The organism is Bradyrhizobium sp. YR681 (assembly GCF_000282615.1).
Classification (GTDB): domain Bacteria; phylum Pseudomonadota; class Alphaproteobacteria; order Rhizobiales; family Xanthobacteraceae; genus Bradyrhizobium.
Window position 1 is genome coordinate 1 of sequence record NZ_AKIY01000192.1, and the last position, 57,671, is coordinate 57,671.

Annotated in this window: 50 protein-coding genes (1 of these 50 running past the window's edge); 23 read left to right on the forward strand and 27 right to left on the reverse strand. The window is 64.4% G+C overall.

Features of this window, described 5'->3' with window-relative positions:
• Positions 1-96: 96 nt before the first annotated feature.
• Entirely contained in the window at positions 97-936 is an 840-nt protein-coding gene (locus PMI42_RS16845) for an ABC transporter ATP-binding protein (RefSeq protein ID WP_008136181.1), read from the forward strand.
• On the opposite strand, the gene PMI42_RS16850 is transcribed toward PMI42_RS16845, so the two are convergent.
• Positions 933-2,081 (reverse strand): AGE family epimerase/isomerase, encoded by a 1,149-nt coding sequence (locus PMI42_RS16850; RefSeq protein ID WP_008136182.1) that lies wholly within the window; start codon positions 2,079-2,081, stop codon positions 933-935. The two genes, PMI42_RS16845 and PMI42_RS16850, sit on opposite strands and share 4 nt — an antisense overlap.
• Before the next feature lie 89 nt (positions 2,082-2,170).
• Here PMI42_RS16850 and PMI42_RS16855 point away from each other — a divergent pair, with 89 nt between their 5' ends.
• Positions 2,171-3,394, forward strand: a complete 1,224-nt coding sequence (locus PMI42_RS16855; RefSeq protein ID WP_008136183.1) for a phenylacetate--CoA ligase family protein — start codon at positions 2,171-2,173, stop codon at positions 3,392-3,394.
• On the opposite strand, the gene PMI42_RS16860 is transcribed toward PMI42_RS16855, so the two are convergent.
• Genes PMI42_RS16860 through PMI42_RS16890 form a run of 7 tightly spaced genes read right to left on the reverse strand, consistent with a single transcriptional unit; the run spans position 3,391 to position 11,354 of the window.
• On the reverse strand, positions 3,391-4,689 hold the full coding sequence (locus PMI42_RS16860; protein ID WP_008136184.1) for a V-type ATP synthase subunit I domain-containing protein: 1,299 nt from the start codon (positions 4,687-4,689) through the stop codon (positions 3,391-3,393). The two genes, PMI42_RS16855 and PMI42_RS16860, sit on opposite strands and share 4 nt — an antisense overlap.
• Positions 4,690-4,716: 27 nt before the next feature.
• Entirely contained in the window at positions 4,717-5,511 is a 795-nt protein-coding gene (locus PMI42_RS16865) for a class I SAM-dependent methyltransferase (RefSeq protein ID WP_008136185.1), read from the reverse strand.
• Entirely contained in the window at positions 5,511-6,272 is a 762-nt protein-coding gene (locus tag PMI42_RS16870) for a methyltransferase domain-containing protein (protein WP_008136187.1), read from the reverse strand. Before PMI42_RS16870 ends, PMI42_RS16865 begins: the two co-directional genes overlap by 1 nt.
• Positions 6,269-6,871, reverse strand: a complete 603-nt coding sequence (locus PMI42_RS16875; protein ID WP_008136189.1) for a class I SAM-dependent methyltransferase — start codon at positions 6,869-6,871, stop codon at positions 6,269-6,271. The genes PMI42_RS16870 and PMI42_RS16875 overlap by 4 nt, the downstream gene beginning before the upstream one ends.
• Positions 6,872-6,877: 6 nt before the next feature.
• On the reverse strand, positions 6,878-8,743 hold the full coding sequence (gene asnB, locus PMI42_RS16880) for an asparagine synthase (glutamine-hydrolyzing) (protein ID WP_008136190.1): 1,866 nt from the start codon (positions 8,741-8,743) through the stop codon (positions 6,878-6,880).
• 4 nt (positions 8,744-8,747) lie between these two features.
• A complete protein-coding gene (locus PMI42_RS16885) occupies positions 8,748-9,791 on the reverse strand; it encodes a glycosyltransferase family 2 protein (protein ID WP_502692656.1) in 1,044 nt (347 codons plus the stop codon).
• Between the two features lie 42 nt (positions 9,792-9,833).
• Positions 9,834-11,354, reverse strand: a complete 1,521-nt coding sequence (locus PMI42_RS16890; protein WP_008136194.1) for a hypothetical protein — start codon at positions 11,352-11,354, stop codon at positions 9,834-9,836.
• A 478-nt stretch (positions 11,355-11,832) separates the two neighbouring features.
• Between PMI42_RS16890 and PMI42_RS16895 the strand changes: the two genes are divergently transcribed.
• Complete coding sequence (locus PMI42_RS16895; protein ID WP_050994383.1) at positions 11,833-13,839, forward strand: acyltransferase family protein; 2,007 nt, start codon at positions 11,833-11,835, stop codon at positions 13,837-13,839.
• Positions 13,840-13,844: 5 nt separating this feature from the next.
• Here PMI42_RS16895 and PMI42_RS16900 read toward each other — a convergent pair whose 3' ends face one another.
• The 4 genes from PMI42_RS16900 to PMI42_RS16915 are packed head-to-tail and all read right to left on the reverse strand — an operon-like array spanning position 13,845 to position 19,423.
• A complete protein-coding gene (locus PMI42_RS16900; RefSeq protein ID WP_008136197.1) occupies positions 13,845-14,642 on the reverse strand; it encodes a hypothetical protein in 798 nt (265 codons plus the stop codon).
• Positions 14,639-15,460, reverse strand: a complete 822-nt coding sequence (locus PMI42_RS16905) for a hypothetical protein (RefSeq protein WP_157195768.1) — start codon at positions 15,458-15,460, stop codon at positions 14,639-14,641. The genes PMI42_RS16900 and PMI42_RS16905 overlap by 4 nt, the downstream gene beginning before the upstream one ends.
• 51 nt (positions 15,461-15,511) lie before the next feature.
• A complete protein-coding gene (locus PMI42_RS16910; RefSeq protein ID WP_008136200.1) occupies positions 15,512-17,149 on the reverse strand; it encodes a carbamoyltransferase family protein in 1,638 nt (545 codons plus the stop codon).
• Positions 17,150-17,188: 39 nt separating this feature from the next.
• Positions 17,189-19,423, reverse strand: coding sequence for an acyltransferase family protein (locus PMI42_RS16915; protein WP_157195769.1), 2,235 nt, complete (start codon positions 19,421-19,423; stop codon positions 17,189-17,191).
• A 207-nt stretch (positions 19,424-19,630) separates the two neighbouring features.
• On the opposite strand from PMI42_RS16915, the gene PMI42_RS16920 reads away from it, so the two are divergent.
• From PMI42_RS16920 to pseF, 5 genes are all read left to right on the forward strand, one after another.
• Positions 19,631-20,320, forward strand: coding sequence for an acylneuraminate cytidylyltransferase family protein (locus tag PMI42_RS16920; protein ID WP_008136204.1), 690 nt, complete (start codon positions 19,631-19,633; stop codon positions 20,318-20,320).
• Positions 20,317-22,569, forward strand: coding sequence for an N-acetylneuraminate synthase family protein (locus tag PMI42_RS16925; protein ID WP_008136205.1), 2,253 nt, complete (start codon positions 20,317-20,319; stop codon positions 22,567-22,569). Before PMI42_RS16920 ends, PMI42_RS16925 begins: the two co-directional genes overlap by 4 nt.
• A gap of 121 nt (positions 22,570-22,690) precedes the next feature.
• Positions 22,691-23,692: a UDP-N-acetylglucosamine 4,6-dehydratase (inverting) gene (gene pseB / locus PMI42_RS16930; RefSeq protein WP_008136207.1), complete on the forward strand. Its 1,002-nt coding sequence runs from the start codon at positions 22,691-22,693 to the stop codon at positions 23,690-23,692.
• Complete coding sequence (gene pseC, locus PMI42_RS16935; RefSeq protein ID WP_008136208.1) at positions 23,689-24,870, forward strand: UDP-4-amino-4,6-dideoxy-N-acetyl-beta-L-altrosamine transaminase; 1,182 nt, start codon at positions 23,689-23,691, stop codon at positions 24,868-24,870. Before pseB ends, pseC begins: the two co-directional genes overlap by 4 nt.
• Positions 24,867-25,556, forward strand: a complete 690-nt coding sequence (pseF, locus tag PMI42_RS16940; RefSeq protein ID WP_008136210.1) for a pseudaminic acid cytidylyltransferase — start codon at positions 24,867-24,869, stop codon at positions 25,554-25,556. The genes pseC and pseF overlap by 4 nt, the downstream gene beginning before the upstream one ends.
• On the opposite strand, the gene PMI42_RS16945 is transcribed toward pseF, so the two are convergent.
• The 4 genes from PMI42_RS16945 to PMI42_RS16960 all read right to left on the reverse strand — a co-directional run bounded on the left by PMI42_RS16945 (position 25,553) and on the right by PMI42_RS16960 (position 31,579).
• Complete coding sequence (locus tag PMI42_RS16945; protein WP_008136211.1) at positions 25,553-26,683, reverse strand: HAD-IIIA family hydrolase; 1,131 nt, start codon at positions 26,681-26,683, stop codon at positions 25,553-25,555. The genes pseF and PMI42_RS16945 overlap by 4 nt on opposite strands.
• Before the next feature lie 8 nt (positions 26,684-26,691).
• A complete protein-coding gene (locus PMI42_RS39230; protein WP_008136212.1) occupies positions 26,692-28,956 on the reverse strand; it encodes a DUF6418 domain-containing protein in 2,265 nt (754 codons plus the stop codon).
• An 82-nt stretch (positions 28,957-29,038) separates the two neighbouring features.
• Positions 29,039-29,914, reverse strand: a complete 876-nt coding sequence (locus PMI42_RS16955; protein WP_240535254.1) for a hypothetical protein — start codon at positions 29,912-29,914, stop codon at positions 29,039-29,041.
• 156 nt (positions 29,915-30,070) lie between these two features.
• The gene (locus tag PMI42_RS16960) at positions 30,071-31,579 is read right to left on the reverse strand and encodes a lipopolysaccharide biosynthesis protein (protein WP_008136214.1); all 1,509 of its coding nucleotides are present in this window, start codon (positions 31,577-31,579) and stop codon (positions 30,071-30,073) included.
• A 419-nt stretch (positions 31,580-31,998) separates the two neighbouring features.
• Here PMI42_RS16960 and PMI42_RS16965 point away from each other — a divergent pair, with 419 nt between their 5' ends.
• The 3 genes from PMI42_RS16965 to PMI42_RS16975 are packed head-to-tail and all read left to right on the forward strand — an operon-like array spanning position 31,999 to position 34,367.
• The gene (locus PMI42_RS16965; RefSeq protein ID WP_008136215.1) at positions 31,999-32,694 is read left to right on the forward strand and encodes an SDR family NAD(P)-dependent oxidoreductase; all 696 of its coding nucleotides are present in this window, start codon (positions 31,999-32,001) and stop codon (positions 32,692-32,694) included.
• Entirely contained in the window at positions 32,691-33,413 is a 723-nt protein-coding gene (locus PMI42_RS16970) for a metallophosphoesterase family protein (protein WP_008136216.1), read from the forward strand. The genes PMI42_RS16965 and PMI42_RS16970 overlap by 4 nt, the downstream gene beginning before the upstream one ends.
• A 9-nt stretch (positions 33,414-33,422) precedes the next feature.
• Positions 33,423-34,367 carry an ATP-grasp domain-containing protein gene (locus PMI42_RS16975; RefSeq protein ID WP_008136218.1) on the forward strand — a complete coding sequence of 315 codons (945 nt, stop codon included), beginning with the start codon at positions 33,423-33,425 and terminating at the stop codon, positions 34,365-34,367.
• A gap of 44 nt (positions 34,368-34,411) precedes the next feature.
• On the opposite strand, the gene PMI42_RS16980 is transcribed toward PMI42_RS16975, so the two are convergent.
• The 6 genes from PMI42_RS16980 to pseG form a co-directional block, all read right to left on the reverse strand.
• Positions 34,412-35,284, reverse strand: coding sequence for a class I SAM-dependent methyltransferase (locus PMI42_RS16980; protein WP_008136219.1), 873 nt, complete (start codon positions 35,282-35,284; stop codon positions 34,412-34,414).
• Positions 35,285-35,303: 19 nt separating this feature from the next.
• Positions 35,304-36,749: a surface carbohydrate biosynthesis protein gene (locus PMI42_RS16985; RefSeq protein ID WP_008136221.1), complete on the reverse strand. Its 1,446-nt coding sequence runs from the start codon at positions 36,747-36,749 to the stop codon at positions 35,304-35,306.
• Positions 36,742-37,854, reverse strand: a complete 1,113-nt coding sequence (gene pseI, locus PMI42_RS16990; RefSeq protein WP_008136223.1) for a pseudaminic acid synthase — start codon at positions 37,852-37,854, stop codon at positions 36,742-36,744. Before pseI ends, PMI42_RS16985 begins: the two co-directional genes overlap by 8 nt.
• 90 nt (positions 37,855-37,944) lie before the next feature.
• Entirely contained in the window at positions 37,945-38,613 is a 669-nt protein-coding gene (locus PMI42_RS16995) for a PIG-L deacetylase family protein (protein ID WP_008136225.1), read from the reverse strand.
• Positions 38,610-39,320 (reverse strand): formyl transferase, encoded by a 711-nt coding sequence (locus PMI42_RS17000; RefSeq protein ID WP_008136227.1) that lies wholly within the window; start codon positions 39,318-39,320, stop codon positions 38,610-38,612. Before PMI42_RS17000 ends, PMI42_RS16995 begins: the two co-directional genes overlap by 4 nt.
• Before the next feature lie 139 nt (positions 39,321-39,459).
• A complete protein-coding gene (pseG, locus tag PMI42_RS17005) occupies positions 39,460-40,566 on the reverse strand; it encodes a UDP-2,4-diacetamido-2,4,6-trideoxy-beta-L-altropyranose hydrolase (protein ID WP_035965963.1) in 1,107 nt (368 codons plus the stop codon).
• Between the two features lie 177 nt (positions 40,567-40,743).
• On the opposite strand from pseG, the gene PMI42_RS17010 reads away from it, so the two are divergent.
• The 4 genes from PMI42_RS17010 to PMI42_RS17025 all read left to right on the forward strand — a co-directional run bounded on the left by PMI42_RS17010 (position 40,744) and on the right by PMI42_RS17025 (position 45,471).
• Complete coding sequence (locus tag PMI42_RS17010; RefSeq protein WP_035965926.1) at positions 40,744-42,144, forward strand: capsular polysaccharide export protein, LipB/KpsS family; 1,401 nt, start codon at positions 40,744-40,746, stop codon at positions 42,142-42,144.
• 12 nt (positions 42,145-42,156) lie between these two features.
• Positions 42,157-42,906: a glycosyltransferase family 2 protein gene (locus tag PMI42_RS17015; RefSeq protein ID WP_008136232.1), complete on the forward strand. Its 750-nt coding sequence runs from the start codon at positions 42,157-42,159 to the stop codon at positions 42,904-42,906.
• 102 nt (positions 42,907-43,008) lie between these two features.
• Positions 43,009-44,487, forward strand: coding sequence for a DUF6056 family protein (locus PMI42_RS17020; RefSeq protein WP_008136234.1), 1,479 nt, complete (start codon positions 43,009-43,011; stop codon positions 44,485-44,487).
• 21 nt (positions 44,488-44,508) lie between these two features.
• The gene (locus PMI42_RS17025; RefSeq protein WP_008136236.1) at positions 44,509-45,471 is read left to right on the forward strand and encodes a glycosyltransferase family 2 protein; all 963 of its coding nucleotides are present in this window, start codon (positions 44,509-44,511) and stop codon (positions 45,469-45,471) included.
• Here the strand turns inward: PMI42_RS17025 and PMI42_RS17030 are convergent.
• From PMI42_RS17030 to PMI42_RS17040, 3 genes are read right to left on the reverse strand one after another with little or no spacing between them, the layout of a single operon-like run.
• Positions 45,468-46,391: a transketolase family protein gene (locus PMI42_RS17030; RefSeq protein WP_008136238.1), complete on the reverse strand. Its 924-nt coding sequence runs from the start codon at positions 46,389-46,391 to the stop codon at positions 45,468-45,470. The two genes, PMI42_RS17025 and PMI42_RS17030, sit on opposite strands and share 4 nt — an antisense overlap.
• Positions 46,388-47,206 carry a transketolase gene (locus PMI42_RS17035; RefSeq protein WP_035965928.1) on the reverse strand — a complete coding sequence of 273 codons (819 nt, stop codon included), beginning with the start codon at positions 47,204-47,206 and terminating at the stop codon, positions 46,388-46,390. The genes PMI42_RS17030 and PMI42_RS17035 overlap by 4 nt, the downstream gene beginning before the upstream one ends.
• Positions 47,184-48,101 carry an NAD-dependent epimerase/dehydratase family protein gene (locus PMI42_RS17040; RefSeq protein ID WP_008136242.1) on the reverse strand — a complete coding sequence of 306 codons (918 nt, stop codon included), beginning with the start codon at positions 48,099-48,101 and terminating at the stop codon, positions 47,184-47,186. The genes PMI42_RS17035 and PMI42_RS17040 overlap by 23 nt, the downstream gene beginning before the upstream one ends.
• Positions 48,102-48,259: 158 nt before the next feature.
• On the opposite strand from PMI42_RS17040, the gene PMI42_RS17045 reads away from it, so the two are divergent.
• The gene (locus tag PMI42_RS17045) at positions 48,260-49,213 is read left to right on the forward strand and encodes a sulfotransferase family protein (RefSeq protein ID WP_008136243.1); all 954 of its coding nucleotides are present in this window, start codon (positions 48,260-48,262) and stop codon (positions 49,211-49,213) included.
• Positions 49,203-50,090, forward strand: coding sequence for a phosphotransferase (locus PMI42_RS17050; protein WP_008136244.1), 888 nt, complete (start codon positions 49,203-49,205; stop codon positions 50,088-50,090). Before PMI42_RS17045 ends, PMI42_RS17050 begins: the two co-directional genes overlap by 11 nt.
• Here the strand turns inward: PMI42_RS17050 and rfbG are convergent, their stop codons facing one another.
• Together rfbG and rfbF are read right to left on the reverse strand one after the other, a co-directional pair.
• A complete protein-coding gene (gene rfbG, locus PMI42_RS17055; protein WP_008136245.1) occupies positions 50,091-51,158 on the reverse strand; it encodes a CDP-glucose 4,6-dehydratase in 1,068 nt (355 codons plus the stop codon).
• Positions 51,155-51,925, reverse strand: coding sequence for a glucose-1-phosphate cytidylyltransferase (rfbF, locus tag PMI42_RS17060; RefSeq protein ID WP_008136247.1), 771 nt, complete (start codon positions 51,923-51,925; stop codon positions 51,155-51,157). The genes rfbG and rfbF overlap by 4 nt, the downstream gene beginning before the upstream one ends.
• A 210-nt stretch (positions 51,926-52,135) precedes the next feature.
• Between rfbF and PMI42_RS17065 the strand changes: the two genes are divergently transcribed.
• The 6 genes from PMI42_RS17065 to PMI42_RS17090 all read left to right on the forward strand — a co-directional run.
• On the forward strand, positions 52,136-53,098 hold the full coding sequence (locus PMI42_RS17065; protein ID WP_008136249.1) for a UDP-glucuronic acid decarboxylase family protein: 963 nt from the start codon (positions 52,136-52,138) through the stop codon (positions 53,096-53,098).
• A 42-nt stretch (positions 53,099-53,140) separates the two neighbouring features.
• A complete protein-coding gene (locus tag PMI42_RS17070) occupies positions 53,141-54,460 on the forward strand; it encodes a hypothetical protein (protein ID WP_008136250.1) in 1,320 nt (439 codons plus the stop codon).
• Positions 54,461-54,464: 4 nt separating this feature from the next.
• The gene (locus PMI42_RS17075; protein WP_008136252.1) at positions 54,465-55,643 is read left to right on the forward strand and encodes a CgeB family protein; all 1,179 of its coding nucleotides are present in this window, start codon (positions 54,465-54,467) and stop codon (positions 55,641-55,643) included.
• A 126-nt stretch (positions 55,644-55,769) separates the two neighbouring features.
• Positions 55,770-56,216 carry a cupin domain-containing protein gene (locus tag PMI42_RS17080; RefSeq protein ID WP_008136254.1) on the forward strand — a complete coding sequence of 149 codons (447 nt, stop codon included), beginning with the start codon at positions 55,770-55,772 and terminating at the stop codon, positions 56,214-56,216.
• A complete protein-coding gene (locus PMI42_RS17085; protein ID WP_008136256.1) occupies positions 56,213-57,334 on the forward strand; it encodes a DegT/DnrJ/EryC1/StrS family aminotransferase in 1,122 nt (373 codons plus the stop codon). The genes PMI42_RS17080 and PMI42_RS17085 overlap by 4 nt, the downstream gene beginning before the upstream one ends.
• Positions 57,331-57,671, forward strand: the start of a protein-coding gene (locus PMI42_RS17090) for a class I SAM-dependent DNA methyltransferase (protein ID WP_008136258.1). The gene runs 427 nt beyond the window's last position; 341 of the gene's 768 nt are visible here — the first part of the coding sequence; it begins with the start codon at positions 57,331-57,333; the stop codon falls past the right edge of the window. The genes PMI42_RS17085 and PMI42_RS17090 overlap by 4 nt, the downstream gene beginning before the upstream one ends.

The window sequence follows — 57,671 nt, forward strand, 5'->3', positions numbered from 1 at the left end:
ATCCAGTACGCCGCGGCCTCTCGAAGAATCTCAGGCGTCTCTGGAATACTGGGTCGCCCGGTCAAGCCGGGCGACGACAGCGGAGAGTTACGAAGCATGACCCAGACCGCAGAAGTTGCTCGAACAGCTCCCACCGTTGTCGCGCCGCCGCCCCTGCTCACCGTGCGCAACATCGAGGTCGTCTATGACGACGTCATCCTCGTGCTGCGCGGCCTGAGCCTCGACGTGCCCAAGGGCGCGATCGTGGCGCTGCTGGGGGCCAACGGCGCCGGCAAGTCGACGACGCTGAAGGCAATCTCGGGGCTGCTCAAGACCGAGGACGGCGAGGTCACGCGCGGCGAAATCCTGTTCGAAGGCGAGCGGATTAACGGCATCGACCCCGACAAGATCGTCCGCCGCGGCATCTTCCAGGTGATGGAGGGCCGCCGCATCGTCGCAGACATGACGTCGCTGGAGAACCTCAAGCTCGGCGCCTTCACCCGCAGGGACCGCGAGGTCGATGCCGATCTCGACATGGTCTTCAACTATTTTCCGCGCCTGAAGGAGCGCACCGGCCTGGCCGGCTACCTCTCCGGCGGCGAGCAGCAGATGCTCGCGATCGGCCGCGCGCTGATGGCGCGCCCGAAGATGATCCTGATGGACGAACCGTCGATGGGCCTGTCGCCATTGCTGGTGAAAGAGGTGTTTTCCATCATCCAGAAGATCAACCGCGACCTCGGCGTCACCATCCTCTTGGTGGAGCAGAACGCGCGCGCCGCACTGTCGGTGGCAAGCCACGGCTACATCATGGAGCAGGGCAAGGTCGTGCTCGACGGCACCGCGGACGAGCTGCGCGACAACGAGGACGTTAAGGAGTTCTACCTCGGCGGCGCCGGCGACCAGCGCAAGAGCTTCAAGAACCTCAAGAGCTTCAAGCGGCGCAAGCGCTGGCTCTAACCCAACACCTGCTCCGCTTCGGTGACTGCGCAGAGAACATGATAGAACGACGACGCAGGAATGGTGTCGACCAGCGATTTGCCGTCGCGATCGAACTGGTCGTACCAGCCGCCCTTCACGGGATGGCTGAGATAATGCCGTTCGAGCCGCACCAGCGCTGCGCGCGCCTCATCTGCCGCGCCGACCTCGCCGGATTCGGCTTGCGCGATCCACGCCTTCGCGATCTCCGTCTGCGGCCACAGCCGGCGCGTGCCGCGACGGATGTTTCCGATGTCATCGCCTTCGTCGATCAGGCAGCCCGTCGCCTCGTCGCGATAGCGCAGCGCGGTCGCGAGCAGTTCGGCGCGCCGCTGTCCCGTCGGACATCCCGTGATGCGCTCAAATCCCTTCAGCAGCCAGACCCATTCCGCCTGGTGGCCGGGCTCGACGCTGACCGGCTCGATCCTCGACCAGTCCTCCTCGAAATATTCGCCGAGCGCGCGCTTCTGCTTGTCGTAGAGATTGGCGAGAAACAGCGCGAAGAACTCGCCGGCGCGGTTCTGGAACGACAGATCGTGGGTCGCATCGAAACACGCGATCATCGCCTCGAACAGATGCATGTGCGGATTCTGCCGGCGCGGCAGCGACACCGGCAGGCCTTCATGCACACCGCCATGCGGCGAGCGCAGATGGCCGTCGAGGAAGCCGAGCAGCGCGTCGATCTCGGCGCGGACCTGCGCGTCCTTGTCGAGCGCGTACACGGTCGCCAGCGCAAACAGGATGAAGGCGTGGTCATAGGCATCGCGCCTCGCGTCCAGCACCGCGCCGTCAGGCGTCAGCCGGTGCACATAGCCGGGCTTGCCGTCCGGCGACTTCGCCTTTGCCAGGAAGTGCTCCAGCCCCTTCAGCGCGATGCCGCGCCCTTCCGGATACCAGCCCATCTGCGCCGCCTTGGCGTAGCACCAGATCTGGCGGGCCTGCACGAACACGCGCCGCGGCGCGGCCGTATCTGCCGTGCCGTCGGGATGCAGCCGGTCGATGAAGCCGCCCGCGTCATGGTCCCAGCCGACGGTCGACCACAGCGGCAGCGCCTGCTCGATCATGCGGCGCTTCAGGCGCGCGACCACGTCGCCCGCCCCCTCAGCCTCCTTGACCCCTTCGTCCATCACTCCGCGCTCTCCAGGCCGCCGCAATTGCCGTCTGATACCCATGCAAGCGGCGGCGTGCAACGGATGCCAACCCGGAAAGATCAGCCATGACCGCCCATTACGACGCCCTCGAGACGCGCGAGGCAGACGCGCGCGAGGCCGATCTGTTCTCCCGCCTGCCCGACGTGCTACGGAGCGCGATGAACGCGCCGGCCTATGCCGAGCGGCTGACGGGGCTCGATCCTGCCTCGGTGACCTCCCGGGCCGCGCTGGCGGGCCTGCCGGTGCTGCGCAAATCAGAACTGCCCGCCCTGCACAAGGCCTCAGCGCCCTTCGGCGGCTTCGTGGCAGCGGCCCCAGGCTCATTCGCCCGCCTGTTCACCTCCCCGGGGCCAATCTTCGAGCCGGAGGGCCGGCAGGGCGATCCGTGGCGTGGCGCGCGGGCGCTGTTCGCGGCCGGGTTCCGGCCCGACGACATCGTGCTCAACACCTTCAGCTACCACCTCACCCCCGGCGGATTCATCTTCGATGCCTCGGCACGCGCGCTCGGCTGCGCCGTGATCCCGGCCGGCCCCGGCAATGCCGAACAGCAATTCGAGTTGATCGAGGCCTATCGTCCCGTCGGCTACAGCGGCACGCCGGATTTCCTGAAGATCCTGCTCGACACCGCCGCGAGCGCCGGCCGCGACGTCTCCTCGATCAAGCGCGCGCTGGTCTCGGGCGCCGCCTTCCCGCCCTCGCTCCAGGCCGACATCAAGGCCCGCGGCATCGATGCCTACCAGGCTTTCGGCACCGCCGATCTCGGCCTCATCGCCTTCGAGACCGAGGCACGCGAGGGCATGGTCGTGAACGAGGATCTGATCATGGAGATCGTCAGGCCCGGCACCGGCGATCCCGTGCCGCCCGGCGACGTCGGCGAGATCGTCGTCACCTCGCTCGACCCGCATCATCCCTGGATCCGCCTCGCGCTCGGCGACCTCACCGCAGCGCTGCCGGGCTCGAGCAAATGCGGCCGTACCAACATGCGCATCAAGGGCTGGATGGGCCGCGCCGACCAGACCACCAAGGTCAAGGGCATGTTCGTCCGCCCCGAGCAGATCGCCGAGATCGGCCGGCGCCATCCCGCGCTCGGCCGCCTGCGCCTCGTCGTCTCACGTCAGGGCGAAACTGACGCGATGACGCTGAGGGCGGAAACAGCGTCGACGAGCGATGCCCTGCGCGAGGAGATCACTGGCACCTTGCGGGCGGTGACGAAGCTCGGGGGCAGCGTCGAGTTGGTCGGCTCGGGCGCCCTTCCGAATGACGGCAAGGTGATCGCGGACGAACGCTAGCGAAGCTTCAGCGCATCCTCGCGCGCAACCGTCCAGACCTCGATCGGAATGCGCGGGTTTGGCGGCGTGACGTTCGGACGATAGATCTCCTCGATTGCTCTGGCCGACGCGATGTCCATGGCGCGCATGGCAAGACCAGCCTGGGCGGACCAGGCGAGCCAGATGCAGAACAGCACAACCGTCGGCCCCCGGGCAAGCCGTTCGGATATCTCGTTTGCGGTCATGGCCAGCAGGAAGCCATAGGCAAGACCCGGAAGCGCCAGATGTCTGTCGCGCGCATAAGCGTAGGACAGAACGGCCCCTCCGACCGTCACAGCGACGAGCACGAGGAAGACCACCCCGTGCCTGCGGTAGGCTGCGGCTGCGCCAACAAGGATGACCACGGTTGACGCGGCCTCGATGATGACTTCGCGGTTGATGCCGCCAACGATCTGCCCCCATGCCGTCGCCCTGACCAGAATGGCAGAAAGCTGGGCAACGACGTTGTACGCATAGAGCTGGTAGATCGCACGCCCGGGAAACATCTCGTGCTTCTCTGCGGCGGTTATGAATCCAAAGAAATAGCCGACGTCCTCGTCGGCAGAGGACAGCCCCATCGCAGCGCCGAGCACAAACGCGCGTATCGCGAAGTATGAGGCGACGACGGACGCAAAGGCCAGAGCGGATGCCACGGGAGCCGTTCGAACGAAATAGATGAGAAAAACGGCGAGCACCATTCCGTTTTCCTTCGACAGCAGGGCAATCGCGAAGACCGCCGTGCAGATCGCCAGCTTCCGGCCTTCCGGCAGATCCGACGTGATCACGACGAGACCGGCAGCAAAGCAGATCAGGATGATCACGTGCGGCAACTCGCTGAGCCACGCCAGCGAGCCGGAAATGAATGGCGAGCCGATCAGGAAGACCGCGAGCAGGAAGATCATGTCCTGACGGAGCCTGAGTTGCCGTATCAGCTGCAACGAGAGCCCAAGCAGCAAAACGATGGCCGCGAACTGCACGTAACGGTACGGACGGGGATCCCAGCCGAAGGCCGCGTAGAGCGTCTTGAGAACGGCCTCCGCCACCGGTCGATAGAAGCTGCTTGTCACCGACCATGCCGGCGAGAGCAGCAGGCTCGAGAAGGAGTCGCGGCCAAGCTTGTTCAGCCAGATCAGATCGTCGACCGTCTCGAACGGCTGGCGGAGCATCACGACGAAAAAGGCCGCCAGGAGCAGCGCGCTCCCGGCACCCATCAGGAGCCGAAGCCAACCAGCCTGCGTCAGGCTCTTGCGGCTTGCCAATTCATAGCTGAGTGCCATTGCGCCCCCCGGATGCGCGTAGCGCGGCTATTTCGTTCCGATCGCCGCCCACGACATCTGATTGACCCATTCCAGCCGCACGTTCTTCAGCCCGGCCTCTTCCATCAGGCTCTGCACCGTCTCGCGACGCCAGTAATGCGCGATGCGCGGCAGCATCTGGTCGAACACGATCGAGCGGATGTGCCGAAACGAGAACGTCCGCAACAGGTCGAAATAGGCAAGACGTCCGACGCCGAGGCGCAGCAGCAGCCAGAGCACGGCGGTCGGGTAGAGCGAGAGGTGATGCACGAGGCCGATCGGCAGGCGCGAGAACAGCGCCTTGCGCAGCGGATCGGCGAAGCGGACGATCCACTCGTTGTTCTCGTAGCCGTAGACCCAGATCACGACGCGTCCGCCGGGCTTCGCCGCCTTCACCATTTGCTTGAGCGCTAGGTCGGGGCTCTCGAGATGATGAATGACGCCGATCGAGAATGCGATGTCGAAGCGGTCCTCGAATCCGATGTCGAACGCACTTCTCTTCAGCACGGTCGCATTGGGATAGGGCGCAAGATTGTGGCGCGCGACCGCGAGCGAGCCGTCATCGATGTCGATCGCGGTGGCTTCGCGCGCGCCGTATTTCAGCGGCCACAGCGAGTTGCGCCCGGTGCCGCAGCCAACATCGAGCGTGCTTGCCCCCTGCCAGTCGTCCGGCCCGAGGAACGGCGTCCACTTGCGGAACTGCGTCTCGTAGTCGGCGCGGATCTCGTTGTAGTGGCTCCATTCGTAGCCGAAGCGCTCGGACGAGCCGGTCGGCTTGCTCACGCCGGTGCTGTTCTCGCTCATCAGAATCTTCCGGTTGGAGCGACGTGGGCCTTCAGCCGCGCCAGACCATCCCGGATCGCGGGCGGCAACGCCCGGACCACCCGCTTGCGCAGACGGAACCAGGGCGGCGACACATCGGCAATGGCAACACCGTCAGGCACGCGCGTGGCGCGGATCGCCGGATCAAGCGCGGCCTGATGCTCGCGGCGGACATAGAGCACGATGTTGTAGCGATACCAGAACGAGATGCGGGGATCGCTCACCACCTGCGGCCGGACGAAATCATAGGCGTCTAACCCGTGCCGCGCCAGACGCTGCCGCCAGAAATCGAGCGGCTGTTCGTTGACGTGATATTCGCCGCCCTGCCCCGGCACCGCAGCGGAGAACAGCAGATATTTGTCCGCATGCCTCACCAGGTTCTGCACGAACTGGTCGGCGAACCGCGCCTCGATATGTTCGGCGACCTCTAGCGACTGCACCAGGTCGAAGCTGCGGGACAGATCGAGCGGCCGCGACAGATCGGCCGGCGTGAACAATTCGCGCGGAATCTCGAGATCGGCCTGATTGACGTAGTCGCCGTCCACGCCCCTGATGTCGGTGACGCCCGCGGCGCGCCAGACGCTGAGCCAGCCGCCGCCGGCGCAGCCGATGTCCGCCACGCTCGCAACCGGCAGGGCGCGCAGCAGCAGCGGAATAATTTCAGAGGCGGCGTAATGCGACGACACGGACGCATAGTCCATGAACTTCTCGTCGTACTGGCGCTGGGTAGCCTTCTCCGTCATGCGCCGACCACCTTCAGATAGGCCACGTCGTGCATCGGCCCGTTCAACACCCGCGTCCGCGCCACGCCGGCCGCGCGCGACACGGTGGCGACGAGATCCTCGAGCTTGCGCGGAAACCGGCCGCGATCCATGCGGAAGAACATGTCCTTGGCGCGGTCGCGCGGATTGACCGGCAGGATCGCATCGATGATGTGGAACGCGCCGCCTGGCCTGACCACGCGCAGCGCCTCCAGCGCCATCGCCTGGAGCTGCTCGCCATCGAGATGGTGAGTGGTCGCGACCGAGATGACCTGGTCGAACGAAGCGTCGGGGAAGGACAGTTTCGTCGCGTCCATCGCGATGAACTCGCCGCCGGAGCGAATTCGCTTTGCGGACGCGACGTAGTCCGGATTGATGTCGATGCCGACATAATGTCCGGGAATGAGTTTTCGCGTCGCGCCGGTGCCACAGCCGAGATCGAGCACCTTCGTCTCGGCACCGAGCGGCACTTCCTCCACGAGCAATTGCGTATACCGGCGCACGGTCGGCTGGCCGATGAACTGGTTGAGGTCGTAGACGGCGGGCAACTCCAGAACCCGCTCCAGCGCTTTCCGCAACATCCGGTCCTATCCCGTGGCTACAGGGCGGCGAAAGGCCTGAAGGCCGAGCCAGACCCATAGGGCGATGGCATGGTTCGAACGCCTGTTGCGGTGTTGTTGCCACAAATCGGCGACCTCGGCGAGGTCAATGCCGGCGATTTTCTCCAGCGGAATGCGCTGCGGAATTTCCCGCAGCCAGGCCGCGAGCGGGATGCCGAAGCCCTTCTTGGGCCGGGACACCAGATCGGCAGGCACCTTCCGTGCCAGCACCTTCTTCAACAGGTATTTTCCGACGCCGTTGCGATATTTGAACGCGGTCGGCAGCCGCGCGCTGAAATCGACGAGGTCGTTGTCGAGGAAGATCGCGCGGGTCTCGAGCGAATTCATCATCGCGGCCCGGTCGACCTTGGTCAGAATGCCGTCCTGGAGATAGAACCGGGTGTAGAACTCCAATGTCTTCTCGACGAGACCGAGGCCGGGAGATGCGTTCCACAGCGCTAGCGCCTCCTCATAGAGCTCCTCGGTGTGAACCTCTTCGCCGAACAGCCGTGCGATCTCGGGCGGCGCGAGCGGACCGAGCCAGGTCGGGTTCCACAATTCGGGCCCGTAGGACAGTCCGGTCAGTGTCCGCTTGAGCTTGAAGTCCAGGCTCATGTTCCGCGTCGACACCGGCAGCCGCCCGGCCACGCCGCGGATGATGTTGTGCAGCACGCTAGGAACGCTGCTGTTGTAGATCGACGCCGGACGCAGCGCGTGGAAAGGGTCGTACCCCGCAAACAGCTCGTCGGCGCCGTCGCCGGAGAGCGCCACGGTCACCTTTCGCCGCGCGAATTCGCACAGCAGGTAAGTCGGCAGCAGCGACGAATCGCCGAGCGGCTCGCCGATCTTATCCAGCAGGGCCGGAATGATGTCGCGCGCCTGTGTCAGATCGAGCTTCTGCTCGTGGTGCACGGATTCGAAGATTTGTGCCACACGGCTCGCATGTGCGGACTCGTCGAATGAACGCTCGTTGAAGCCGATCGTGAATGTCTCGAGCCGGCAGCGACCGACGATCTCGGTCGCTGCAGCCAGCACCGCACTGGAATCGATGCCGCCGCTCAGAAAGACACCGAGCGGCACGTCGCTGATCAGGCGACGACGCACCGCCTGCGTCACGAGATGGTCGAGCTCGTCGACGAGGTCGTCTTCCTTGCGCGACGACATCGCCTCGTCGGGCGCGAGCGAAAATTGCCAGTATCGCTGCGTGGTGATGTTGCCCGAGCGCAGGTCGAAGCACAGCCAGGAGCCGCCGGGCAATTTCGTCGCGTGGCGATAAGGCGTCCGCGGCGCCGGAAAGAAACCGTAGGCGAACAGCTTTTGCAGGGAGCGGACGTCGAGCGCGGCGTCGAAGCCGGGATGACTTGCCAGCGAGCGCAGCTCGCTCGAGAACGCGAAGAAGTCCGGCCCCTTCGCGTAGAACAGCGGCTTCTCGCCGAACCGGTCGCGCGCCAGGAACAGCTGCGCCTTTTCACTGTCCCAGATCGCGAAGGCGAACATGCCGTTGAGCCGCCGGGGCAAATCGTGCCCCCATTCCTCGTAGCCGTGCACGAGGACCTCGGTGTCGGAATGATCGGAGGCAAAGCGATGGCCGCAGCGGATCAGCTCGGCGCGAAGCTCGACATGATTGTAGATCTCGCCGTTGAAGATGACCGCAACCGTCGTGGTCTCGTTCCACATCGGCTGCGCGCCGCCGCCAATGTCGAGAATGGCGAGCCGCCGATGCCCGAGGAAGACACGATGGTTCTCGTCGGTGTGGTAGCCGAACCCGTCCGGTCCGCGATGCGCAAGCGCATCCGTCATCGCCCGGATATCGCCGACGTCTCCCGCACCGTGAAATCCGGCTATGCCGCACATCTCGTCAAATATCCCGTTGACCGGTGCTCGTGGCCGCCTCGCCCTGGAAATTGATCAGCTCACGCACGAGATAGGCGCGGGCTCCCTGCGATTCGTAATAGGTCCGCACCAGCATCTCGGCGACGAGGCCGAGCAGGATGCTGATGATGCCGACCAGGAACAGCAGCGCCGCCAGCAGCGGCAGCGGCGTCTGGATCAGCGAGATATGGGCGACGAAGCGCAGCAGAATCGCGAGCGCGATGGTCGCGAAGGACGCGATGATCGAGATCAGCCCGAAGCCGCCGAACAGATAGATCGGCTTGGCGAAATAGCGCCGCAGGAACATTACCACGAGAAGATCGAGCACGACCTTGAAGATGCGCTCCAGGCCGTAGTTCGACGCGCCGAACTGGCGCGCGTGATGGGCGACGGGAAGCTCGGTGATGCGTGCGCCCTGCCATTCCGCATAGATCGGAATGAAGCGGTGCATCTCGCCGTAGAGACGGACCCCGCTCACCATGCTGCGGCGGTAGACCTTCAGCGTGCAGCCGTAATCATGCAGCTTCACGCCGGAGACCCGCGAGATGAAGCGGTTGGCGACCCGGCTGATCCAGTTGCGCTTGAGTTCGGAATCCTTGCGCTCCTTGCGCCAGCCGGAGACGACGTCGAAGCCCTCGTCGAGCTTTGCCAACAGACGCGGAATGTCGGCGGGATCGTTCTGGAGGTCGGCGTCGATCATCACCACGATGTCGTTCGAGGCATGGTCGATGCCCGCCATCAGCGCGGCGGTCTGGCCGTAATTCCTGCGGAAGTCGACGACCTTGATCTCGGGATGCGCCTGCGACAGCGAACGCAGCAGCGCCAGCGAACCATCATGGCTGCCGTCATTGACCAGCACGATCTCGAAGCGGTTGGGCAATCCCCGCAGAACAGCCATCAGCTTCTCCACCAGGATGGGGAGCGACTGTTCTTCGTTGTAGACGGGCACGATGACGGAAAGGCCCGGCGGAATTTGATCAGTCATGGCCTGGCGCGCCCATGCGATTTCCGACGCCACGGCAAGCCGCACACAAGCGGTTCAGCGGCAGGCACGAAGCCGGCGGCCGCGACCTCAATTCCTGGAGAAATACGCGTCAAAGCCTTTGCCTCCAAGATACGCGTCCCTGAGCATCAGATAGTACCACGGAGTTTCCGTAACGGAGAACGAGGCTTCGCTCTGCACGTAATGCTGCTGGCGCACTTGCACGTCGTAGGCCCGGGCCTCGGCGACGAGGGCGGTCTCCGGGATCCATGGCCGCAGCCACAAGATGCCCGCAAGAACCAGCATGAGGCATGACACCCCCACCATGGCGTCGCGGGTCGCGGTCACGCGCTTCTTGAGCACCCAGGGCCATGCCGCATAGATCAGACCGGTGAACACCGGCAGCTGGAACAGACCGACGTAGCGCGGATAGAGTTCCGACCAGAGATAGCCGACGCGATAGACCTGGTCGTGCCGCGAAAGGACATAGCAGAGGACCACGACGGCAACCCATCCGAGCAGGATCACGACCGTATCCGAAACCGTAAGCGACAGGTGCTCGAACCAGCGGACCCGCAGGCGGTCGACCATCGACCACACCGACACCGCCGCTTGCCGAACACGTGGGATTGCGAAGGCCAGGGCGGCGATCCCTATCAGCGCGGCGACGATGATGGCGGCCGTCACCCAGGAATATCCCATGATCGAGAACATGCGCTCACGCAACGCCGTCAAGGCCACGGTGGCAAGGATCGGAACGAAATAGGCCGGACGAAGCAGCACCTTCGGCTGACGGACGAGGTCGCACGCAATCATGACGCCGAGCAGGATCGGCGCCTCGCTCTGGTGAACGAAGCTGACGGCAATGGGCGCCCAATAGGCCAGCCCGCCGCGCCCCGACCACCTCAGCGCAAACGCGGCGAAGGTGATCATGGCGCAGAGACAGCGGGGAAAGATGGAGAACGGCGAGAACGCACCGGTCGGGTTGATCCACGTGTGGAGACCGAGCCAGAACGTCCGGTGCAGGCTGACGATCGGCGCGGGCGGCACCGGCGTCTGCTGGTACAGCGACCAGGATATGTTCGGCGTCGGCACGACCCAGTAGAACAGCGCGGCCAGCGCGACGGCGCCGAAGAGCGGCAGGACCAAAGGGACTCTGGCTGTCGAGAACACGATCACGAAGCATACGAAGGCGAGAAGCGCGCCTGACAGCATGACGCCCCATCGCATGGCATGAAACAGAAACTCGGGGAAATCCCTTGCGGGATCGGTCAGGCCGAGCGAGCTTTGCACCTTTCCCGCAACATACATCGAGAGCGACGTGAACAGGTAGTTGTTGCAATAGGCGGAGCGCATCTTCGCGCGATAGACATAGTGTTCGTGGGTTGACGCCGCGACGAGATAATCGGTCAGCCTATCCTGCGGATCGTGCGACGCCTGCCCTGCATATTCGACGCCGCAGAGATACACATAAAGGATATCCTTATCGAACCGGAGGCCGGCATCGCTGACCCGCCCGAAAATCCCGGTCCAGACCACCAGGGACAACAACAATGCGATCAGGGAAGCGAGTGTGAATCGCCGCGTCGAAGCCACTGCATCTTCCGTCATTGTCCGCGCCGATAGCCCTCTCGCCCAAGTTGCGGCCGGACATTATCGACGCTCCCCTGGACATTCAACAGACATTCTCTGACACAAAACCCGCCCAGGAACCTGCCCCGAACACGCGTCGGTCGATGCGGCGCATCGTCACGCGGATCGCGATTGATCACGGCACCGGGCGACCTCGTCCGGCCAGATGCGGGGGCGCGCTGGACGCGATTCGTGAGGAGGTCTGGTCCTCCTCTTCTCCTCATCTGTCGCACCACGGAAGACCCGACGCAGTACCCGAGATCGTCGGCACCCAAGCGCAGATGTGCCAGAGGCCAGGCACGATCGTGACGTCGGCTCATCGCACCGCCACGGCCATCGATGCCGAGCGCACCCTGCCCCGTGGTCCTCTGCCCGTGGTCCTCGGTGCGCAAACGCGCTAGCTTGTTCCCGGCAGGTCGCGATGCTATGCCCCGCGCAACCCGATGGGCAGATCAGAATGGAACTCACGACAAGGCTCGGCTATCGCGCCGAAATCGACGGTCTGCGTGCGATCGCGGTTCTCTCCGTCCTGGCCTTCCATTACGGCGCGCCACTCCCAGGTGGTTTTACCGGCGTCGACGTCTTCTTCGTCATCAGCGGTTTTCTGATCACGCAGATCCTGGCTGCAGAAATCACCGCCGGCACTTTCTCCGTAATCGGCTTCTACGACCGGCGGATGCGGCGCATCCTGCCGGCGCTCCTGACCATGCTGGCGCTGGTGCTGCTCGCCGGCCGCTTCCTGCTGATGCCGGGCGATTACGCGACGCTGGCAACGAGCACCGCCGGCGCGGCGTTTGGTGTGTCCAACTTCTACTTCCTCAACCACACCGGCTACTTCGACCGCGCCGCGGATTTCCAGCCTCTGCTGCACACCTGGTCGCTTGCCGTGGAGGAGCAATTCTACGTGGTGTGGCCCCTGTTGCTGCTGGGCCTGACCAGGATTGGCTCGAGATTTGCGCTCGCCACAATACTTGCCGTCGTCGTCGCGATCGGCTGTGCCGCCAGCATCGCCTATTTCAGCGTCGAGCCGAAAACCGCATTCTACATGGCACTTCCGAGGGCCTGGGAGCTTGGGCTCGGCGCGCTCCTGGCGTTTCTGCCTGCGCTTCCGCGCCGGATTGGTGAGCTGGCCACCGTGGCCGGCCTCGTGCTCGTCGCGACCGGTTTCCATGTCATCTCGCCGGAGCATTTTCCCGGCGCGCCCGCGCTGCTGCCCTGTCTCGGCGCCGCCCTGGTGATCTGGCCCTGCGCGCGGCCGACGCTGTCGGGGCGCCTGCTGGGGCTGCTCGCACCGATTGGCCTGATCTCGTACAGCCTGTATCTCTGGCACTGGCCGATTTGGGTGCTGTTCCGCGCCTATATCGGCAACCGTATGCCGGATCACACCCAGGCAATTGTCATCGCGGCCGCTTCGATCGTCATATCGACGGCCTCTTACCGCTACGTCGAGCAGCCCTTCCGCAAGCGACGCTGGAGCGCGCCCCGGACCGTCGCGACCGGCTTCGCGGGCATCATGACGCTGTTCTGTGCGGCCATGTATGTCGAGAGCACGGACGGATTACCGCAGCGGATTCCGTCCGCCGGCCTTGCCATGCGCAGCCTCGCGGTGATGTGGGACTGGCCCTGCAAGGAAGTGGCAATCGACGCCATCCCCGGCGGCTATTGCGTGTTCGGCGCGCCCTGGAAGACGGCGAAGCACAAGACACTGATCTGGGGCGACAGTCACGCACAGCATTTTGCGCCCGTCGTCGACGCCATCAACACCGACAGCGAGCGGTCATTCCTGGTCTATGCCGGCTGCTCGGCGGCGCTCGGCAACGGCCACGACATCTTCCCCGTCGGCGCCCCGCAATATCCGGATTACTGCCGGCGTCTTCATGCCAATGCAATGAAGCTGCTCCGGGACGACGCTGCGATCGATCAGGTGATCCTTACCTCCAACTGGATCGAGTTGCCGGCCCGGATCGACGGCAAGGACGACCCCGCGGCCGGCGTAGAGGCGATGCGCGGCGCACTGACAAAGATCGTCAACGAAGCGGCGGTGCCGGAGCGACGCTTCGTCCTGGTCGGCACCGTGCCCGAGCTTCCTCTCAGCGTCGTCGAATGCGCTCATCAGATCCACTCGACGCTGTTGCGGGCGCCCTGCTCGGCGACGATCCAGCCAGCCGACGAGCGGCTCATCCGACAGAAGACGGACGCCATCGACGCCATGTTTGTCGAGATCGCCGGCAAGGTCCCGAGCGTCTCGGCCGTAATTCCGGCGGAGCGACTGTGCCGCAACGACACCTGCGACATCACCATGGACGGAGAGTTTCTGTGGCGGGACAAGGGCCACATCCGCCGCAATCTGAGCCTGCAAACGCGCCGCGACTTTGCCGAGAGAATCGGATTGACCGCAGCGCTGGCCGACGGCCGCCGTGATGCAGCCGCCCAGCCCGGAGCCGCCGGCACCCAGACCAGGTGACGTCGCTATGAGTGCGCAGCTGTGACGAGGCCCGACGAGAACCGCCTGAACGCGATCGGCTTGCGGTGATTGACCACGCGGTCCCATTCGCAGGCGAGCGTGAACGGCCCTTCCCCCCTGGCATCGAAGTCGATCCGCGCTGCACCATGCGCATTGAGCTTGACGGCGTGCGCGAAGGAGTTCGACGGTCCGGTCAGCATCAGGTTCGCGTTGGCGGTGACCTGGCTGGAGTTCATGATGAAATAGCTGATGCCGGTCAGATTCCGGTCGCCTTCGACCAGCGCCGAGCTGCGCACGAATTTGGATTTGAGCGGCGGAAACTGGTCCATGTATTTGTGCGAATGCGTAATCTGCGGCGCACCGCGTTCGCTGCGCGGCATGAAGATCGTCATGAATTGCGGCGAGGTCATCCCGAGAAATTCGATTCCCGAGGGCGAGCTGTAATGGCACGAGACCGAAAACATGCCGTGCTCGTCCGGCTCGCGGCCGAGCAACTCGGAGATCGGCTTCTGAAGCGTCTCGAAATGCTTCACCCGGTGCTTGCGAAATGCAACGAGACCGCCATTCCGGTCGAACGCCTTGATGCCGTAGATGATGTCGATGTTGGTGTCGGGCGCCAGAAAGCTCAGATGATGCGGAATGCTGATGACGGTGTCGAAATCGCCATCATGCCGGTAGAGCTGCACCATGTTCTGACGGATCGGCGATCCGAATACACCCGGATGCTTCTTCTTCAGCTTCATGTGCGCCGCATCGACCATGCGCCCGGCGCGCGCCAGAGCCCTCGGAATCAAGCTGGTCATATCTTCAGATCTCCAAAGGCGGCCTTCTGATAGTGCGACCTCAGAACGGGGTTGAACGGCGCCTCGGTGAAATAGATCGGCGGCAGCGAATGCTCGATACCGAGAGCACCACTGGAGAGATTGCGAAACACGGTAAAGACCGCAAACTGGCTCGCACCGCCGCGAATGCGCAGCGACAATCCCTGCTCCGGCACCACGCCGTTCCGACGCGCAAGCTCGCCGATCGGAAGCAGGTAGGTCGTATTAAGACTGGCCTCGATCTCGGTCACGGCCATCACCTCCGCGGCGAGATTTCTGATCTCGACCTGAAGCTTGTTCGGCCGCACCGGCACGTCACTCTCGCAGGCGAGATTGACGAGGACGACATAGGTTTCGCAATTCGGCATCAGAACGTTGTAGTGGGCCTGATGCAGGATCGGCGAAAACTTGAAACCGGGATCGCGGAGCGGCACCATTCCTGTCAGAACGGCAATCTGCTGATCGTCGCTGCGAAAGGCGATTTCGCCTTCTAAATCGGAAAGCCCCTCGCCGATCAGTTCGACCGTATTGATCTCGTCGGCAGTGGCGACAAGTTCCGGCGCCCATTGCGACCGCCACATCCTCACGGCGCGATCCGGCTTGGACTCCGCAACCGCGGCGAGCTTGCCACCCTGGAAGGTCCTGATCCTGATCAGGTCGAGCGGAACGTTTATCACGAAGCCCGCTTCTTGTCCGAGCGCGGCAAGTGACGGGATCAGCAGTCTTCGTTGCGCCACGCGGAGGTCCCTAAGTTGATCAAGAAACAGCAGAAAACTAGCCCGCAACCATTCCGCGTACAACCCCCAATTCGTCGCCTCACTGGGGACTGCGGATGGCGCCGGCGAAGGCTCCTAGCTCGATTTCGAGAGCCGATAGTTGCCCAGATACAACACGTCCAGACCCGAGCAGAAATAGGTGTGCAGCGCTTCCAGCGGCGCGTTGACGGTCGGCTGCTCGTTGATGTTGAGGCTGGTATTGATCAGGACCGGCAACGAGGTCGCTTTCGCGAACTCGCCGATCAGGCGGCTGTAGAGCGGGTTGCTGTCCGCATGGACGCTCTGGATGCGCGCGGTGTTGTCGACATGGACCACCGCCGGCATGGTCTCGGCGACCTTCTGGTTGACCGGGAACGTCACCACCATGAAGGGCGCGTCGAACGTCTCCTCGAAATATTCGGCCTGGCGCTCATACAGCACCGACGGGCAGAACGGACGGAACTCCTCGCGATATTTGATCGTGAGGTTGATGCGGTCCTTCATGCCGGCGTGGCGCGGATCGGCCAGGATGGAACGGTTGCCGAGCGCGCGCGGGCCGTACTCCATCCGGCCCTGGAACCAGCCCACGGTCTTCTGGTCCGTCAAATCGCCGACGCAGCGCGACACGGGATCGTCGAGCAGCTCGAACTTCGCGCCGATCTTGTCCAGCGTCTCCCGGATCGTGTCGTTGGAATATTCCGGCCCCCAATAGGCGTGGGTCAGCGGCCCGATCGTGTGGCCGGCCTCGGCGCATTTCATCATCGCAGCGCCCAGTGCGACGCCCGCATCGTGCGGCACCGGCGGAACGTAGAGGCGCTTCACGGACGGCTCGGCCGCGATCTCCATGTTCATCTTGCAGTTCAGCCCGACGCCGCCGGCGATACAGACGTCGCCGCAGCCGGTCTCGGCAATCGCGGAACGGATCACCTCGGTGGCGACGATCTCGAGCTGCTTCTGGCCGCTCGCGGCGATATTGGTCAGCCGCTGGTCGAGCGGCGCGCCACGCAGGCGCCGCGGACCAAGAATCTCCTCCATCTTCTCGGTGAAGATGCGCTCCTGCCGCGTCGAGAAGTCGCTGGTGAAAATCTCGGCGTCGCGCCGGCGCTTGTCGAGCTCGGGATCGAGCTCGTAGTCGATGCCGTTCGGACGCAGCAGCTTTGCGAACTTGTCGAGATAGTCGGGGCTGCCATAGGACGACAGGCCCATGACCTTGTACTCGTCATTGGTCATCTGATAGCCGAGATACTGCGTCAGCATCCCGTAATAGAGACCGAGACTGTTGTGGCGGGCGAACCGCGTCAGCACGCGAAAATCGTTTCCGCGCGCATGGGCAACGAGGCCGGAGCTGGAATCGCCCGAGAAATCGAAGCAGGCGACCGTCGCCTCGGAAAAGCCGGAGCCGTAGAACGAGCTCGCGGCGTGGCAGAGGTGATGGTCGTAAAGCTCGATCTTCGGGCTGTGTCCGAACTGATACCTGAAGTACTCGGTGAGACGCTGGGTGTAGTTGGTATAGGTCTTCAGCGGCGAGCAGATCCAGTCGACGTCGCGCATGGTGATGCCGGCCTGCTTCAGGCAGAAGCCGATTGCCCCGCGCGGCAGCTCGCCACGCGCATGCTTGGCGAGCGTGAAGCGTTCCTCCTCGGCGGCCGCGATCAACTCGCCGTCACGCAGCAGCACCGCCGCGCCATCATGGTGGCCGTGCTTGATGCCCGAGCTGATACCGATCACATACATGCGTTCATACCTCTGGGACGCGTTCTATAGGAACCGCCCTCACTTGTGAAATGGCGCAGCGTTTGCGCTGCAATCGATCCTGCGCGCCTCGGTCGGCGTCGCGAGGACGAACACCGTGCGCAATCCCCATCGGGTTGCGTGGGTACAGAGCTCCTCGTCCGTGCTGGGCTGGGATACGGAGTCGGCCCCGTAGGCGAGAAAACCGTAATTGGGTTCGTTGCGGCACGCGGGTTCCTGGGGACTGAGCCCCCTGATCATCGGCGCGCCGAGCACCGCGGGAATGAACAGCGAGGCAGTGCGGCAATCCTGCAGATACGACCAGAACAGCTTGTTCTCCGGCGGCACGAACACCGCGCTGCGCGGGGTTTCGGCAAGTCCCGCGTCCAGCAGCGTCTTGACCGATTGAGCGCGCGGCACGCGCGCCACGTCGGCCGCGAGCGCACCGCGCGTGCTGCCGGCCGGAACCAGAAGCGCGACGAGGCGGCGCCACGTCGCTCCTCCCACATCGGTGGCATTGCCGAGATAGCCACTGGCGCGCTGCGCGATCTCCGCCAATGCCTCGCCGACGACGACGGGACTCCTGATCTTCTGCGGCGTGTCGATCGTCACGAGCACGAGGGCGGCAACGAGGAGCTCCGGCCGGAACAGGTTGGGCACCTTGCGCTCGAGCCAGGGGCCGGCATAGGCGACAAGAAAGACGACCACGGCGAACGTCCCCACATGGATGAAGTAGTAGGCCGACGCGCCCGGTATGACCAGCAGCAGACTGGGAACGCAGGCCGCGATCGCCATGATTCCAAAGGCCTCGGCACAGCGCCGATCGGACCGCGCCCCCGCGATCCACACCGCGAGGGCGGCGCAGAGCAGCACGACATTTGCCACGAGAGATGGCCAGGCCGCCTCGGGATACTCCCAGAGGAAGTTGAGCGGATCGATCATTGCCAGGCTTCCACCCATCATCCTGAAGATGATCCAGGCGCCCAAAGCGGCCAGAACGACGGATGCCGTCCCCAGCATCAGCAACGCCTTCGGACTGAGTGCAAATTGCCGAAGCAGCATGTATCCGGCTGCAGGCAGAAAGACCACGCCGACGGATACCTTCGACATCTCCATCAGGAGCCCGATCACGGCAACGCACGCGGCCTGAATGCAGAGCCGGCGGCGCCTCGCGGTTCTCGAGATTTCCCCGAGCAGCGGCAGACCCAGCAGGAAGATGATCGCGGCAAGGAAATAGGATTCCGAAATCAAGTAGGACGATATGTTCCACATCTCCGTGCAGAACAGCAGGAAGAGCGGAGCGAGCACGAGCAGTTCGCTGGAGCGGAGCCGCGTCTCGCGCGGGCGGAGCAGATGGGTGGCGAGGAACAGGCTGAAGAACAACATGGGGACCGCAGCAACCTGCGCTCCGATGAAATAAGCCTGGTAGGTGCCGCTGCCGAACCACTGCCCGAGACAACCAAGCCAGATATGCGAGAGGAAGTGATAGGTGACCGGCACGAACCCATCCATGCCCATGCTGACCGCGCCGTGCTTGACGATCATGTTGGCGATCGCGGCATGGAACAGCGTGTCCAGGTTCTGGACGCCGACGGCGGCCTGCTCGGGCGAGAGCACCGTGGCGAGGCCACGTGCATTGATCACCAGGAAATAACCGAGACTTGCAAGCACGCCGAGACCGACCGCCGGCAGCCTGGAGCGCCAAGGCGAGGCGCGTGCGCCGAGGACGGTCTGCCGGATGCCTGCAAACGCAAGAGCGAGCAGAATCGGATCGATGAGCAGGTCGGCGGCCCACCCGAGCGGCACGACCAGGCATGGCAGAAACAGCGTGGCCAGCGCGGCCATGGGGACCACGGCATAGGACCGGCCATGCCGCTCCACCAAGGATAGCGTCAGGATCACCGCGGAAACCATCGCGGCCAGCAGCAGGAAGGCCTTGGCGAAGGCGAGCCAGTGCGGGCCGCCCAAAGGTCCGCGCACGACCGTACAGGTCACGGCCGACACCGCCGACATCGTCAGGGCGAAGATCGTGACGAACTGGACCGGGCCCACGCCGGAATCCGCCCGCGGGGCCTGACGTGCCGCCGCGAAGGGAAACCGGGGCTTGAGGAGATTTTCTGCTGCCTGCACGCGCGCCCGTCCCAAGGGTGAGCCAATTGAGGGTTCCGCAACCCGGCGCTCCGGGACGAGTTGGTCCCGCGTCGCTCCATGACGGTCCCGCGGCGGCCTGCCGCTAGCACACAAGGCCGCCCTCCGCCACTGCCGGAAACCTTGCATGATGCTGCCCTGTGCCGTATCTAGCAACTCCCGGACGGGGTCGGTCGAGCAGCTCGTCACGGGGGATAAGGGCTGGAAATACCTCCGGTTTTTCGGCCCGCCAACGGGGCAGACGCGGCATCGGCAGACAGCCCGTGTGAGCATTCGCCGAGATCACCAATCTGCTCTCCCCGGCGATCCAGCCTGGCATGGATGAACGTTGATTCAATGAACGCGTCGCCCGGCAAGCAGAGCATTGCGGCACTGGTTCCCTTGCGCGGGGGCTCAAAGTCCATTCCGGGCAAGAACATCAAGCCGTTTTGCGGTGCGCCGCTGTGCGCCTGGACGCTGAGAGCCCTGCTCGGCTGCGACTTTATCTCGCGGGTGTTCGTGTCGACCGACAGCGAGGAGATCGCGGCGGTGGTGAGATCCGTCGATGCCCGGATCATCGTCCATCCCCGTCCCGCGCATCTGGCGACGGACAGCGCGACCACAGAGGAGGCGATCTACGACCTGATCGCCTCCCGCGACATCTCGGAAAAATATCTGGTGACCGCGCAGGTCACGAGCCCGCAGACGACCAGCCGCGACGTTACGGAGGCCATCTCCCGGCTGCTCGCCAGCGGCGCCGATTCGCTTCTCACCTGCGTCCGGACCCGGCGGTTCTTCTGGAATGACGACGGCACGCCGATCAACTACGATCCGGCGAGGCGCCCGCTGCGCCAGCAATGGAACGGCACGCTGATGGAGAACGGCGCATTCTACATTTCGACCGTGGATCGTCTGCGCGCCGGCAGCGCGCGCCTGCACGGCAAGATCGCCGTCCACGAAATGGATGAGAGCGCGAGCATCGAGCTCGACGAGCTCTCCGATTGGGAGACGCTCGAAGCCGCGTTCCGCAGGAACATCGCAAGATGATCATCGACAGAGACCTTCAGAGCTATCTGGTCCACGAGGACGCCTCGATCCAGGAGGCGGCGAGCAAGGTCGCGGCGAACCGGCGCGAGATCGTGTTCTGCGTCGACGGCAGCGGCCGGCTGCTCGGCAGCCTCTCGAACGGCGACATCATCCGCTGGATCGGCGCAGGCGCCGCCTCCGGCGTGCAGGCCGCGGTCGGCGACCTCTGCAACCGCCGCGTCCGCAGCGCGGTTGCCGGCGACCGTGAGACTGCCAATCGGCTCTTGCGCGATGTCCTCTACGTGCCTCTGGTCGACGCCGAGCGCCACGTCGTCGGCGTCGCCCGCCAGCGTCATCCCGGCGAAGGCATCCGGATCGGCGGCCGCACCATTGCGGAGGAGAACCCGACCTTCCTGATCGCGGAGATCGGCAACAACCACAATGGCAGCCTGGAGGCCGCCTTCGCCCTGATCAAGGCGGCGGCGGAAGCCGGCGCGGATGCCGCGAAATTCCAGATGCGCGACATGGCCGGCCTCTACGGCAAGCGCACCAAGGGCCAGAGCGAGGATCTCGGCACCGAATATGTGCTCGACCTGCTCGACCGCTTCCAGCTCAGCGACGAGGAGCTGTATCGCTGCTTCGACTATTCGGCTTCGCTCGGCATGGAGCCGCTCTGCACCGCCTTCGACGTCAACAGTGCGGACAAATGCCGCGCCTATGGATTGAAGGCGATCAAGACCGCGTCCGCCGACCTCACCAATCACGAGCTGCTGCGCCACATCGTCGACCAGCGGATCCCGATCATCTGCTCGACCGGCATGTCGACCGAGGACGAGATCCGCGAGACCGTGAAGCTGCTCCAGACGTCGGGCGCGGAGTACGTCATGCTCCACTGCAACTCGACCTATCCGGCGCCGTTCCGCGACATCAACCTGAAATACATGCTGCGCCTCCAGGAGCTGTGCGAGAGCGTGGTCGGCTATTCCGGGCACGAGCGCGACGTCTTCGTGTCGGTCGCAGCAGTCGCGATGGGCGGGCGCCTGATCGAGAAGCATTTCACGCTGGCGCGCGACCAGGAAGGCAACGACCACAAGGTCAGCCTGCTGCCGCATGAATTCAAGCGCATGGTCGAAGGCGTGCGCCAGGTCGAGGATTCGCTCGGCACCGCGCTGCCGCGCATTCTCAGCCAGGGTGAGAAGGCCAACCGCATCAGCCTCGGCAAATCGATCTTCGCGGTCGAGAACATCGAGGCCGGCGCGACGATCACGCGCGAGATGATCGAGATCCGCAGCCCGGGCCAGGGCCTGTCACCGAACCGCATCGACGAGGTGATCGGACTGAAGTCGCCGCGCGCGATCCCGGCGCAGACGCCGCTCTATCCATCCGATATCTCGGAACTCGGCGAGCTCTCCGCCGGCGGGCAGATCAACTTCAGGCGGCCCTGGGGCGTTCCGGTGCGCCATCGCGACGCCGACAAGCTGATCGCGGCGATCAGCCCCGATTTCGTCGAGTTTCACCTGAGCTATCGCGACCTCGGCATCAACGATTCCGACTTTCTTGCCGACAGCTATGAGTGCGGCCTGATCGTGCACGCGCCGGAGCTGTTCGAGGGCGACCACGTGCTCGACCTGACGATACCGGACGATGAGTATCGCACACGATCGATCGCGGAGATGAAGCGCGTCATCGCCAAGACCAAGGCGCTGGCGCAGCGCTTCCGCAACGACGGCCCGGTCGGCATCATCTGCAATGTCGGCGGCTTCTCGTCCACGCGCTTCCTGACCGCCGAGGAACGAGGGGTTCGCGAGGCGCATTTGCGTGCCAGCGTCCGCGAGCTCGCCGATCCCGCGGTCGAGCTTTGGCCGCAGACCATGCCGCCCTATCCCTGGCATTTCGGCGGCCAACGCTATCACAATCTGTTCGTCTCCAGCGACGACATCGCGCGCAGCTGCCGCGAGCTCGGGCTGCGCATCTGCTTCGACACCTCGCATTCCCAGCTCGCATGCACCGAGAACCGCTGGTCGTTCGACGAGTTCATGGAAGAGATCGGCACTTTCGTCGCCCATGTCCACATGGCCGACGCCCGCGGCGTCGACGGCGAGGGCCTCCAGATCGGCGAAGGCGAGATCGATTTCGGCAACGTGTTCCGGGTGCTGAACCGGCAGGCGCCGCAGGCCTCGTTCATCCCGGAAATCTGGCAGGGACACGAGAACGACGGCGAAGGGTTTCGCGTCGCGCTGCAGCGCCTGTCGAGCTTCGAGGACCGGTGAATCCGATGCCGCGCCCGCCCCTTCGCTGGTTGTCGGCAGACTTGACCATGGACTACCGGGGGTGCCTGTGTTAACAGGCCGCCGTTCCCCGACATCACACCGCAAGCTGCCGTAAACGCTCATGTTTGACGAAAGATCTGTACTGATCACCGGAGGCACGGGCTCGTTCGGCAAGAAGTTCGTCGCCGGCCTCCTCAAGAACTACAAGCCGCGTCGCGTCGTGGTCTATTCGCGTGACGAGCTGAAGCAATACGAGATGCAGCAGGATTTCGACCAGCCGGTGATGCGCTACTTCATTGGCGACGTGCGCGACGGCGAGCGCCTGCGCACCGCCATGAAGGGGATCGACTTCGTGATCCATGCGGCGGCGCTGAAGCAGGTTCCGGCTGCCGAATACAATCCCATGGAGTGCATCAAGACCAACGTCCATGGCGCCGAGAACGTGATCCAGGCGGCGCTCGAGGCCAACGTCGAAAAGGTCGTCGCGCTCTCGACCGACAAGGCGGCCCAGCCGATCAACCTCTATGGCGCGACCAAGCTCGCCTCCGACAAGCTGTTCATCGCCGCCAACAACATGGCCGGCGGCCATCGCACCTCGTTCGCCGTAGTCCGCTACGGCAACGTGGTCGGCTCGCGTGGCTCGATCGTGCCGCTGTTCAACAAGCTGATTGCCGAGGGCGCCGATCATTTGCCGATCACCGACCCGCGCATGACGCGGTTCTGGATCACCCTGCAACAGGGCGTCGACTTCGTGATCAAGAGCTTCGAACGCATGTCGGGCGGCGAGATCTTCGTGCCGATGATCCCCTCTGTGCGCATCCCTGACCTTGCGGCCGCGATGGCGCCGAACCTGCCGACCCGCGTGATCGGCATCCGGCCGGGCGAGAAGCTGCACGAGGTCATGTGCCCGACCGACGATTCGCATCTGACGCTGAAATTCGACGATCACTTCGTGATCAAGCCGACGATCAAGTTCTTCCGCCGCGACGTCGACTACCTCACCAACCAGATTGGCGAACATGGTGAGCCGGTATCGGACGGCTTCGAGTACAATTCCGGCCGGAACGATCACTTCCTCGACGTCGCCGAGATCAGAGAGTTCAACAAGATAGCGGTCCAATGATACCGTACGGGCGCCAGGATATCTCTGCCGAGGACATCGACGCGGTCAGGGACATCCTGACCTCGGACTGGCTGACCCAGGGACAGGCCGGGCCTCGTTTCGAGCAGGCACTGGCGACATATTGCGGTTCGGCCCACGGCATCGCCGTCTCGAATGCGACCGCCGCGCTCCACATTGCCTGCCTCGCGCTCGATCTCGGGCCGGGCGACATGCTGTGGACCGTTCCGAACACGTTCGTGGCATCAGCCAATTGCGCGCTCTATTGCGGCGCCAGCGTCGACTTCGTCGATATCGATCCGCGCACCTACAATATGAGCGTTGCGGCATTGACCGAAAAGCTCGCCCAGGCGGAAGCCACAGGCCGTCTCCCGAAGGTGGTGGTGCCCGTGCATTTCGCCGGACAATCGTGCGAGATGGTGGCGATCCGCGCGCTCGCGGACCGCTACGGCTTCCACATCATCGAGGATGCCTCGCACGCGGTCGGCGGCGACTACCGCGGACGCAAGGTCGGCGACGGCGCCCTCAGCGACGTCACGGTGTTCAGCTTCCATCCGGTCAAGATCATCACGACCGGCGAAGGCGGCATGCTGATGACCAACGCGCCGAAGCTCGCCGAGCGGCTCTCCTATCTGCGCAGCCACGGCATCATTCGCCCGATGCAGTCACCCCCCACAGCCGACGAGCGGCGCTCGAACGAGGACCAGCACGGTCCCTGGATGTATGAGCAGATCGAGCTCGGGCTGAACTACCGCATGACCGACATCCAGGCCGCGCTCGGCAGCAGCCAGCTCAATCGGCTCGATGCGTTCGTCGAACGCCGGCGCGAGCTCGCGGCGCGCTACGATCGCCTGCTGGCAAAGCTGCCGGTGACCTGCCCGTGGCAGCATCCGGACACGAACTCGGCCTGGCATCTCTACGTGATCCGGCTCCGGCGCAACGAGATCAAGCTCAGCCGGCGTCAGGTGTTCGAGGCGCTGCGTGCCGCCGGCATCGGCGTCAACGTCCACTACATCCCCGTGCACACCCAGCCCTATTATCAGCGCCTGGGCTTCAAGATCGGCATGTTCCCGGAGGCCGAGAGCTACTACCAGGACGCCATCACGCTGCCGCTGTTCTCGAAAATGACGGATGCCGAGCAGGACACCGTCGTCGCGGCGCTCACCAAGATCCTCGCGTGAAGATCGCCGTCATCCCCGCCCGCGGCGGCAGCAAGCGCATCCCGCGCAAGAACATCCGCCCGTTCTGCGGCAAGCCCATCATCGCCTATTCGATCGAGGCGGCGCAGGCGAGCGGCCTGTTCGACGAAATCATCGTCTCCACTGATGACGCTGAGATCGCCGAGGTGGCGCGCCAGTTCGGCGCGACCGCGCCCTTTGTGCGGCCGAAGGAGATCTCCGACGACCACACCGGGACTTCAGCGGTCGTCAAGCACGCCGTCACCTGGTTCATCGAACGCGGTGACGCCGTCACCCATGTCTGCTGCATCTACGCGACCGCACCGCTGATCCAGGCCCGCTTCCTGCGCGAGGCTTATGACGCCCTCACCGGCTCCGACGCCGCCTTCGCATTCTCGGTGACCAGCTACGCATTTCCGATCCAGCGCGCCCTGCGCATGACCTCCGCCGGACGCGTCGATCCGTTTCACCCCGAGCACCGCCTCACGCGGTCGCAGGACCTGGAGCCGGCCTATCACGACGCCGGCCAGTTCTACTGGGGCACGGCGGCCGCCTTCCTCGAGGACGTGCCGATCTTCTCCGAGCGCTCCATCGGGCTCGTGCTGCCGCGGCATCTCGTGCAGGACATCGACACCGTCGAGGACTGGGAGCAGGCGGAATACATGTTCCGCGCGATCAACCGGGGCTAGCTCTCGGCTGCGAGCAGCGGACGGAGGAATGCGGCGAGGTCGCCTTCCCGGAACAGATGTCCGGGTATCCCCGCGGCCGCGGCCGCCTCGATATCGCGCATGTTGTCGCCGACGAGCAGGCTGCCCTCGATCCGCACCGGCCAGGACTTGATGCAATCCAGGATCATGCCGGGAGCTGGCTTGCGCCGGTCGCTCACGCGGCGATACGCCTCGACCGTTCCCTCCTCGTGATACGGACAATACTGGAAGTCGTCGACATGGGCGCCGATCGCGGCCAGATCGCTGCTCATCCAGTCGTGCAGCCGGTGAATGTCCTCAATGCCATAATAGCCGCGCGCGACGCCCGACTGATTGGTCACGACGAAAGCATAATAGCCGAAATCGTTGCAGAGCCTGATCGCCTCGCGCGCACCGGGCATCCATTCGAAATCCTCGATCTTGTAGAGATAGTCCTTGTCGACGTTGAGGACCCCGTCGCGGTCGAAGAACACCGCCGGTCGCCGCAGCCTGTCGGGCAGCTCGATCCGGGCGTGGGTGAGGCCGGTGGGATCGCTGACATCGACGAAGAAGCCGCCACCGCTGATGGCCTCGAGCTGCCCGTCCGCGATCAGGCGCGGCACGACGTGGCTTTCGAGCGAACTTGAACTCTCTCCGACATAGTCGAGGATCCTGCGATCCAGGCAGTAGATGCTGCTCTCGTCAGGAGGCAGACTCGCGCCCGGCTTCAGCGCCACCCGGGCGATGGCCGCGGAGGCATGTGCATGGCTGGCGAGATCGAGCAGGTTGACGGGGAACAGAGAGCAGCCATTCAGCAGGTAGAAGCGCGCCTGCAATCGCTCCGCGGCATATGTCAACGCGCCGGCGCTGCCGCAGTCGGAGGACGCCGCCACGACCGAGAGGCTTGCGCCTCGCCACCGCCTGCCATGATAGCGCTCGGCGACGTCTTCCACGTCCCGCCCTGTGAGCAGGAGGATCTCTTCTATCGTCGGATAGCGTGACAGTTCGTCGAGCAGATAGTCGAGAAACGGCCGGCCGGCGACGTCCTGTAGCGGTGCCGGAATCGGCTGCACCAAAGCGCCGGGTCGCGCATCCGCATTGCCGATCAGGACGACGGCCTGCTTTGCCATGGCCCCGCCTAGCGCGTGCGGGCCAGGCTCGGCCTGCTCAGCATGGTGTAGAGCAGCAGCGCCAGCAACACAATTGCTCCGGCGAAGAAGGCGTGGCGAACCGGACGCGGCGAAACCTGCCTGATCGTGACATCGTCGCTGAGCGCCGCTGGAAAGCTCTTGGACGGCCCAAGCCGCGTCGCAAGCGCACGCCGGTCGTTGGTTGCGGCCGCCAGCTTCTCTTCGTTGCGCGCCTGGAGATCGAGCAGCCATACTCGCCGCAGCGCCAGCGATGCGGGGTCGGCCGACGCCGAAGGCGAGATCGAATCCGCCGACGCCAGCGACTCGCGCACCTTCATCAGGCTGGCGATATTGGCCTCGACCATTGCCATCTGGATATTGAACTCCGCAAGAAGGGGAGTTCGAATCTTCTCCTGGTCCGCGTTCAGCACACGCACGGCCGCCTGCAAGGCGGCGTTCGCGGCCTGCTCGCTGGCGCCGTAGACGGAGAGCGACAGAAGATCGAACGTCTGCGGCCGCACGCTCAGGCTGTCCAGAACCTGTCCCTTGTCGTCGCCCGATGACGGGGGCATAGCGTCCTCGACGCGACGTTTGAAAGCGGCTGAACCCATGTGGATCGCCGTCGACTGCGCCTGCATGACGTCCGCGCCATCGAGCCGGCCGAGCCGCATCGTGGCTTCCGCGACGTAGAGGGGGGCACGCGCGCGATCCGCCAGGAACACGACGAGCATCGCAACCAGCGTTCCCACAATGAGCAGCGGCAGCCGCGAGCGGACCGTCTGGTTGAAATTGGCAAGCATCCCGCCAACATAGGCGACGCTCGATATGGAAGCCGACGTGTCGTTCATGGTGTGGCTCCTCGCGACTTCGGCCGCGACATCAGTTGAGTTCGGCGACAATGCCACTGCCATCCGGCTTGCCCGCCACCTGTCCTCCATGACGTAGACAAGAACCGCCATCGCCAGTTTCACCATGAAGGTGACCTGGATGAAGGAGTTCACCATCCCCGAGACGACACAGATCGAAACCGCATACAATATCGGCGTCAGAAAAAAGCAAGTGACATAACGCTCCTGGATCATGCAGCGCGTCAGCAAGAACATGAATTCGGAAAACAATATGGCCGAACCCGCAACGAGGAAAAATCCTTCCACGGGACCACCAACTTCGAACAGCACTTCAGGCCATCCCCCGGTGTAGGTCTGCCCCTGCGTAAGCAGGGTGTATGTCCGGTCGAGCGGAAGCGACTGCTCCATCAGGAATTGCATGGTGGAATTGGACGACGGATTGAACGGTGCGACGAACAATTTGAACATGGCGAGGGCACCGTTCCAGTCGCCGTGAACGAAGACCCGCTCATAGGTGGCCCACCACATCTCCCCCTGCTGCACCAGGATGCGCTGGGTGAGCTTGAATCGCAGCTGGTCGATCTCCGATCCGCGAACGACGGTGTAGGAGTGAATCAACGCGACGACGATCAGGGCGACAAGTCCGGCTGCCGCAAGGGCGAAGTAACGCAGGATCCGCGGGAACCTGCGTTGATCGGCGCCTTCCCGAAGCAGCAAGGCGCCGACCGGAATGATGAAGAACGACGAATAGGCATAGAACGACGAGAAGCGGTGTCCCACCACGAACAGGTAGATCAGCACAGCGCCGAACAGCGCCGCAAAGCGCAGGTCAAATCCGCGGCCGCGCATCGCCGGCATAGTCATGAACAGGCCGAGCTGGAACGCCAGCATCGCGCCCCATTCGATCAGCCGCTGATGCAGCGGGCCACCATATTGCCTCGTATAGTCGAACCGCTCGATGCCGGCGAACAACGGTATCGGCCCACGCAGCCTCAGTTCGATCCAGAGCCCGAGCACATAGGCCAGCACGGTCCAAAAGGCGATATTGGACAGATCGAAGCGGCCTGGTGGCAGCATCGCGGCCAGCCCGCCGCGCGTGCCGGAAGCGAGCGCCCGCAGCCGCTGCGGACGGAACGACACCAGGAGCGCCGCGATCACGAGAGCCTGGGACGCAACGAACGGCAGCGCAGCCAGACCTGGGCCGACATACCGCTCCAACTGCTCGGAGAAGACCGGCCCGAAAGCGTCGATGTAAAAGACCGAGATCAGCCGCCAGACGAAGGCGAAGAGGACCAGGAAAGCGATCATCACGAGCCCGGGCCGGCTCACTGCGATCCATGCCATGACCGCCAGGATGAATCCGATCGCGACGATGTCCAGCAGCGCCGGAAGCAAGGTCTCGAACGACCACCACGAAACGGACATTTCTTCCCCTATGGACGAACAGAGGCGGCCCGGTCCCTCCGGGCCGAACCGACAGTCAGACGCTCACCCGGGATGCGCGCACTCAAATGCCCATGACGAGCTTCTGGAGCCCGGTCGTATCAGGCGTCGCGAAGAAGGGACGCCGCGCTTGCTTCGGTGCCATCCGCGGGAAGCAGAAGAAGGTCGCGGTGTACAGCAGGCGACCATGTCCCGGACCCATCCGGCTTCCCATATGCAAGCACTTGGTCGTGTCGACCATGAACGCCGCCAGCCGCGGCGCCTTCATCACCTTGATGTCGCTGCGCGGCACCTTGCTGAACACCTGCTCGTCGGGGAAGTGGCTCGACAGCAGCGGATAGCCGAACTTGTCGGTCGCCTGCCGCGGCAGGAAGGTGAAGGGACCGTCGCCGTCCTCTTCGACGTCGGTCAGGTAGCTGAAGAACTTGATGACCCGGACGTCGTCATGGTCGCGATGCCAGAGCTGCGACGATGCGAGTTCCTCGCCGGTGTAGCGCGAATAGGACAACAGGACATAGTCGAGCCAGGGGATTTCCCCGAGCGCCGCGGACACGACGTTGATGACCGGCGCCTGGAGCGCATACTGCACGAAGACGTTGTCGGCGCTGAGCTGGCCGTCCTGCATCTCCGCGTCGAGCAGCCGCACCCAGAACTTCTTCCAGGTCGAGTTCTGCCCTGCTTCCGCGGCTTCGATGTTCTGAAGCCGCACCTGACCGGCTGCGGCGATCTGCTGCTGGATATTGGGATCGATCAAATCTGTGACGATCGCGTAGCCGTCCCGATTGAGGTCCTCGGCCCTGGCACGCTCGGCTGCGGTCACGTTGAGCAACTGCGCCTGGCGGCGCCGCTCGCGCTTCTCGTTCAGATGCCAGGTGTTGACGCCGGCCTTCACGGCCCACCGGAGCGGCGACCGATTCACGTGCCAAAGTGCTCTGGACATCAATCCCATGTTGCCCCACCCAATCGTGCCGGTGATAAGTTTCGCATCCCTCGCAGCCAAGGGGCGATCGCGCGGCTCGGATTAGCAAATCCCCCTATAGCGAGCAACCGCAGAGTGTGTGCCGGGAACTGGACGACGGCAGGCGGTAGAATGCGTCTAACGATGGGTCATCGTGCGGGCGACCTTGCCGAACATCTCGCGATCCCTGCGGGTCAGAATCAGCATGACGCTCAGCGCCCACGCGGCAACGCACCCCGTCGCACCGGCGACGATCAGCGCGAGCAGCGTCTGCGGCGTCACATAGGTCTTGTAGGCAATCACCATCGCCGCGAGGATCGCAGCCACCAGCGCCTGCCTGGCGGCATGTTGCCAGAACAGCCTCCGCGGCAGACTCATGAACCTCAGCATGCGATGCATCAGGACCGGCGTGAGCACGATATAGGACACTACCCAGCCGAGGATGAAGGCGCGATCCTGGAACCAGCGGATCGCGATCGCGGTGACGACATATTGCACCAGCACTTGCGAATACAGGAAGCGGTTGCTGAAGCGCATGAAGTCCTCTCGCACCATCAGCGTGGTCTGGCCTGCGCTGACCATGACGTTGGCGGCGGGCACGACCAGCGCGAGCGCCAGCCATGGCCATTGCCCGGCACTCTCGGGCCCAACCCACACCTTCAGGATCTCTTCCGAGTACAGCGCCATCAGCACCACGATCGGAATCACCATCGCGGCCGGCAGCACGAAGCTGTTGCGGCCGAGCAGCTGCAAACGCCGAACGTCGGTCTTCTCGTCGATATGCGCCGAGACCGGCAGGATCGCGGAGAACAGCGGGCTCAGCACCGCTTTCATGAAACGCGGCAGCCGCATCAGGAGATCGTAGGCGCCGACCTGGGCGGGGCCGTAAAGCGCGCCGATCGCGAGCGGAATGATGGTCTGCTGCAACACGCCGCCGATGCGGGCATTGAACATCAGCCAGCCCCGATACACGAGGTCATGGCGCGTCTCCGGGCTCCATGAGCTGAAGCGGAGCCTGGTGCGGCGTGCCGCAAGCGCAACGATGAGCGCGAGCACGAGATATTTGACGACCACGGTGGCGAGATAGGCGTAGGCGATCCATTCGAAGGAGCGATTGCTCCAGACCGCAAGATAGATCGCTGCGACATAGAGCAGGTTGCCTCCAACCTCGGTCATGCGCAGCCAGCCATATTCCTCGAACCCCTTCAGCGCGCCCTCCATCACCAGGCCGACGAAGGCGAGCGGCGTGATCAGCGCAGTGACCTTCAGGATCGAGACGAAGGCCGACACGTCCTCCGGCGCGACCTTGAAGATCCCGGTCAGCGCGGGCGCCGCGAACCACAGCACGACGCTCGACACCAGACCGGTGACGACAGCCACCATGGTCAGGAACGAGACTCTCTCGCTCGCCGACGCCCAATCGCCGAGCCGGCCGCGGGCGACCATCTGGGTCGTGGTCTCGGATACGCCGAAATCGATCAGGGACAGAAAGCCGCTCGGCAGGAAGGCGCGCGCCAGCGCAATCAGCCCGAGCACCGAAAGACCATAGAATTTTGCGATCAGGCCAACGGAAAACAGCCCGAGCACGCCGGCAAGGCCGAAGGCCACGGCGGAGATCGCGGTGTTGTGCAGGAATCTGCGAAGCACGGATCAGTCCGCCTCGGTCAGCAGTAGGCTCGCGCCGCCGACGGCAAGACAGCCCGAGGCATCGGCCACGCGGTCGGGAACGGCGGACATGACGTGGTTATGCAGGGATTTCCAAGGCACGGATCAGTTCGCCTCGCCAGCAAGTTATTCGCAACGGGTAGCTAGCATAGCCCGATGGCATTCGCCTCTTAACATCATTGCCGGAGATAGGCAGGCGATGATCGCGCTTTCTCCAATTCGTATCATTGTGAGGCCGTTATCGAATTTCGGTTCCTCGGCCGATCTCGCAAGCTCAATCTAGGTATCTAAATACCGTATATGGAGAGGCTCAATGACGGGTTGGCTCCTGGGGCCTAAGCCAAAACGGTCGCCCGCGGCTCTTGTCGACAGAATACAGGGGTATGTGCGAAAGGGTCCGCATGGAGCAACAGCGCGCGATCATCATCACCGGAGCCTCACGCGGGCTCGGCTTTGAGCTGCTCGATCTCCTCGTTGAGGCCGGTGCAAGACCGATCGCGTTAGGCCGGCGCCTCGATCCGCGCCACGCTGCTGCCGTAGCCAACAGCGCCTGCACCTTCCTAGCTGCCGATTTTTCCGTGTTGGAGAGCCTCGAGCAGATCGACCTCGCCGGCGCGTTGCCTCGGGCCGCCGATGAGGTAGTCCTGATCAGCAATGCCGGCGTGGTCGAGCCCATCGGCACGCTCGGCACCATCGATGGCGCGTCGCTTGCCGCGGCGTTCGCGATCAATGCACTGGCCCCGGCGATTCTCGCACGCAAGCTCCTCGCGGCGGCCGGCGCGCAAAAGACACGGATGCGCATTCTCAACATCAGCACCGGCGCGGCGCGCCGCCCGCTGCCGGGACTTGCCGCCTATTGCGCCAGCAAGGCCGCAGCCGCGATGATCCTCGATTGCCTGGGCACGGAGCGACCCGACATCGCCATCGAGCATATCGATCCGGGCGTCCTTGACACCGACATGCAAACGACGCTGCGCAGCGCCGACGATCAGGCTTTGCCGGTCCGGCAAATGTTTGCGAGCTTCGAGAGCGAGGCAAAACTTCGACATCCTCGCGACGTTGCCCGCGAGATCCTCACGCGAGCCGGCCTGCTATGAAGATCGCCGTGCTCGCGGACATCCATGGCAATGCCGGGGCTCTGCGCGCCGCCCTCGTCGAGGCGCGCAAGAGAGGCGTCGAGCAACTGGTCGTGCTCGGCGATCTCATCGGCTACTACTATGCCGCCCGCGACGTGCTTGAACAATTGAGGGAGTGGCCCTTCGTCGCGATCCGGGGCAACCATGAGCGGATGCTCGCCGACGCTCTCAAGAATGATGACGCCATGCAGACCTATCGCGAACGGTATGGCAGCGCGCTGGACGTGGCCGCGACGACGCTTGAACCGCAGGACATCGATTGGCTGATCGGCCTGCCCGACCGGACAAGCATCCAGCTCGGCGGAATGGCGCTGGAACTGTGCCATGGCTCGCCGCGCGATCCCGATGAGTATGTCTATCCCGATGCGAAGGCGGCCACGCTGGCAGCTTGCCGGGTGGCCGGGACGGATCTCGTGCTGATGGGCCACACGCACTATCCCATGCTTGCCGCCGGCGAGCGCCCTCTGCTGCTCAATCCAGGCTCGGTGGGTCAGGCGCGTGACCGCGGCGGATTTGCGTGCTGGTGCCGTATCGACACCGACACGCGTGTCGTGGTGCTGGAGCGAACCCCCTATGATACACGCGCCCTCGTCAAAGAAGCGCGGCGACGCGACGGGCACCTGCCCTATCTCGCGGACGTGCTCGAACGGGGCAACCCCATGGCCGCCCAAACAGCCTGAGACTGCATAATGATCTACGAGACGATGCTGATAACGGGATGCGGTGGCGATATCGCGCTGGCGCTGGCCCGCATTGCGCGAGAAGCCGGCGCAGCCCGCCGCCTGATCGGCTGTGACATCCATGCCGATCACCCGGGGTCCGTCTTCTTTGACGTGTGCGAACTGGCCCCCCGCGCCAACGACGGCGCATACCTCGAAGCGCTCGAACGGATCGTTAGGGCGCACGGCGTCGACGTAATCGTCCCGATGTCGGAAGCGGAAATCACCGTGCTGCTTGACGCGGGGCACCTGGACACGTTCGCGGGTGTGCCTGTCATCACCGCAAACCGGCTCGCCGTCGAAACCGGTCTCGACAAATATGCCACCTACAGCCGGCTTGCGGCGCACAAGCTCGGGGTGCCCTGGACCCGCATCGTCGGAGAGGCACCGCCGCTGGACTTGCCATGCATCCTCAAGCGCCGGCGCGGCCAGGGTGGCAAGGATCTGCGGCTGGTCACCACGGACGAGGAAGTCAAATTCGCGACGCTGATGCGCGCCGACGATCTGTGGCAGCAATTGTTGCTACCCGAAGATCAGGAGTACACGTGCGGCCTGTACCGCGCCCGTACCGGTGAAACACGCATGATCTCCCTTCGCCGGCGCCTGCAGGACTCGGCCACCAGCGCAGCCGTGGTTGTCGACGACGCCCCCTTCAGCGCGCTGCTGCATGGAATAGCCGACGCGCTTGACCTCAACGGCTCGATCAACGTGCAGCTGCGGCTAACCGCCGACGGCCCGAAGGTGTTCGAGATCAATCCGCGTTTTTCGAGCACGGTGCGGTTCCGGCACACGCTGGGCTTTCATGACTTCATCTGGTCGTTGCAGGAGACGCGAGGGCTGCCCATCGGCCCCTATCGCGCGCCCTCTCCTGGCATACGGATGTATCGCTACGCCGATGAAGTCGTCATCGGCTGACATTCACGACCCGCGGAACCACCCCACGGATCGCGACCGCCGCTTCATCGTCGCACCACGATGCAGATATCTCTGCCCAGTCCCGCCATGAAGATCGACCTGAACAAGCCGATCCTGGCATCAAGGTCAATGCCACGCGCATAACGGAAGAACTTTCGCCGCAACGAATGCGCCGAAGAGCCGAGCTTCTTATCCTTGTAGTAGTTGAAGGCATCTTCCATCAAAAGATGGTCGATGGGGTAGTCGCCGAAGCAGTCAAGGACGGAAAAGCCGTTGCGCCTGCCGAGCTCGGGGAGCGTTTTCGTCGTGAAGTAATGCAGGTGCACGGGCGGTATGAAGATGGACAGCTCTTCCTTGCTGGCGTCGCCGAATACGGCCGAATGGAGCTCCGAGAAATCGTTCGGAACCTCGATAATCGCGAGCCCACCGGGTGCCAGGTACGACGCGATGCGCGCCATGATGGCATCGGGATCGATGACGTGCTCGATGACGTTCTTGCAGTAGACCAGATCGAACGCGACGCCTTCGAAATGACGCGTGGATCCGATGTCGCCGGCCAGGAAGCGACCGGGATGGCTGTCGATCAGATCGCGGTTCTGCCGCTCGATGCCGACCAGCGAGTGATCCACGCCGAAGACGTTGAAGCCGCGGTTCTGTGCCGCCTTCAGGAAGAACCCCTCCCCGCATCCGAGATCAATCGCATGTCCCTTGGCCACGCCATGTAGCGCTGCGAAATCGAGCGCGACGTTCGCCCGATCCTCGAAATAGTCAAGCTCCACCCGATCGTACGACTTGCTGTATTGCCCGGTCGGGTCCTGGTAATAGGACTCGCGATAGTGCTTCTCGATCTCCTCGACCGTCGGCATCGGCTCGGCCGAGTGACCATACACGGAAGGGACGCATCGATATTTCTGCATTTTCTATCCGTGAGTGAGATCAAGTGACATGAGGTTGTGAAGCCGCAACATGCTGCTCTCGGGGTCGGCTCGCTTCCGTCAATTGCAGGCTGGCGCCGCTCACTGCCCTGGCCATCCGGCGCGTATCGCCGACAACCTTGCGGACTGAAAACCGCCGGCCATCCACCGACGCAGCATCTATCCTGCCGAGCGCGGCACCAACCATGTCCGCCGCGAAGGTCTTGGCAAAGCGGCGCCCCTCAATCTCCGCCGAACCAAATCGGCGACGCAGGGCCGAGCCCGCCCTGTAGCCAAGCGCCGTCCGGGCCATGGCAACCGCACGGCCGCGGAGCGAGGGCCGCGGCAAAGTGCCGCAACGCACCTTGCCATGCGCCGCCGCGATGGTCTCGAGGATGACATCGGCGACGCGGATCGAGCTCTTGCCGTCGATGGCCGTGAAAAGATCGCTGAGGATCTGGCGGCGGAATTGCGCGGTTTCCTCGGCGACCGAGGGCAAATGCGTCCCCACGCCCTGCTCTACCAGCGCGATTAGATCGGCTTCCGATGCGACCGGCCGGCTGACTTGTGCCGCGGCCTGAACACGCAAGGCCGGCGTATTGAACCACTCCATGCTCAGGGGCTCGACATTCAGCATCGTGGCTTCAATGGCCGTCGAGCAGTTCTGGTGAATCAGCAGCCGCGCCCCATTGATCCATTCGATCGACGTGCCTTCCTGTCGCACCTCGAAATTCGGATAGGCGGCCAATGCGTCGTAGGACTTGATGTTTTCGAACGGATGCGGACGCAGCACGAAATGCACGTCGGGGAAATGCTGGGCCAGCTTCATCGACATCTGGAGCGTCGATTGATAGGCGTGCCTCGCTTCGACAATCACCTGATTTGCATAGTCTCTGGCAAAGCCGGCGTTGACGATGGTCTCGATCTCGTCGTCCGGGCCCCTCGAAAACCGCGGATTGACGCTCGGGAAATTCGTGTTGAGGAGCACATAGCCCGCGCGAACCGACGGCTTGGGCAGAGCCGCGCGCCACGGCCCCGCGCAAAAATCGTAGCGCGGACAGCCGGTCGCATGCAGGATATGCGCAGGCACCGTCCCGTGCTTGAGGAAGGCAGCGCGTTGCGCCTGGCCCCAGACACAATAGAGGTCGAGCAGATCGGGAGAGCCCGCGTTCTTGACCAGCCTGGCGAATTCGTCGGCATTGTTGCCGCCGATGCCTTCGGTATCCAGCACGCCGACCAGGATGCCTGCCCGCTTGTAGCGCTTGATCAGGTCGGCATTGTTCGGTCGCGTATAATTCACCAGCACGAGATCGGGCTGCAGCGCCAGAACGTCGAATCCCTGTTCGTACATGGGAACGAGGGTGACCTTCACGCCGCGCGTCGCGAGTTCCCGCCCGAGCAGGACGAGACCCTCGAGGTCGCGCAGCGGATTGTCGACGATCAGACAGACATGCGGCTGGTCAGGCACGGGCATTCCTCGACGCGGCCGGTCGTGGCTCCGCAACCGCGTCGCTGGCTTGTGTCAGAAGGTCCCAGCTCATTGGCGTACCGCGGCGAACAGCCCGGCCGACGCGCTTGCCGATCAGGGTGTCGAAATATTTCGGCGGCAGCCCGAGGCCGGGCCGGATGATGCGCAGGTTCTTCTCGCTCAGCACGTCGCCGGCGGCGAGATCCTCCGTCACATAGAGCGAACGGCGGAAGGTCAGCGACTTGCGCTCCTTCTCGGTCAGCTCGTACTGCACCCTGCCAAGCGCCTGCCAGGCCCGCTCCGTCTCGACCACGAGCGCGGCCATCTCGTCCGGCTCCATCGAGAACGTCGAGTCCACGCCGCCATCGGCGCGGGCAAGCGTGAAGTGCTTCTCGATCACGCTTGCACCGAGCGCGACACTCGCGACCGAAGCGCCGATGCCGAAGGTGTGGTCCGACAGCCCCACCTGGCAACCGAACAGCGCCCGCATGTGGGGTATCGTCAAGAGATTGGTGTCCGACGGCGAGGACGGATAGGTGCTGGTGCATTTGAGCAGCACGAGCTGCTCGCAGCCGCCCCCCCTCGCCGCGCGAACCGCCTCGTCGATCTCGGCCGCGCTCGCCATGCCGGTCGAGATGATCATCGGCTTGCCGGTCGCGGCGACCTTGCGAATGAGCGGCAGGTCGGTGTTCTCGAACGAGGCGACCTTATAAGCGGGAACGTTCAGGCTCTCGAGGAAGTCGACGGCGGTGGCGTCAAACGGCGTCGAGAACGCAATCATGCCGTGCGAACGCGCCCGTTCGAAGATCGGGGCATGCCACTCCCAGGGCGTATAGGCCTCCTGGTAAAGATTGTGCAACGCGCGCCCGGTCCACAGACTGTTCGGATCGTCGATCACGAACTCGTCGCTCGCAAGATTGAGCGTCATGGTGTCGGCGGTGTAGGTCTGGAGTTTGAGCGCATGTGCGCCCGCCTTTGCCGCCGCATCGACGATCGCGAGCGCCCTGTCCAGCGACTGGTTGTGGTTTCCGGACATCTCCGCGATGATGAACGGCTGGTGAGCCTGTCCAATCGCCCGGCCCGCGATCTTGATCGTGTCACTCATCGATTGCTCCTCGTCGTCCGCCGACCGGAAGGCCGTCCACTCGCCAGCTCAAACCGCCGAAGGCAAGCTCTTGCCGCCGGGCCGGCGGGGTCACCGGACTATGCTTCGCAGTGTAACAAATGCCTCCGCCGACGGAAGGCCGACGCCCGCCCCCCGCACGACGGCGAGCGCCCGCAGCGCCTCATAAGACCTCGCATGAGGGAAATCACGCATTTCCTGCGCATAGGCCTGCAGCGCCTCGAATTTGCGCTCAATCGTGGCGTTGATGCCGACGAAATGGTCGGGGCGAAACGCCTCGCCGATTGCGGAACTGGCCCATTCCGTCGAGGACGCCACCTCGAACGCGTAGATCGCCCGATAGGTGCTGGCCGGCATCGGACGTAGCGCCGTCATGACGGCTTGGTGAACGATTCGGTGGTCGAGATTGAGGTCGCCGCCGTGGTGCGTGTAGATCACCGTCGGCTGGATCCGGGCGATGATTGGCTCGATCGCCTGCACGATCTCCAGAAAGCCGACGGTCTCGAGTTTCTGGTCCGGAAACTCGAAGAAGGTTGGCACGCTGGCGCCGAGGATCGCGCAAGCCTTGCGGGCCGAACCGCGACGGGCATCGAGGTCAGCCGTCGTCCGCGAAAACACGCCATCGGCCATGAACACCACGTCGACGCCGTCGCCGGCAGCGGCATGACGCGCCATCGTGCCGCCGCAGCCGAGAGCCTCGTCGTCGGGATGTGCGGCGACAACCAGAACACGCTCGGTCACGGCTGAATCTTTCTGAAAATGGCTGTGGCGCGCACCTCGCCATCATGCAGCTCGGCGTCAGCGAATTCGATCCTGATGTCTCCGAGTTCGACGAACGCCTTCGGATATTCGGGCGCGTCGAGCATGCGGATGTGATCGTAGATCTTCTTCAGATCGAACTCGCCTTCGAGCCGCGATTGCTCGGGCTTGCGGCGCTTGAACGTCACGGCCTCTCCGACCTGCGGCATCGGCGTCGGCCAGTTCGCAATCATCTCGCCGATCATCGACGAAGCGAGCTTCGATGCCCGCAGAAATATCTCGTGAGCCGGTCCCGAGAGCGAAAGATCGCGCTGCAGATAGATGTCACCATGGTCGAATCCCGCCACCATCCTGAAGGCTGTCAGCTTGGTCGCTTCAAATCCGCGCTCGATCAAATTCTGGACCGGGCTGCCGCCCTTTCCGAACGGAAGAGGCGCCGCGTGAAACGCCACGCATTCGTAGGCCGTCGTGATCTCTTCAGGGACCATCCAATTCCAGTGCGGGAAGAAAATCGCTCTCGGATTGATCCGCCGAAGATAATCGGGCGTGAGCTGATCCTTCCCGGTAACGAGGTGCCAGTTTCCCGGAAACTGCCGTATCGTGTTCTCGAATTCGGCGATATTCCAGGGCCGGACGGTCGCTACGCAATAGGTCGGCAATGCTTCGGTCGACAGGGCTTCGGTTGGCAAGGCATCACCGCTGCAATTTTCCAGGATCTCGGCGCGGAGCCGGGCTCTCTGGGCGTCGGGCTCGCGACGCCACGCTTACGATATTCCGCTGCGAAAGTATAGGACGGACGGCCCCCCATCGATCCTGAATGTCCCCTTCTCAGAGCGCCGGCAGAGCGTCCATCGCGGCACATACGCGCTCACGGCCTTCGCCGTCGACGAGCTCGCCCGCAACGTCGCCGAGCTTCCGCATGAGGCTCGCGTCCGCCCCAAGGCTTGCGATCCCCGCGGCAATGTCCTGCACCGTCACGGCGGCGGCGGAACCCAGGTGAATGAGGGCACCGAGCCGCGCGAGCATTGTCAGCGACGGCACCTGGTTGGCCGCGATGTCGACGGCGACCACGGGCAAGCTCAGGCAGCACCGTTCCAGGCTCATCACGCCACCCGCCCCGATCGAAAGATCGGCCTGTCTCATCAATTCGGCAACATTGTTTGCGCCGCGATGCAGCGCGACGTTCGGCATCTGCCGGCAGAGCGCCTCGACCGACGCCGCGTTTGGATTGGTCGTGCCGATGACGACATCCACGGCAAGCTGCGGCATCGCAAGGCTCGCAATCGCCGTCAATGCTTTCGCGGTTTCGTTGGTCGGATCGGAACCGCCAAGGCAGACCAGGATGCGGCCGATCTTGCCGCTGCGCGGCCCAAGGAGCGCGCGCTGCGTCGCGAATTCCGGTCGCAGCAGCGCATAGCTTGGCCCAAGTAATTGCACGCAGGTCGCCGGGACGCGATCATGATAACGCGTCTCCATGTGTGCCACGAGATTCTGGTCGAGCAGCATCTCGCAATCATGGTCGCGATCGGCGAGGTCATCGATGACGAGGATACGCAGGCCCTCGCGCCGGCAGGCGCGCTCCCATCTGATGTCGAGCCCGTAGTGATCGACAATCAGCCATTCAGCCGCACCGATCGCGATCAGCGCGCTGCACGTCTGTTCGGCATCATGTTGCCGTGTTGTCGGCAGCCAATGCGCATGCGCAAGGGCATCATCGCCGGTCTCCGGAGACGGCAGGGCCGGGTCGGCCAGAAGCCGCACCGCGTGCCCCGCGCCTTCCACCATATCTACAAGCCGCGCCGCATGGCTGCGCATCAGGAAGCACGATCTGATCCCGCGGCCCGCGAGTGCGTCGGCGAGCGTCAGGCACCGCGTGAGGTGACCAAGCCCCATCTCGACCGAAGCGTCGACGCGAAAGACGACCTGCCTGTTCATCGATTTGAGCCAGTATTCCTCTGTTTTGCGCCCGGCGGGCCTGGCGCATTTCGCCATGCTTGAGCCGACAGGGCCGTCTCCTACCACAATTCGCTGGTGGAACCGGGCTCAATCCACCCTTGAGCTATCATGCAGGCTTCTATATGCGGAAACCGCAACCGAGCAACCCTGCCCCACATGTCGCCCGAAAAAACCCTTCTGATCACGACGCTGGCCGAATACCAGACCCGATTCTGGATTCCGGTGGCGCAGCGGCTGCGCGCGGCGGGATATGCGGTCGAACTGCTCGCCTTCGACGATCGCAGCGCCGAGATGTCGGCGGCCGCAGGGGTCCCGGTCACGAACATGTACCGCGAGGGTCTCAAGACCGGTGCGTCGCCCGACGACCGGTCGGCCTTTGACACGCGCATCGCAGCTTACGGGCTCGACGGCTCCAATTTCCTGTTCAGCCACGAGCGCTTCACCTTCGGCATCCGCGACACCGCCGCGCTGCGCCGCCGCTTCATGATCTACACCAATGCCATGGAGGCGCTGCTCGATCGGCTGGAGAGCCAGGGCAGGCGCGCCGAGCTGGTGCAGGAGCTCGGCGGCTTCCTCTCGGTGATCACGAGCTTCTACGCCGCCAGGCGGCGCGGCATCCGCAATTGGTTCATCGAGCCGTCGTTCTTCCGCGGACGGATGTATTTCACGCCCGACAGTTTTGGCGCGCCCGAGATGATGGCAAAGCCCGCCGATGACGTCTCGGCCGACGTAAAGTCCTATCTCGATGCGACGCTGAACCAGCGCGCGATCGTGATCCCGAAGAAGGACGCGCATCATTATTCCGCGGCCTTCAAGAAGGTGGTGAACTTGCGCAACGCGCACCGCCTCGCCGAAAAGCTGTGGGACCAGTTCGCGCTCGGCAAGCACCAGGAGTTCGGGCACAATCTGCGGCACGCGCGGGTGCACGCGATCATGGCCGTCAACGCGGCGCGGCTGCGCAAGCTCTATCGCCCGATCCCCGAGACGCCCTTCGTCTACTATCCCTTCCACGTGCCCGCCGACATGGCGCTGACGCTGCGCGCGCCCGATTATCTCGATCAGGTTGCGACCGTCGACTTCCTGCTGCGGACGATCCCGGATTCGCACACCCTCGTCGTCAAGGAACACCCCGCCCAGATCGGCGCGATCTCGGCGGACCGCCTGTTCGAGCTGGCGCGCCGCTTCGACAATTTGGTCTTGCTGCCGCCGCAGACCAACAATTACGCCGTGCTCAGCCGGGCCGATGCCGTCATCTCCGTCAACAGCAAATCGGGCGCCGAGGCCCTGCTGCTCGGCAAGCCGGTCGTGGTGATGGGCGATGCGTTCTATCGCACCTGCCCACTGGTCTATTCGGCCGACCGTATTGCCGACGTGCCGAGGCGCCTGCGCGAGGCGCTGCACGCAGGGCCGTTCGATCCCGCCAGGGGCGCGCCCTATTTCGAAGCTGCTTGGCGGCGCTCGTTTCCCGGCGAGCTCTATATCAGCGATCCCAGGCTGCTCGACACGTTCACGGCCTCCTTGCAGGCCGCGCTCGCCGAGCCCACAGCCGCTCACTGAACGGATCACGCGATGCCTCTCGTCTCCATCATCATGCCGTCCTGGAACGTCGAGCGCTTCATCGAGGAGACCATCCATTCGGTGCAGGTCCAGACGTTCGGCGACTGGGAGCTCCTCATCGCCGACGACTGCTCGACGGACCGCACGCCCGCGATCATCGCAGAGATCGGCGCGCGCGATCCCCGCGTCAAGCTGATCCGGATGGCTGAGAACGGCGGCCCCGCGCTGGCGCGCCAGGCCTCGATCGACCAGGCGCAGGGCCGCTATCTCGCCTTCCTCGACAGCGACGATCTGTGGCTGCCGACCAAGCTCGAACGCCAGCTCGCCTTTGCCCGCGAGAAGCGCGCCGCGCTGAGCTACACCGCATTCCGCCGCATCGACGAGGCCAACACCATGTCGGGCCGACTGATCGAGGTGCCGGCGCAGCTCAGCTACAATCAGCTGCTGAAGAACACGTCGATCGCGACACTGACGGCGCTGGTCGACCGCGAGATTTCGGGCCCCGTCGCGATGACCAACGAGGGCTATGATGATTTCTGCCTGTGGCTCTCCATCCTCAAGCGCGGCCACGTCGCCCACGGCCTCAATGAGGATCTGGCGCGCTACCGTGTCAGGGGCTCGTCCGTCTCCAGCCGCCCGATGCGCTCCGCCAAATGGGTCTGGAACATCTACCGCAACGTCGAGCATCTGCCGTTGCTCAAATCGGCCTGGTGCTTCGGCCATTGGGCCGCGCGCGCGTGGCTGAAGCGGCGGCAATTCTAGCGACGCACGCCGCTCCGGCGCGGCGGCCATCTGGAGAGCGGAAATCAACATTGCGACCCGGATCGCTTGTCACTACTCTGGCCGCGTCCAAGGGGGCTTTACGTGTACAATGAAGATGTCGTGCCATTGGCGGCACGCCCCCTCGCCCAGCGCAGAGCCGGCCTTGCCTGGGCTCTGTGCAGTCTGCTTCCCGCAATTTTCCTGCTCGGCCTGTTTGCGTTGACATGGCTCAGCGCGCCCGAGCATGACGACTTCTGCTTTGCGGATCTGTACGCGCGTCACGGCTTCGTCCAGACTATTTCGATCGTCTACCATTCGCTGTCGGGACGCGTCGTGCCCCTGTTCCTGAGCCAGCTTCCGCCGGCGATCTCGGCAGCCATGAATGTCAGCCTGCTGTCGGCCTATTCGCTGACGCTGGCCGCGAGCGCCGGCCTATTCCTGCTCGGGTCGGCTGTCGCGATCGTCCGTGCATGGCCTCGCGCCGGCGCGCCGCAATTGATCTTCCTCGCCCTGGCGTTTGCGAGCACCGTGGTCAGCGCCGCGCCGAGCCTGCGCGAGCTGCTCTATTGGCTGGCGGGCCTGACCTGCTACGTCCCCCCTGCCCTCATCACCATCCTGATCCTTGGCGAGTGCATCCGGGCGCTCGACACCGATACGGAATTTTCACGGCCGCTCACCATCGGCATGGCGCTGGGTGGGCTCGTTGCCGCGATGTGCAACGAGTTCACCAGCTTCTGGCTGCTGCTGATCCTCGCCGCATCCGTGCTCGCGCGTCATTTGTTCGGTCAGCCGCGCCAGATCGCGCAGCACAGCCTGATCGCCGCCGCCATCGCCATCGGCTTCGTCGTCGTGGTATCGGCCAGCGGCAACAGCACGCGCATGGAGCAATTGCCGAATGCCGGGCATTTCCTGCCATCGGTGCTCAATGGCTTCCGCGATTCGCTGATCGGGCTCGGTCGATTTTTCCGCGAACCGGCCATCGTCGTCTCGCTGATCGCCGCGGGCGCCGTCACCCTGGTCGAGCCCGAGCCGGCGAGGTCGCCACCCGCGAGCGGCAAGATGCTCGCGCTTGGCATCATCGCCGTCTGCCTCGCCTGCTGCTACTTCGAATATTTTGCACATCAATATGCCACCGGATTCCGGCTCGTCGAGAGAGCGCAGAACGAGGCGCTGATCCTGCTGCTGTTCGGACTGATGCTGAGTGTCAGGCTGTTGGTTCGCGCTTACCGCACGCCGTTGCGCCAGCGACTCTCGGCAAGCCTCTATCGCGGCTTGTTCGGTCCGGTCGCGCTGCCGACAGGCCTTGGACTGCTCATGATCGCCGCGCTCGGCCTCAGTTCGACCGCCTCGCTGCTGCGCAAGCAGTGGCAGGACCTCCACCCCTACTGGCAGGAAAGCGTCGCACGGCACATCCTCCTGACGACGAGCCCGGAGCCGGTGGTCGCCGTGCCCAGGCACAAATGGACACCGTCCCTGCTGATGACCTCCGACGTGACGGCCAATGCCGACAGATTGCCGAACGACTGCATTGCCAGATACTATCGCAAATCCGCCATCCACGCCGCCGACGCGTCACGCTGACCACTTCCCCTTTCCAGAGACATGAACGTGAAAACAATCAGCGTCATTACGCCCTGCTACAACGAAGAGCTCAACGTCAGGGATTGCTATCAAGCGATCCGGGAGATCTTCGACAGCGAGCTCGAGGGCTATCGGCGCGAGCACATCTTCTGCGACAATGCCTCCGACGACCGCACCATGGAGATCCTGCGCGAGATCGCAGCCCAGGATCCCGCGGTGAAGATCATCGTCAACGCGCGCAATTTCGGGCCGCTGCGCAACACCTACAACGGAGTGATGGCGAGCAGCGGCGACGCCGTCCTGCTGTTCATGCCGGCCGACCTTCAGGACCCGCCCGAACTGCTTCCGCAGTTCGTCAAGCTCTGGGAGGCCGGCAACGAGATCGTCTACGGCATCCGCGCAGTCCGGGAAGAAAGTCGTCTGATGCGCGGGCTCCGCAACGCCTACTACCGCGTGCTGACCAGATTCTCCGAACTCAAGGTGCCGCCCGGCGTCGGTGACTTCCAGCTCGTCGACAGGCGCGTCGTCGAGGCCATGCGCCACGTCCGCGACGCCTATCCGTTCATGCGCATGATGACGTTCGAGTGCGGCGGCCGCATGGTCGGCGTGCCCTACACCTGGCGCGAACGCAAAAAGGGATTCTCGAAGAACCGCGCCGGCGCGCTGATCGACCAGGGGCTCAACGGGCTGGTGTCCTTTACCACGGCGCCGGTCCGGTTCGGCCTGCTCGCCGGCTTTCTGATCTCGGCGCTCAGCATCGGCTATGCCATCGTCAATTTCGTGATCGGCCTCGTCCTGTACCGGCAACTGGCCGAGCCCGGCATCATCACGCTGATCGTCGCCATGTTCTTCTTCGGCGGCGTGCAATTGTTCTTCATGGGCATGATCGGGGAATACGTGCTCGCGATCTACGGGCAGGTGCGCGAGAAGCCCGTCGTGTTCGAGCGCGAGCGGGTCAATTTCGACCTGCCGCCCTCGTCCTAGCGCTTCACCAGCGCCTGCTCGATCCGCGCGACGATCGTCGGCACTGACAGGCCGGCGGCGTCGAGCAGTGCCTCGCGCGAACCCGCACTCGACGTCTTGCCGCCCTGCTCGGGAATGCCGAGGCCCGTGACCGGCGCCCGCTTCGCGTCGCCGGCGAACACGCCGGCCACCAGACTGAACAGCCCACCGCGCAAAATATGCTCTTCGAGCGTCACGACAAGCGATGCATCGCGCACCGCATCGCGGATCGTGGCCTCGTCGAGCGGCTTCAGGCAGGAGATGCTGACGACGCCGACGTCCCTGCCGCGCCCCGCAAGCTCACCGGCCGCATCCAGCGCGCGCGAGGCGATCGGCCCGGAGGAGAGGATCACGACATCCCGTCCCTCGCGCAGGACCCGCGGCTTGCGAATGTCGGTCACGACAGAGCCGAGATTGGGCTCACCCTGCCGGCTGAGCCGCAGATAGGACGGTCTGCCGCTTCCTGCGATCAGACGCGTTGCGGCGCGCACCTCCATGGGATCGCAGGGCACGAACACCTCGATGCCCGGCAGCATCGACATGATGCCTGCGTCCTCCAGCGCATGATGCGTGTAGCCCTGGCTGCCATAGGCATAGCCGGCGCCGACCGCCACGACCTTGACGTCGGCGCCGTGGTAGCAGACGTCGTTGCGGAGCTGCTCGAGGCAGCGCAGCGTCGGGAAATTGCCGATCGAGTAGATGAAGACCGTCTTGCCCGACAGCGCAATGCCGGCGGCGATGCCCGCCATGTTCTGCTCGGCGACGCCGACATTGAGATAGCGCTCGGGAAATTTCGCGGCAAAAGGCTCCAGCACGGAATAGCCGAGATCGCCGCAGAGCAGCCAGATGTCGGGGTTCTCGCTCGCCGCCTGCGACAGGCTCTCGATGAACGTCGTCCTCATGCGCCGACCTCGGCCAGCGCCTGCGCGAGCAGCTCATCCGAGGGTGAGCGGTAATGCCATTCGAGCTTGTTCTCCATGAAGCTCACGCCCTTGCCCTTCACGGTGTGGGCGATCACCACGGTCGGCCGGCCCGATGTTTCAGGCACGGCGCCCAGCACGCGTTCCAGCGCAGCGACATCGTGGCCGTCGATTTCCTCGACATGCCAGCCGAACGCCTTCCACTTCTCGGCGAAGGGATCGAGGTTCAGCACCTCGGCCACCGATCCAAAGCTCTGGATCTTGTTGAAGTCGACGATGACGCAGAGATTGCCAAGCTTGTGGTGGGGCGCAAACAGGATGCCTTCCCAGTTCGAGCCCTCGTCACATTCGCCGTCGCTGAGCAGGCAGAATACACGGCTCCCGGCACCTGCCGAGCGCGCGGCGAGCGCCATGCCGATCGCAATTGGAAGTCCATGGCCGAGCGAGCCGGTCGAGACCTCGACGCCGGGAACGGCGTGGCTGACGTGACCGGTGAAGATCGATCCGTCGCGGCAATAGCTGTCGAGGTCGGCCGGCGAAAAGAAGCCGCATTCGGCCAGCGTGGCGTACATGATCGCGGTGGCGTGGCCCTTGCTGAGCACGAAGCGGTCGCGGCCCGGGCTTTGCGGATCGGCCGGATCGACGCGCAGGATCCGCGTGTACAGCACCGCCAGAATGTCCGCCATCGAGAGGCAGCCGCCGATATGCGAGGCCTTGGCGGCATGCACCATCCGCAGCGCGTGCGCGCGAATGCGCCGCGCAAACTCTTTCGGCTCAGGAAGATTTGGTCGCGTCATGCCAGTCTACCGTTTCGCGCAGTCCTTCGTCCAACGACACTTCGGGCTTCCAGCCCAACGCGAGCATGCGCGAAACGTCCGCGGCCAGGATCATAACCTGATCGGGCCGGTACGCCAACTCGCCGAAGCCGAGGCTCGCGGCGGGATCGACGAGATCGCGCAGTCGCGTCACCGTCTCGCGCAGCGGCGGCGCCTCCGGGCTGCCGACGTTGAAGATGCCGCGCGCGGAATCATGCGTGATCGCCAGCCGGAAGGCGCTGGCGGCATCGCGGGCGTGCAAAAATCCCCAGCGCTGCTCGCAGGCGGTCAGTGCCATGTGTTGGCCCGAGCGCAGGTTCCGGATCATGCTCGGGATCAGCCAGTAATCCGCATCCCTGGGGCCATAGGTCGAGAAGATCCGCAGCCAGGCCGCGCGCAGCCCCCGCTCCTCGCAAAGGCGCATCGCCATCGATCCGGCCGCGAGCTTGGCCATGCCGTAAAGCGTGGTCGGCCGCGGGATATCGTCCTCGTGGATGGCGCGATCATACGGGCCGTATTCGGCCTGCGATCCGGCGCCGACGAAGATTTTGGCGCCGGCCGCGGCGGCGAGCTCGGCCAGCCCGACCGTGTCGGGCACGTTCGCCGCCTGAACCGGGCTGTTGCGGTCGGCACCCGCGACGCCGCGCCAGGCCATGTGGACGACCGCCTCCGGGGCGAAGGCCGCCAGCGGCCCGCGCAGTCCGTCCAGATCTTCCAGACAGCCGGGAATCACGTGCAGCCGGTCATTAACCTCGTCCAGGCGCCAGGACGCGCTTTCCGGCCGCAACAGGACAGCCGCCTCGTGCCCCCGTGCCACGAGGTCCGCAACGAGATAGGAGCCCAGAAAACCGCTCGCGCCGGTGACAAAAACACGCATGGCGTCCCGCGTAGATCAGCCACCCCGGCCCGTCAACGTCCGGCGGTGCAACCTGCACTGCCTTCCGGCCCGGCCGGGCCGATCCGAACTTGATTATCCGGCCCATGCAGCTAAACGGGGGGCCAGGATCGAGCTTCGACGACACGAGGGATAGACGCATGAGCGACTTCAGGCTGGCCATGGTTTCCGCGGGCTTCGAGCACGGCGGCAACGTTACCCATCGTCACTTCGACGGCCATCCCGACCTGCTCGTCTACCCCTTCGAGTCGCAGCTCGGAAACCGCAACTTCAACGACTTCCTCGCCTCGGTCGAGCGCGTGCAGTACCGCTATCCCGAATTTCCGGAAGGGCTGACGGCGACCGAGCTCTACGAGCAGATGATCGACGAGGAGCTGAAGACGTTCCTGCGCAAGCGCAACGGCTCCAAGTTCCGCGACGCCGACTGCGTGCTGGACGAGAAGAAGCGCGTCGCCGAATTCGTCCGGCTGTGCGGCGAGGCGCCGATCCCGCGCCGCAAGGTCATCGAGGCCTTCTTCCGTTCGACCTTCACGGCCTGGGAGAACTATTACACCAAGCCGCGCGCGGGCATGGTGCATGTCGGCTACTCGCCCGCCATCGGCATCGATGCCGACCGCATGGTGCGCGACTTCCCCAACGTCCGCATCCTGCACATCGTGCGCAATCCGTTCTCGGCCTACCGCGACACCAAGCGCCGCCCGTTCCCGCAGCCGCTGACGAAGTACCTGATCACCTGGAACATCTACCATTCGACGGTCGAGATGTTCGCCAAGATGTATCCCGAGAACGTGCGCATCTTCCGCTACGAGGACCTCGTCGAGGACAAGCGCAAGTTCATGACCGAGGCCGCCGGCTTCATCGGCGTGCCTTTCGCGGACAGCATGCTCTATCCGAGCTGGAACGGCGTCGAGATCAAGGATTCCATCGCGCCCTGGGGCACCGTGCTCAAGAGCACCAAGGACTACAACAAGGCCGTCATCGAGGAGCTCTCGGACGACGAGCGCAAGCAGATCGCGCAGGGCACCGCGGCGCTGGCCCGCCATTTCGGCTACGACCAGATCGACTATCTGGGCCCGCTCTATCGTGCTGGGTAAGATCGCGTTCTTCGAAACCGACGACCGCCCCGACATCGGCGCCGACCGCGCGCGCATCCTGCCCGCGCTGCTGCGCCATCTGCAATCATCCGACCGCAACGCCGTCGTGACGCCAGCGCTCGGCGGCACGCTCGGCATCTGCTTCGATGCGCAGATCGCAGGCAAGAAGCGGTTCCTGAAGACGCATCTTGCGGACGCGACCGCCCATGCCGGCTTCGCGGGAGAAGTCGATATCCTCTTCCATCTCTACGGCAAGGCGATCGTGCTCGACCGTTTCGAGCTCGCCCTTGCGGACGGAACGAAGCGGTTGTGCCTGCTGATGCCCGCGCTCGCCCCGCTGCCCGGCCCGATGCAGCCTGCGGACGCCGACGCGATGGCACGCGGATGCAGCGAACCGCTCAAGGATTGGCCGCCGCATAATCTCCCCACGTTCGACCGCTATCTGGCTGCCGCCGCGCGTGCCCTCGGGACTCTGTCGGACCGCAGCCTGCTGGAGCCGGCAGGCGCGGCCGAAGTGCACCGGCTGATCGCGCTGCTCGGGGAGCGTTCTCCAGAGTTGCCGCAAGCGCTCTGCCACGGCGATTTCGGACCGAAGAACATCATGCTTGACGGCACCGAACCGCGCGTCATCGATTGGGAAGACGCGTTCCTCGGCATCGCCGGCTACGATTATCTCTACTGGCTGACATTCATGGAGAACCGGCCGTTCCTGCAAACCGCAGCGTTCGGCCGAACCGCTCTTCCGCCCGAGATCGAGCGCGCCATCCTCGCGCTCGTCGTGCTGCTCAAATCCTACCTCGCGGTCTGCTCGGGCGCGTATCTCAAGCACGCGGTGTCCCCGCAGGCTCGCATCACGGAAATTCTCGAGCTGCGCTGATCACGCCGCCGGCGCGGTGCCGACGACCTGGTCGAGCTGATCGAGCGAGAACGCGCGCAGGTCCTTCCCCTCGCGCAGCGCCCTGTACCAGTCGACGGTGAGGCGCAGGCCCTGCGCCAGATCGAGCCGCGGCGTCCAGCCGAGCTCGCTGCGCGCCTTGGCGCAGTCGAGCCTGAGATAGGCGGCCTCGTGCGGATGCGGGCCAGCATCGGCGGTCCAGCGCGCGCCGTCTCCCCACAGCGCGATCAGCTGTTCGACCACGGCCCCGACCGGCACCTCGCTTGCGGCATCCGGCCCGAAATTCCAGCCGCCGATGAAGCGCTCCTCACCCGCCAGCCGCTCGACCAGCTTGAGATAGCCGAGCACCGGATCGAGCGCGTGCTGCCAGGGCCGCACCGAATTGGGATTGCGGATGCGCAAGGGCTCGCCCCCCAGGAACGCCTGCATCGCATCGGGCACCAGGCGGTCGCGCGCCCAGTCGCCGCCGCCGAACACGTTTCCCGCACGCGCCGTCGCAACGCGCGCCGCGCCGGGTCCGTTGAAGAAGCTGTGGCGATAGGAGTGCGTGACGAGCTCGGCACAGGCCTTGCTGTTGCTGTAGGGATCGTCGCCGCCGAGGCGATCGCCCTCGCGAAACGCGCTGCCCGCGCCATTGTTCTCGTAGCATTTGTCGCTGGTGACATTCAGGATCACCTGCACTGAACGCAGCTGCCGCGCGGCCTCCAGCACATGCACGGTGCCCATCACATTGGTCGCAAAGGTCTCGACCGGCTCCTCGTAGGAGGGCCGCACCAGCGCCTGCGCAGCCATGTGGATGACGATGTCGGGTGCGGCCTCCGCCATCGCGGCGCGTAAAGTGGAGAGATCGCGGATGTCGGCGATGCGGTGCTTGATGTCGTCGGCGATCCGCGCCGTCACGAACAGCGAGGATTGATGCGTCGGTGCCAGCGCATAGCCGTAGACGTCGGCCCCGAGGCGGCGCAGCAGCAGCGAGGCCCAGGCGCCCTTGAAGCCGGTATGGCCGGTGAGAAAGACCTTCTTGCCGCGCCAGAATGCGGGATCCGTCACCAGACCCTCCATTTGGCGCGGTTGCCCGCCCACTCGCCCTCGAGAAAATTGCGGTCCCGCAGCGAATCCATCGGATGCCAGAAGCCGGGATGCACATAGGCGCGCAGATCGTCGCCGCGCACCAGCTGCTCCATCGGCTCGCGCTCCCAGATCGTCTTGTCGCCTTCGATCAGCTCGCCGACCGATGGCGACAGCAGGAAGAAGCCACCATTGATCCAGCCGCCGTCGTCGTTCGGCTTCTCCTCGAAATTGACCACCCGGTCGCCCTCGATCGCGACCGCGCCGAACCGTTTGGCCGGCCGCACCACCGAGACGGTGGCCCTGCGCCCATGCGCCTTGTGGAAGGCGATCTCGGCGGCGAGATCGATGTCGGCGACGCCGTCGCCATAGGTCAGCGCGAAGAAGGGTTCGTCGGCGACGTAGGGCAGCACCCGCTTCAGCCGGCCACCGGTCTGGGTCTCCTCGCCGGTGTCGACCAGCGTGACCCGCCAGGGTTCGGCGGTCTCGCGATGCACTTCCATCCGGTTCTCGGCGATGTGAAAAGTCACGTCGGACATGTGCAGGAAGTAGTTCGCGAAATACTCCTTGATCATGAAGCCCTTGTAGCCAAGGCAGATCACGAAATCATGGAAACCGTAATGGCTGTAGATCTTCATGATGTGCCAGAGGATCGGCCGGCCGCCGATCTCGACCATCGGCTTGGGCCGCGTGCTGGTCTCCTCGGCAATTCGGGTGCCCAGGCCTCCTGCAAGGATTACGACTTTCATTCACCTGGCTCCAACGGGACAACCCAGCCTCTGCATACCCGACGGCTTCTATACGAACCGGAAACGGCCGGAAAATCCCTCCGACGCAACCCTGGGAATTATTCAGCGGTAATATATTACTTAACGCAAGCCTATTGGCGTTTCCACCCGTAGCCGATACCACTCTGCCGGCCGCCCCGGACGCCGCCCCGAGACCAGCTGGAACCGATAATGCCGTTTGAAAGCTACAAGAACAGCCGCATCCTCGTCACCGGGGGCGCCGGCTTCATCGGATCGCACATCTGCGAGCGGCTGCTCGATGCCGGCGCCGAAGTGGTCTCGGCAGACAATTATTTCACCGGCAGCCGGCGCAACATCGCCCACCTGATCTCAAATCCGCTGTTCGAGGCGGTCAGGCACGACGTCACCTTCCCGCTCTACATCGAGGTCGACGCGATCTTCAACCTGGCCTGCCCGGCCTCGCCGATCCACTACCAGCGCGACCCCGTGCAGACCACCAAGACCTCCGTGCACGGCGCCATCAACATGCTCGGCCTTGCTAAACGGCTCAAGGCGCGGATCTTCCAGGCCTCGACCAGCGAGGTCTATGGCGATCCGCTGATCCACCCGCAGACCGAGGATTACTGGGGCAACGTCAACCCGATCGGCATCCGCTCCTGCTACGACGAAGGCAAGCGCTGCGCCGAGACGCTGTTCTTCGACTATTGGCGCCAGCACGGCCTGCCGATCAAGGTCGCGCGCATCTTCAACACCTATGGCCCGCGCATGCAGCCCAATGACGGCCGCGTGGTGTCCTCCTTCATCGTCCAGGCGCTCCAGGGCGAGCCGATCACCGTGTTCGGCGACGGCGGACAGACCCGCTCGTTCTGCTATGTCGACGATCTCGTCGAGGCCATCCTGCGCCTGATGGTGACGAACGAGGACGTCACCGGCCCGATCAACATCGGCAACAATTCCGAATTCACCATTCGCGAGCTCGCCGAAAAGGTCATCGAGCTCACCGGCTCGCGCTCCAAGCTGGTGTTCAAGCCGCTGCCGCAGGACGACCCGCGCCAGCGCCAGCCCGATCTCACCAAGGCCAAGGCTGTCCTGAACTGGCAGCCGAAGGTCGCGCTCGAGGACGGCCTGAAGGAAACGATCGCCTATTTCAAGCACTCGCTCGAAATCGCCTGATCCCGCTCGCAACTCACCGCGTCCGCAAGCGAGCTGTCCGCCATGAGCGCACCGTCCGGCATCATCAGCGACCTGCGAGCCCGGCTGGACTCCAAAGCCCTGGATTCGAAGGCTGCGCTGGCGGTCCTGCTGCTGCTGCACAGCGCCGTCACCTGCCTGTCGCTGATCAAGGTCGCGACGTTCCAGTCCTATATCCATTTCAGCGGCGAGCGCGTCTGGATCGCGGCCGCCATTGCGATCGGCTTCTCCGTCGTCTCGCTGCTGTTCGCGATCGCCCGCTTCAGCTTCGGCTATTTTGCCGGCTTCTATTGCTACACGATGATCCTGGGCTTCCTGTGGATCGACGTCTTCTCCGAATACAGCTATCCGCGGCTGCTCGCAGGGCTCTCCGCCGCGTTGTCGCTGCTGCTGTTCCTGCTGCCGGTGCTGTTCGTCCGGGCGCCGATCCGGCAGCTCGTCGTGCTGTCGAATGCCCGTTTCGAGCACCTGCTCACGCTGATCATGGTGGTCTCGGTTGCCACCATTGCAATGGCCTCGACCTACAATTTCCGGCTGGTCGCGATCGCCAACATCTACGACTACCGCGACGCGCTCGAATTTCCGGGCGCAGTGCGATATCTCACCGGCTGGGTTTCCAGCACGCTGCTGCCGTTCGCCTTCGCCTGCTACTGGCTGCTCGGCCACCGCTGGCGCGCCGTGCTGGTGCTGGTCCTGCTCCTGCTCTTCTACCCGATCATGCTGACGAAATTCGCGTTCTTCACGCCGGCCTGGCTGATCGCACTGGCCGTGCTGTCGCGTCTGCTGGAGGCACGGGCCTCGGTCATCGCATCGATCTTCGTGCCGATGCTCATCGGCCTCGTCGTGATCGTCCTCACCGGGGCCACCCTCACCAGCATCCCCGGCAAATATTTCGACCTCGTCAACATCAGGATGATGGCGACGGCATCGAGCGCGCTCGACATCTACAATCATTTCTTCGCGAACCATCCGCTGACCTGGTTCTGCCAGATCTCCGTGCTCAGGCCGCTGGTGCAGTGCCCCTATCACGAGCCGCTGGCGGTCGTGATGCAGAACACCTATGGATTCGGCAATCTGAACGCGTCGCTGTTCGCGACCGAAGGGGTCGCCTCCGTCGGACTTTATCTCGCGCCGCTGACCGCGCTCGCATCGGGCCTCGTGCTGGCGCTCGGCAACCGCGCCTCGGCGGGGCTGCCGCCCCGCTTCGTGCTGATGTCATCAGGCGTGCTGCCGCATGTCCTGCTCAACGTGCCGCTCTCGGTCGCCATGCTCACCCATGGCACCGCCATCCTGTTCCTGCTGTGGTACGTGACGCCCCGCAGCCTGTTCGAACCGAAACCGTGACGCCGTGCGCATCCTGATCCTCAACGCCGACTATCCGCGATTCCTGTCCTGGCTCTACCGCCGCCATCCCCGCCTCGAGAACCAGCCCTACGCGGCGCAGATGGCGGCGCGGAACGCCAGCCTGTTCGGCGTTGCCGATTTCTACTCGCGCAATTTCGTCCGGCTGGGCCACGTCGCCGCCGACATCCACGTCAACAATGCCTGGATGCGGGCCGCCTGGGCGCGCGAGCATGGCCTTTCTGTCGCCGAACCGGCACCGCCGGGCGCACCTGCCGCGCGCGATGCCATTCCCGGCTGGCTGCAACGCGCGGTCGCGCCGTTCAAGCCAATGCTGCGGCCGCTCGCGCGCAAGGTCGGGCTCAGCCCGCGGCTCGATGAGGAGGCCGAAAAGATCCTGCTGGCGCAGATCGAGGATTTCAAACCCGATCTCGTCCTCAACCAGGATCTGTTTCATGTCGACACCCGCCTTGCGCGCCGGATCAAGCAGATCGGCAAGCCGATCCTGATCGGCCAGGTCGGCATCTCGCCCTCGCGCGGCGAGGACTGGTCGGTCTACGATCTCATGATCTCGCAGATGGGCGCGGTGGTGGATTTCTTCCGCGCGCATGGCGCGCGCGCCGAAGTGGTCCATCTCGCCTTCGAGCCCGACATCCTCGACGTGCTTCCTCCGTCGCCGTCGCACGGCTTCGACGTCACCTTCGTCGGCGCGGTCTCGGCGGATCACCAGCTCCGCGTCGCGCAGCTCGAGGCGGTGGCGCGGCGCTACGACCTCAAACTGTTCGGCAGCGGCCTGCACACGCTTCCCGCCTCCTCGCCGCTGCACCGCTGTTACCAGGGCGAGGTCTGGGGCGTGGAGATGTACCAGGCGTTGCGCGCCTCGCGCGTCACGCTCAATTCGCACATCGACATGGCCGGCCGCGAGGCCGGCAATGCGCGCCTGTTCGAAGCGACCGGCGTCGGCGCCTTCCTGCTCACCGACTTCAAGGACAATCTGCACACGCTGTTCGATCCCGACCGCGAGGTCGTGGCGTGGCGCAATGTCGAGGATTGCCTGGCGCTGATCGACCGTTATCTCGGCGACGACGCGGCGCGCCAGTCCATCGCGAAGGCGGGACAGGCCAGGACTTTTGCCGCTCACACCTTCCGCCGGCGCGTCGAGGAAATCCTCGCTCACGTCGGCTAAATCCCTGATCGCTGCGCCCTCATCGTCATATCCGCTCCGCCCTTGACGGTCCCGGCCAAAATGGCCAAAGTGCACAGCGGGACAGCTATCTCACTCTAATTGCAGTGCTTTTTGTCGAGGCTTACGATGGAACACGTCGAACATGTTCGATTCGGCGACCAGCTTTATGCGATCATCGTGCGCGCCTCGTTTCGCGAGCCGGGTATCCATTTCTTTTCGACGCCGGAACTGTCGCAGCAGCTCGCCTATATGAGCCATCCCAAGGGCAAGAGCATCGAGCCGCATCGTCACAACAAGGTGACGCGCGAGGTGCACTACACCCAGGAAGTCCTGCTGATCCAGAAGGGCAGGCTCCAGGTCGACTTCTACACCGTCGAGGAAAAATATCTCGAAAGCCGCGTGCTCGGCGCGGGCGACATCATCCTGCTCTGCAGCGGCGCCCACGGCTTCCACGTGCTCGAGCCGCTCGAGATGTTCGAGGTCAAGCAAGGTCCCTATTCCGGCGAGGCCGACAAGACCCGGTTTGCCGAAGTCGCTCCGTCCGAAATCCGGATCAAGGGTCCGAACCCGTGAGCGCGCCGTTCATTCCCGTCAACACGCCGCTGCTCGACGGCAACGAGGCCGACTATCTCGCCGAATGCATCCGCACCGGATGGATCTCCTCGGAGGGCCCGTTCATCAGGCGCTTCGAGCAGGCGATGGCCGAGACTGCGGGACGTCGCCACGGCATCGCCGTGACCAACGGATCGGTCGCGCTCGACATCGCCGTTCATTCGCTCGGGCTCGAGCAAGGCGCGGAGGTCATCATCCCGACCTTCACGATCATCAGCTGCGCCGCCGCGATCGTGCGCGCCGGCCTCGTCCCCGTCGGGGTGGACTGCGACGCCGCGACCTGGAACATGACGGCCGAGGGCGTCGAAGCCGCGATCACGCCGCGCACCCGTGCGATCATGCTCGTGCACATCTACGGCCTGCCGGTGGATCTCGATCCGATCATGGCGCTCGCGCGCAAGCATGATCTGAAGGTGATCGAGGACGCCGCCGAGATGCACGGCCAGACCTATCGCGGCAAGCCCTGCGGCGGCTTCGGCGACGTCTCGACCTTCAGCTTCTATCCCAACAAGCACGTCACGACCGGTGAAGGCGGCATGATCCTCGCCGACGACGACGCGCTCGCCGACCGCCTGCAAGGCTACCGCAATCTCTGCTTCCAGCCGCAGCAGCGCTTCGTCCACGAGGAGCTCGGCTGGAATGCGCGCATGACCAACCTCCAGGCGGCGCTCGGTGTCGCCCAGGTCGAGCGCCTGCCGCGCACGGTCGAGCTCAAGCGCCGGATCGGCCGGCTCTATGACGAGCATCTCGCGGGCCTCAACAGCATCCGCCGCCCGGTCGCCCGAACCGCCTATGCCGACAACATCTACTGGGTCTACGGCATCGTGCTCGGCGACGACGTGCCGTTCGACGCCAAGGAAGCGATGCGCCGCCTCGGCGAAAAGGGCATCGGCACGCGGCCGTTCTTCTGGTGCATGCACGAGCAGCCGGTGCTGCGCCGGATGGGCCTGATGCAGGGCGAATCCCATCCGAACGCGGAGTACATCGCGCGTCGCGGGTTTTACCTGCCGAGCGGACTTGCCTTGACCGATGACGAGATCGCTCGCTCCGCGCAGGCGCTCAAGGAGATCCTGGCGTGACGGTGTTCGCCGACTACGCGCCCTGGTACGATCTGCTCTACCGGGACAAGGACTACGCGGCGGAGACGGCGTTCGTCGAAGCGCGCCTGCGCGATCATGGCGCGTCCTCAGGCAAGCTGCTCGATCTCGGCTGCGGCACCGGCCTGCACGCGCTCGCTTTCGCGCAGCGGGGCTGGAACGTTGCCGGCATCGACCTCAGCCACGAGATGATCGCGAGCGCCAAGGCGCGCGCCGAACAGGCCGGGCTGTCGATTCCATTCCGGCAGGGCAATGCCTGCGAGGCAGGCCCCGAGCGCGATTTCGATGCGGTGGTGTCGCTGTTCCACGTCGCAAGCTA

Excerpts from the sequence above, each read along its gene's own strand:
- PMI42_RS16845 (WP_008136181.1), top strand. The coding sequence starts at position 97 with ATGACCCAGACCGCAGAAGTTGCTCGAACAGCTCCCACCGTTGTCGCG.
- PMI42_RS16850 (WP_008136182.1), bottom strand. The coding sequence starts at position 2,081 with ATGGACGAAGGGGTCAAGGAGGCTGAGGGGGCGGGCGACGTGGTCGCG.
- PMI42_RS16855 (WP_008136183.1), top strand. The coding sequence starts at position 2,171 with ATGACCGCCCATTACGACGCCCTCGAGACGCGCGAGGCAGACGCGCGC.
- PMI42_RS16860 (WP_008136184.1), bottom strand. The coding sequence starts at position 4,689 with ATGGCACTCAGCTATGAATTGGCAAGCCGCAAGAGCCTGACGCAGGCT.
- PMI42_RS16865 (WP_008136185.1), bottom strand. The coding sequence starts at position 5,511 with ATGAGCGAGAACAGCACCGGCGTGAGCAAGCCGACCGGCTCGTCCGAG.
- PMI42_RS16870 (WP_008136187.1), bottom strand. The coding sequence starts at position 6,272 with ATGACGGAGAAGGCTACCCAGCGCCAGTACGACGAGAAGTTCATGGAC.
- PMI42_RS16875 (WP_008136189.1), bottom strand. The coding sequence starts at position 6,871 with ATGTTGCGGAAAGCGCTGGAGCGGGTTCTGGAGTTGCCCGCCGTCTAC.
- asnB (WP_008136190.1), bottom strand. The coding sequence starts at position 8,743 with ATGTGCGGCATAGCCGGATTTCACGGTGCGGGAGACGTCGGCGATATC.
- PMI42_RS16890 (WP_008136194.1), bottom strand. The coding sequence starts at position 11,354 with ATGACGGAAGATGCAGTGGCTTCGACGCGGCGATTCACACTCGCTTCC.
- PMI42_RS16895 (WP_050994383.1), top strand. The coding sequence starts at position 11,833 with ATGGAACTCACGACAAGGCTCGGCTATCGCGCCGAAATCGACGGTCTG.
- PMI42_RS16900 (WP_008136197.1), bottom strand. The coding sequence starts at position 14,642 with ATGACCAGCTTGATTCCGAGGGCTCTGGCGCGCGCCGGGCGCATGGTC.
- PMI42_RS16910 (WP_008136200.1), bottom strand. The coding sequence starts at position 17,149 with ATGTATGTGATCGGTATCAGCTCGGGCATCAAGCACGGCCACCATGAT.
- PMI42_RS16915 (WP_157195769.1), bottom strand. The coding sequence starts at position 19,423 with ATGCAAGGTTTCCGGCAGTGGCGGAGGGCGGCCTTGTGTGCTAGCGGC.
- PMI42_RS16920 (WP_008136204.1), top strand. The coding sequence starts at position 19,631 with ATGAACGCGTCGCCCGGCAAGCAGAGCATTGCGGCACTGGTTCCCTTG.
- PMI42_RS16925 (WP_008136205.1), top strand. The coding sequence starts at position 20,317 with ATGATCATCGACAGAGACCTTCAGAGCTATCTGGTCCACGAGGACGCC.
- pseB (WP_008136207.1), top strand. The coding sequence starts at position 22,691 with ATGTTTGACGAAAGATCTGTACTGATCACCGGAGGCACGGGCTCGTTC.
- pseC (WP_008136208.1), top strand. The coding sequence starts at position 23,689 with ATGATACCGTACGGGCGCCAGGATATCTCTGCCGAGGACATCGACGCG.
- PMI42_RS16945 (WP_008136211.1), bottom strand. The coding sequence starts at position 26,683 with ATGGCAAAGCAGGCCGTCGTCCTGATCGGCAATGCGGATGCGCGACCC.
- PMI42_RS39230 (WP_008136212.1), bottom strand. The coding sequence starts at position 28,956 with ATGTCCGTTTCGTGGTGGTCGTTCGAGACCTTGCTTCCGGCGCTGCTG.
- PMI42_RS16955 (WP_240535254.1), bottom strand. The coding sequence starts at position 29,914 with ATGTCCAGAGCACTTTGGCACGTGAATCGGTCGCCGCTCCGGTGGGCC.
- PMI42_RS16965 (WP_008136215.1), top strand. The coding sequence starts at position 31,999 with ATGGAGCAACAGCGCGCGATCATCATCACCGGAGCCTCACGCGGGCTC.
- PMI42_RS16970 (WP_008136216.1), top strand. The coding sequence starts at position 32,691 with ATGAAGATCGCCGTGCTCGCGGACATCCATGGCAATGCCGGGGCTCTG.
- PMI42_RS16975 (WP_008136218.1), top strand. The coding sequence starts at position 33,423 with ATGATCTACGAGACGATGCTGATAACGGGATGCGGTGGCGATATCGCG.
- PMI42_RS16980 (WP_008136219.1), bottom strand. The coding sequence starts at position 35,284 with ATGCAGAAATATCGATGCGTCCCTTCCGTGTATGGTCACTCGGCCGAG.
- pseI (WP_008136223.1), bottom strand. The coding sequence starts at position 37,854 with ATGAGTGACACGATCAAGATCGCGGGCCGGGCGATTGGACAGGCTCAC.
- pseG (WP_035965963.1), bottom strand. The coding sequence starts at position 40,566 with ATGAACAGGCAGGTCGTCTTTCGCGTCGACGCTTCGGTCGAGATGGGG.
- PMI42_RS17010 (WP_035965926.1), top strand. The coding sequence starts at position 40,744 with ATGTCGCCCGAAAAAACCCTTCTGATCACGACGCTGGCCGAATACCAG.
- PMI42_RS17015 (WP_008136232.1), top strand. The coding sequence starts at position 42,157 with ATGCCTCTCGTCTCCATCATCATGCCGTCCTGGAACGTCGAGCGCTTC.
- PMI42_RS17025 (WP_008136236.1), top strand. The coding sequence starts at position 44,509 with ATGAACGTGAAAACAATCAGCGTCATTACGCCCTGCTACAACGAAGAG.
- PMI42_RS17030 (WP_008136238.1), bottom strand. The coding sequence starts at position 46,391 with ATGAGGACGACGTTCATCGAGAGCCTGTCGCAGGCGGCGAGCGAGAAC.
- PMI42_RS17035 (WP_035965928.1), bottom strand. The coding sequence starts at position 47,206 with ATGACGCGACCAAATCTTCCTGAGCCGAAAGAGTTTGCGCGGCGCATT.
- PMI42_RS17040 (WP_008136242.1), bottom strand. The coding sequence starts at position 48,101 with ATGCGTGTTTTTGTCACCGGCGCGAGCGGTTTTCTGGGCTCCTATCTC.
- PMI42_RS17045 (WP_008136243.1), top strand. The coding sequence starts at position 48,260 with ATGAGCGACTTCAGGCTGGCCATGGTTTCCGCGGGCTTCGAGCACGGC.
- rfbF (WP_008136247.1), bottom strand. The coding sequence starts at position 51,925 with ATGAAAGTCGTAATCCTTGCAGGAGGCCTGGGCACCCGAATTGCCGAG.
- PMI42_RS17065 (WP_008136249.1), top strand. The coding sequence starts at position 52,136 with ATGCCGTTTGAAAGCTACAAGAACAGCCGCATCCTCGTCACCGGGGGC.
- PMI42_RS17070 (WP_008136250.1), top strand. The coding sequence starts at position 53,141 with ATGAGCGCACCGTCCGGCATCATCAGCGACCTGCGAGCCCGGCTGGAC.
- PMI42_RS17080 (WP_008136254.1), top strand. The coding sequence starts at position 55,770 with ATGGAACACGTCGAACATGTTCGATTCGGCGACCAGCTTTATGCGATC.